We start from the raw sequence: 57,671 nt of genomic DNA on the forward strand, positions 1-57,671 counted from the left end.
CTTTTTATTTTTAATAAGATTAATATCTACTCCTACATTTGATCTAAGTCCTAGAAAAATGCTTTCTAGTCTAATGTCATTTGGGCTTAAACTTTCTTTAATTCTAAAATATGGATTTGCTATATATTCATTTAGGTTTGAACTTGCTGTATAGCGAATATTATCGCTAGTGCCAACGCTTGAAAGTCCAATGCCTAAGTAATTTTCTTTACTCCAATAAGCTTTATTATGAGAGCATTCATATTCGCTAGAACTTGCAAAATTACTTATTTCATAAGCTTTTAACCCGATTTTTTGCAAATTTTCATAAAAATAGCAATTTAACTCATCATCTTTTTGAATATATTCGGTTTTATTTTGAAAAGGGGTATTATCTTCTAAAATTAAAGTATAAGCACTAAGATGATTTAATTCTAGGCTTTTTATGACTTTTAATTCATCATTTAGCATATTTAAATTATCTAAATAAGTGCCATAAATTATATCTATACTAAAAGATATTTTTTCATTTTTTAATAGTTTGATTTTTTCTATAGCTTGTTTGCTTGAGTGGGCTCTATTTAAGAATTTTAATTTCTCATCATTAAAGCTTTGCACCCCAATGCTTATGCGATTTAATCCATAATTACGCATAGCATTAAGCCAATTTAAGCTTAAAGAATTTGGATTTGCTTCAGCACTGATTTCTGTATCATTATTAATATAAGGCTTTAATAATTTAAAAATATTTTCATAGTATTTTGCGTCTATAAAGCTTGGAGTTCCACCCCCAAAATATATGCTTTTTATATCTTTAGAAAATGGTAAAAACCTTGCTAAATCTAATTCTAAGGCTTTAAAATATTCGTTTATTTTTTGCTGATTTGTAAAACTAGCAAAAGAACAATAAGAGCATTTGCTAGCACAAAATGGAATATGAATATAAATTCTCATTTTATGCTTTGAAATTTAATAAATTTTCGCCTAGTTTAGCGATTTGCTCATCTATCATTTTGATAGCATTATCAAGAGTTTTATTAGCTAAACTCATATAATCATCACCGAAATTAAATCTTTTTAATGCTTCATTAAAGCCACTTAATAATCCATCTTTACCTAATCTTAGTTTATTTGCATCATTATTTGCATTTTTTAGGATTTGCTCTGCCATTCTTTTTGCAGTATTTTTTGAACCAAATTCTGCATTATCTAATAATAAATTTTTAGCACTATTGCTATCTAAATTATCATTAACTAAATCTTTAAAATTATTTAAAAATTCTTTGATATTACCCCTATTATTTGCAATTTCGTTTAAATTACCTTGAATGCTAATTTCTGTGATACTAATCTCAAAACTCATTGCAAAAAAACTATCATTTTCGCCTTTTGCTGTGAGTTTGTCTAATTCTTCGTTGCTAAGATTTACGCCGTAGTTTTTTAAGCTATCTTTAATGTTTTTTTGTGCTTCATCTTTACTACTAAAAGAAGCTGCTGCTTGATAAGATAAAGTTATATTTCTAGCACTTATTTGCATTTTTTCTCCTTGAAAATCATAAGCTTCATATCGGCAAAAAATAATTATTTCTTTAGTAAAAATGTTGCTTTTAATTAAATTTTTCTTGATAGTATCGTGTGAAATTAATTTTAGGTTATTTGATGAAAAAAAGATTTAGAAAAAATGTAGCAGCTATTGTTTTGTCTCAAGAATACCCATTAAATTGTAAAATTTTAGTGGCTTTAAGACTTGATATTGATGTTTGGCAATTCCCGCAAGGTGGGATTGATGATGGAGAAAGCCCAAAAGAAGCATTAATAAGAGAGCTTGAAGAAGAATTAGGCACAAAAGAATTTGAAATCATTGCTGAATATCCTGAATGGTTAAGCTATGAATTTCCTAACGAAGCTGTTAAGAAAAAATATAATTTTGATGGGCAAACTCAAAGGTATTTTTTAGTTAAAGTAAGAGATAATAACTTGATTAATTTAAATACCAATGAACCTGAGTTTAAAGAGCATCTTTTTGTGGATTATAAGGATATAAACCCTTATATTAATCATTTTAAAAGACCACTTTATACTAAAGTTTTAAAGTATTTTCAAAAAGAAGGATTTATAGGATGTTAGTTGTTCAAAAATACGGAGGCACAAGCGTTGGCAACCTTGAACGCATAGAAAATGTTGCAAATAGGGTTATTAAGTCTAAAAAGACTTATAAAGATATAGTTGTGGTAGTTTCTGCAATGAGTGGTAGAACAAATCAATTAATTGATAATGCTAATTTTTATTCAGAAAGTCCAAATAAAAAAGAATTAGATATGTTGCTTTCTTGTGGTGAGAGAGAAACTGCTGCTTTACTTGCTATTGCACTTATATCAAAAGGACATGATGCGATTTCTTTAAGTGGTAAAGAGGCTGGTCTTTTAACTACAGATGATTATACAAACGCAAAAATCATTGATATTGATGCAACTAGAATTAAAAAAGAACTTTCAAGTGGAAAAATAATTGTAGTAGCTGGATTTCAAGGATATAATGAAGATGGTCATACAACAACTCTTGGTCGTGGGGGAAGTGATTTGAGTGCTGTTGCTTTTGCAGGGGCTTTAAATGCTGATTTGTGTGAGATTTACACAGATGTTGATGGGGTTTATACTACCGACCCAAGAATTGAGCCAAAGGCTAAAAAACTTGATAAAATTTCTTATGAAGAAATGTTAGAACTTGCTAGTTTAGGTGCTAAAGTTTTACAAAATAGAAGCGTTGAATTAGCAAAAAAATTAAATGTAAAATTAGTTACTAGAAGTAGCTTTAATGAAAATAGTGGAACAATTATAACAAGCGAGGAAAAAATGGAACAAGCATTAGTTAGTGGAATAGCATTAGATAAAAATCAATCAAGAATAGTTTTAAGAAGAATTGAAGATAAACCTGGAATTGCTGCTAGTATTTTTACAACTTTAGCAAAAAAAGACATTAATGTTGATATGATTATTCAAAATGTAGGTCATGATGGAACTACTAATTTAGGTTTTACCGTGCCACAAAATGAATTAAAAAATGCAAGTGAAGCTATGAGAGAGCTTTTAGGTAGTGATGTAGTAATAGAAAGTGATAGCGATATAGTTAAGGTTTCAGTAGTTGGAGTTGGTATGAAAACTCATTCAGGTGTTGCTAGTGCTGCATTTGAAGCATTGGCAAATGAAGGCATTAATATACAAATGATTTCAACAAGTGAGATTAAAATTTCTATGATTGTTAGCTCAAAATATGCTGAATTAGCAGTTAGAACACTACATAAAGTTTATAAGCTGGAAGATTAATGCAGGATTTTTTAAGTTTTGTAAAAGACTTTATCCAAAAAAAAGGTATGCTTTATAGTTGGCTAGATAGCGAAAGGTTTAAGATAAGCCCTTTGCTATCTTCTAGGCTTAGCTATTTACTAGATGGGAAAAATTTTATAGTAATTTGCGATGATGAAAGAGCTTGGTTTGAAGAATATTTTTTAAGTCTTGTAAATGCAAAAAGTGCTAGACCATTGCTACCATTTTTTAGCTTAAAAGGTTTTAAACTTGATAATTATGATAAGAATGAAGATTTGCTTGATGATGTTTTAAGTCTAGCATATCCTAATGGTTATATTTATATTTATTTTGGTAAGGATAGTTCAAAAATGGCAAAACTTGCTAAAAATAAAAAAGATAGCTTAATGTTTATATTAGATGAAGAATATGATAATTCTTTTTGTCTTAAGTCAAGTGATGAACATTTAGATATTAAACTAATAACTATTGCTCAATTAATTAACGCTTGTTTAGACGCTATTATTTTTGCAAAGGTTAAGATTTGAGAAGTGAGATAATAATCACTCAAAGCCCTGATGATTTTATAAATGATTTAAGGCAAAAAACCAAAATCTGCAAGGTTTTTAGTGGCGATGAGTTTTTATTAGATGATGCAAAAGCGATTATGCAAAATGCTTATTTGATTGAAGAATATGATAAATATTTCGTATTATCATATAAAGAATATAGCATACAAGCTCAAAATTATATGCTAAAACTACTAGAAGAGCCACCTGCTAATGTGTATTTTAAGATTTTAGTTAGTTCAAAAAATCTTTTATTAGCAACTATTAAATCAAGATTAGTTTCAAGAAAATTAGAAAATTATAAAAATAATTATGAGATTAAATTAAATCTTAAAAATATGTCGTATTTAGATATTGTAAATTACGATGTTGATAAAGCGAGTTTGAGTGAATTTATAAGTGCATTAGCTAAAGAATGCTACAAACAAGGCATAAATATTAGTAGTGATTTATTAGAAGAATTTTATAAATGCTATGAATTATCAAAGCTTAATTCAAATTCTAAAATTATAATTTCAAGGTTATTGTTAGGAATAATGCGTGAGAGAAGCTAGTTTTTATTTACTAGATGAAAACTCGGCTAAAGATATTAATTCAAGTGAGTTTGCACTAGATAGATTTTTAAAAAGAAGTAATCATCAAATAATTTATATAAAAAATATAAGCACAACCGCTGCAAATATTTTAAAGCAAGACGCAATTAGCGTAGGTGCAATTGTTTTAAATCACAAAAATACAATTTTAGGTGGAGAGTATAAATACGATAGCATTTTGCTAGTTGATAGCATTAATGCAAAGGATTTAGCTAATAAGCTTAAATTGCAGCAGTTTTCTTGCATAAGACTTAGTAAATTTTTAAACGAATTAAAAATAAGCAAAAAATATCCAAAAATTATGGGTATTATGAATATTAATGATGATAGTTTTTATGAAAGTTCTAGGATTAGCGAGAAGGAATTTTTAGCTAAGGCTTATGAGTTTATTGAAAATGGTGCAAGTATTATTGATATCGGTGCTATGAGCTCAAGACCTAATTCTACTTATTTAGGAGCGAAATTAGAGCTTGATAGATTAAAGCCTATTTTTAATTTAATAAAAGAACATAAATTATGCGATAAGATAGATTTTAGCTTGGATAGTTTTGATGAGATTTGTTTAACAAATGCTCTTGATATTGGCTTTAAATATATAAATGATATTAGTGCTAATACTAAGCTATCAAAACTAGCTTTAAAATACGACGCTACTTATATTTTAATGCACTCACAAAATAATTATTTTGATAATTATATAAATAATACTGGCTTAAGCAACTCAAATTCCAATTCTAAATTCTTTATTTTAGATAGTGTTTATGAGTTCTTTTTAAATAAATTAAGCGAAATAGAAAGTAAAGTAATAATTGATGTTGGAATAGGTTTTGGCAAAAGTGAGTATGAGAATTTAGTTTTAGTAAAATATCTAAATCATTTTAAGACCTTAAATAAACCTATTTTATTAGCAGCTTCAAATAAAAGATTTTTAGGTGAGCATAAAGAAGCTTTAAGTTTAATCACTCACGCTAATTCAAATGCTGATTATATTAGAGTTCATGATGTAATAGGGCAAAATGCAATGATAAATTATCTTAAAAAAATGGAAAGTATATGAAAGAGTATTTAGAAAATATTAAATTAGCAAATAAATGGGCAAAGGCTTATTATTTAGGAGAAAATCCACTTGCAAGTGATGCTGAATACGACGCACTTATGAAAAAAATAAAAGATTATGAGAGTTTAAATCCAAATGATATAAGCCCTGATTCTCCAACGCAAAAAGTATTGCCAATCAATCTAAAAGATGTAAATGATGGCTTTAATAAATTAGCTCATCTTAGCAGAATGTATTCTATGGAAGATGTTTTTAATGAAGATGAATTACACGCTTGGATAAAAAGAGCAAAGGCAGAAGATGAAGAATTTTTCATTGAGCCAAAATTTGATGGAGCTAGTTTAAACTTAATTTATGAAAATGGTAAATTAATTCACGCAATTACTCGTGGAGATGGTAGTGTAGGCGATGATATTACTCTAAATGCTATGCAAATTACTTCAATTCCTAAGAGTATTGCTTATAAAGAATTGATTGAAATTAGGGGTGAAATTGTTATTTTAAAAGATGATTTTTTGAAGTTAAATGAAATAAAATTAGCAAATAATGAAAGCTTATTTTCAAATCCAAGGAATGCTGCAAGTGGTTCATTAAGACTTAAAGAACCAAGCGAAGTTGCAAAGAGAAATTTACAATTTTATCCGCACGGAATAGGGCAAAACTCACTAAGTTTTACAAAGCATAGCGAAGCAATGGAATTTATTAGAAGTTTAGGTTTTTTAAAAGATGATTTTTGCAAGGTTGTTAGGGCTAATAAATTGCAAATTGAATATGAGAATTTGCAAAATGATAGATTAAATAAAAAAATGATGTTAGATGGTTTTGTTTTAAGGATAAATGATTTAAGCAAATGCACTGAATTTACAAGCAAATTTCCAAAATTTATGGCTGCTTATAAATTTGAACCTTTAGAGCAAATTACAAAATTAATTGATGTTAGTTATCAAGTAGGAAGAACGGGAGTAATAACCCCTGTTGGAACACTTGAGCCTACTAATATTGATGGAGCTATAGTTAAATCAGTAACTTTACATAATTACGATGAGATAACTAGGCTTGATTTGATGATTAATGATAGCGTTAGCATAATTAGAAGTGGAGATGTTATACCAAAATTAACTCGTGTTTATAAAGAAAGAAGAGACGGCACACAAATTAAAATTCCAAAGCCAATAATTTGCCCATCTTGTAATGAAACTTTATTAGATGATGGAGCTTTAATTAAATGTATAAATCTTAATTGCAAGGCAAAAATGCTAAATCAATTAATATATTTTGCGAGTAAAAAATGCCTAAATATAGATGGTTTAGGAGATAAAATTATTGAATTGTTATTTAAACTTGAAAAAATCAGCACATTTGAGTGTATTTATGAACTAAAATACGAAGATTTTCAAGGTCTTGAGGGTTTTGCTGATAAAAAGATAACTAATATTTTAACTTCTATTGAAAAATCAAAAGATTGCGAATTAGCAAGTTTTATAAATGCTTTAGGATGTGAGCACATTGGAGAAGTAGCTGCTAGCAAGGTTGCTAGTGAATTTGGATTTGATTGGTATTTAAAAGATGAGATTGATTATTTAAAATTAGATGGATTTGGAGAGCAAATGGCTAAATCTATTGCTAATTTTTGTGTGATTAATAAAGAGCTAATTATTAGATTTTATGAGATTTTAAGGCTAAAAAATACAAATATAAAATCTAGTGATAAATTTGCAAATACGACTTTTGTAATAACTGGCACACTTAGTAATCCAAGAGAATATTATGAAAATATAATCAAAGAAAACGGCGGAAAAACTAGCTCAAGTGTTAGTAAAAAAACTTCTTATTTATTGTGTGGAGATGATGCAGGAAGTAAGCTTACTAAAGCTAAAGAATTAGGCATTAAGATACTTAATGAAGATGAGTTTAAGGCACTTTTATGAGAGCTGATTTGTTTGTAGCAAATAAATTAAATATAAGCCGAAATAAAGCTCAAGAATTATTAGAAAATGAAAAAGTATTAATCAATAATGAAGTAAAAAAGGCAAGTGATAAGATACTGCAAGATTATGAATGTAAATTATTAGATGAAGTTTATGTTAGCAGGGCTGCTTATAAATTAAAAGGATTTTTAGAAGAATTTGAGTTAGAAATTAGCGGGATTGATTGCTTAGATGTTGGCTCTAGCACGGGTGGATTTACTCAAATACTACTTGAAAATAATGCTTTAAGTGTTACTTGTGTAGATGTTGGAGATAAACAATTGCATAATAGTTTAAGAGCAAATCCAAAGGTAAAAGTATTTGAAAATACAGATATTAGAGATTTTAAATCAGCTCCGTTTGAAATAGTAGTGTGCGATTTAAGTTTTATATCAGCTAGATTAATAATAAATGATTTAATAAGACTAAGTAGCAAGTATTTAATTATTTTATTTAAACCACAATTTGAAGTGGGAATTAATGTAAAGCGTTCTAAAAATGGTGTGGTAAAAGATGAAAAAGCCGTGCTTAAATCTTGCGAAGAATTTGAAAAAGAAGTAATAAGATTAGGTTTGATTTTACTTAAAAAATCAAAATCAAAACTTAGCGGAAAAGATGGAAATTATGAATATTTTTACGCTTTTTCAAAATGAAATAATAAAAGCAAATAAATGTGATTTAGAAAATATTACAAGTTTAGCAATAGGGTGTTTTGATGCTTTACATTTAGGGCATTTTGAACTGATAAAAAGGCTTGATGATAATGGAGCTTTATTAATAATATATAAAAAAACAAGAGAATTAGTTCCGATAATTTATAAGCAAGAATTGCTAAATTGCAAAATATTTTTTGTAAATCTTGATGAGATAAAAGATGAAAATGCGTATAATTTTACACAAAATATTATGTATAATTTTACACAACTTAAATATTTTGTAGCAGGATATGATTTTCATTTTGGTAAAAATAGACAAGCTCACGCAAAAGAATTGCAAGAATTTTCGGGGCTACGATGTATTATCGTAGATGAATTTAAAATAGATAATATAAGCGTTCATTCAAGTTTGATTAAAGAATGTTTATTGAATGCTGATTTAGAAAGTGTGAATAAATTTTTAGGTAGAAATTATTTCATTCAAGGAAGACAAATCAAAGGTCAAGGTTTAGGAGCTAAATTTTTTGTCCCTACTATTAATGTAGATTATGATAATTATTTTTTACCAAAAGAAGGGGTTTATTTTACTAAGATTTATTTAGATAATGAGTGTTATTTTGCAGCTACTTTTTTAGGCAAACGCTCAACTGATTTAAATACGGCTTTAGAAGTGCATATTTTAAATAGTTCAAATTCTTATTTTAAATTCCACAAAATTAAAATAGAGTTTTTAGAATTTTTTAGAGAGAATAAAAAATTTGATAATTTTGATAGTTTAAAAGAACAAATCAACTTAGACATAAAAGCTCTAAGTTTAAAGGCTAAAGATGAAAGATGAAGTTTTTAACGAAGAATTAATAAAACAATTTGAATTTGATGAAAAAGTGGTGCGTGTGTTTGATGATATGGTTACTCGTAGTGTGCCGTATTATTTGCAAAATCAAGAATTAATTTTTAAAATTCTAAGTCAGATTTTGCCAAAAAATGCAAAGGTTTTAGATTTAGGTTGTTCAACTGCAAATACACTTTTAGCACTTTCAAAAAGAGATGATTTAGAGCTTTTTGGGCTTGATAATTCAGAGCAAATGCTAAATAGGGCTAGAATTAAGGCTAGTGATTTAGGTGTTAAAATTAATTTGATTAATAAAAATATAGAAGATATTTTAAGTCTTAATGATAGTTTTGATGCGATAATTTGTTCTTATACCTTGCATTTTATTAGACCGCTTTTAAGAGAAGATTTATTACAAAAAATATATAAGTTATTAAATAAGAATGGGATTTTTATTTTATGCGAAAAAGTGCTTTATGAAAATAAAATTTTACAAAAAAATATAATTGATATTTACGAAAATTATAAGGAATTACAAGGATATTCAAGATATGAAATAGCTCAAAAAAGAGCTGCTTTAGAAAATGTTTTAATACCTTTTACTTATGATGAAAATATAAAAATTTTAAGCAATGCTAATTTTAAGCAAATTGATTGCTTTTTTAGGTGGGCAAATTTTTGCTCTTTTATAGCTTTTAAGCTTTAAATGTTACGAAATGTAACAAATAATATAAAATTATTTTAAAAATATCTTGACATCAAAAATATTTTTTGCTTTAATCAACAAATATTTTTAAACAAAGGATTTTAAATGATGATGCAGATGCGCTAGCGTCTGGCTTTTAAAGACTTTCTTTTTTAGCTAGACGCAAATTAATTATATTAAAGCAAGCAAGCTAAAAAAGAAAGATAAAATATTTTTGCAACTTACAAAACTCTCAAAAATTTTTATTTTTCTTTAAATTAAATTTTAAGGAAAGTTATGATTGAAATTAAAAATCTTAAAAAGTATTACGGAAATACTTGCGTAATAAACGATGTAAGTCTTGATATTAAAAAGGGCGAGATTTATGCTATTGTCGGACAAAGTGGAGCTGGTAAAAGCACACTTTTAAGATGTATAAATGCACTTGAAAGCTATCAAGCAGGTTCATTAAAAGTATTTAATCAAGAAATTAAAGACCTTAAAGAAGAAGAGCTAAGAAAATTAAGAACCGAAGTTGGAATGATTTTTCAACATTTTGCTTTAATGGGTAGAAAGAGTGCTTATGAAAATATTGCAATGCCTTTACTTTTACATAAAAAAGATAATGTAGATAAAAGGGTTAAAGAATTGCTTGATTTGGTTGGATTAAGCGATAAGGCTAATTCATATCCTGCTAATCTTAGTGGTGGTCAAAAGCAAAGAATTGCAATAGCAAGAGCACTTGCACTAAATCCTAAGATTTTATTAAGCGACGAAGCAACTAGTGCGCTTGATCCTGCTACTACTAATCAAATCTTAGATTTATTAAAGCAAATAAACAAAGATTTAGGCATTAGCGTTGTATTAGTAACTCATGAAATGGACGCTGTTAAAAGAGTAGCTGATAAAGCTTGTTTATTAAGTGGTGGAGAAATCATTGGCAATGGAGAAATTAGCGAAATATTTTTAAAACCAAGTAAGAAGATGAGAGAATTCTTAGATGAGAGTGATTGTGTGCCAGAAAGTGGGCTTAATATAAGATTAATTTTCCCTAAAGAAGTAGCACTTGATGGAGTAATTTCTAAAATGGCAAGAGAGCTTAATATTGATTTTTCAATAGTTTGGGGAAAAATTGAAAAGCTAAATGATATTGCACTTGGCTCACTTATTATAAATATTAATCCAAGTGATAAACAAAGAGTGTGTGAATATATTAATAAAAGTGGCGTTTTATGGGAGGAAGTATGAATTATTTTGATAATTTTCTAAGTCATTTTGACAAGATTTTATATCCTGCATTAAAAGAGACTTTATATATGAGTATTAGTGCTACTATTATTGGTTTTGCACTAGGACTTGTTTTAGGGATTTTTCTTTTTGTTAGTAAAAAGGGTGGTTTGTATGAGAATTTAGGTTTTTATAGAGTGCTTGATTTTGTTGTAAATATATTCCGTTCTTTTCCGTTTTTAGTATTAATTATTGCTTTAATTCCTTTTACAAAGTTTTTAATAGGAAAAAGCATAGGAACAACAGCGGCTATTGTGCCACTTACAATTGGAATTGCTCCATTTATTGCAAAATTAGTGCAAAGTGCTTTAAATGAAGTAGATTACGGAATAATTGAAGCGGCTAAGAGTTATGGTGCTAGTAGAATACAAATTATTTTTAAGGTCGTATTGTATGAAGCGTTACCAGCGTTAATTAATGCAGCAACGCTTACTTTAATAGTAGTCATTGGATATAGTGCAATGGCAGGAATTGTAGGAGGTGGGGGACTTGGCGATGTTGCTAATCGCTATGGTTATCAAAGATTTAAAACAGATATTATGGTAGAAACGGTTATTGTTTTGATTGTATTGGTTCAAATCGTTCAGATTTGGGGGGATTTAGTTGAAAAAGCTTTAAGAAAAGGTAAAGATAAATATCTTTATATTTCAATTTTAGCTTTAGTTATTTTATTTATTTATTCAGGAAATTTTATTTAAGGAGATATTATGAAAAGATTGTTTAGTTTAGCTGCTTGTTTGGCTTTAAGTGCAAATTTATTTGCTGATGTTATTAGTGTAGGTGCAACGCCTGTTCCACATGCTGAAATTTTAGAAGAAGTTGCAAAAATTGTTAAAGAAAAAGGGCACGAGTTAAAAATCGTTGAGTTTAATGACTATGTATTGCCAAATCTAGCGGTTGATGATGGCGAAATAGATGCAAACTTTTTCCAACATAAACCATATTTAGATGAGTTCAATAAGCAAAAAGGAACAAAATTAACTCCAGTTGCTTTAGTTCATCTTGAACCAATGGGAGCATATTCTAAAAAGATTAAAGATATTAAAGATTTAGGAGATAAGGCTTTAATTTATATTCCAAATGACCCAACAAATGAAAGTAGAGCTTTAAATATACTTGAAGCTGCAGGGCTTATTGAACTTGATAAAAATGTAGAGCTAAAAACTCCACTAGATATCGTAAATAACCCTAAAAATCTTGATATAAAAGAGTTAGAAGCTGCACAATTACCAAGAGTTTTAGATGAATGTGATTTAGCTGTGATTAATTCAAACTACGCATTAGCAGCGAAGTTAAATCCTACAAAAGATGCAGTAGTTATTGAGAGTAAAAATAGTCCTTATGCTAATGTTTTAGTAGTTAAGACTGATAATATTAATAGTGATAAGACAAAGGTTTTAGTTGATTCTATAAATGATGCAAGAATTAAAAAATTTATAGAAGAAAAATATAAGGGCGAAATAATCCCAAGTTTTTAAGGAGAAAATATGAAAAAATTAGCTTTAAGTTTAGCATTTTGTTTATACGCTAGTGCGGAGATTTTAAGAGTAGGGATTACTCCATATCCAAATGCTACTATTTTAGAAAATGTAAAAGATGATTTAAAAGAGCTTGGATATGAGTTAAAAGTTGTAGAATTTAATGATTATATTCTACCAAATCTTGCATTAAATGATGGGGAATTAGACGCTAATATGTATCAACATAAGCCTTTTTTAGAAGACTTTAACGAGAGTAAAGGCACTGATTTAGTAGCGGTTGCTAATGTATTTTTACCTCCAATGGCAGCATATTCAAAAAAGGTAAAAGATATTAAAGAATTAAAAAATAATGCTTTAGTATATATTCCAAATGACCCAACAAATGAAAGTAGGGCTTTAGATATACTTGAAGCTGCAGGACTTATTAAAACAGATAAGAATGTAAAGTTTAGAAGCGTTATTGATATTACAGAAAATCCTTTAAATCTTGATATAAAAGAGTTAGAAGCTGCACAAGTTCCAAGAGTTTTAGATGAATGTGATTTAGCTGTAATTAATACAAATTACGCATTAGCAGCTAAGCTAAATCCGACAAAGGATTCTATAATATTAGAAGATTTAAATAGCCCTTATGTAAATGTAATTGCTGTTAAAAAAGGCAATGAAAATAATGAAGGAGTAAAAGCATTAATTAAAGTTATAAAAACTGAAAAAATAAAACAATTACTTAAAGAGCAATTTAAGGGTGCTATAATCCCAGCATTTTAATTGAAAGGAATTTGCAAAAAGCAAATTCCTATTTCAAATTCTTTTAATTTTTAAGGAGAAATGTTGAGATTTATTTTGCTTTTGTTATTTTCTTTTAGTATTTTCGCTAAAAATATTACTTTTAAAGATGTAATAGGAAATGAAATTACTTTAAATACTCCGATTGATAAAATAGCCTTAGGATTTTACTATACAGATTTTTTAGCAGTTGGTGGAGAAAAATCATTTGATAAAGTTGTTGGTTTTTCAAAAGCAGTTTGGAGCGAATGGAGTCCAATTTCTTGGCAAATGTATTTAGATGTAATGCCTAATTTAGACAAAATTGCAGATTTTGGTGAAGCAGAATCAGGTACATTGTCAATTGAAAAAATATTAGAATTAGAACCTGATGTATTAGTTTTAGCTAAATGGCAATATGATACATTAAAAGATACTTTAAATCCAATTAAACTAGCAAATATCCCAATAATAGTAGTAGATTATCACGAAGGAAAATTACAAAACCACGAGATAAGCACTAAAATTTTTGGAATTTTAACCAACCAAGAAAAAAGAGCTGAAGAAATTATGAATGATTATAAAAGTCGTTTAGAATTAATTCAAACAAGAACTAAAGATATTAAAAATAAAGTAAAAGTTTATATAGAATACGGAATTAATGGCCCTAGTGATAATGGAGTTACATATTCACATTATATGTGGGGAAGTTTGATTGATAAAGCAAATGCTAAGAGTATTGCTGATGGGCTTATTAAGACTTGGGGAGCTATTAATCCTGAAGAAATCATAGTTCAAGACCCTGAAGTAATTATTATAGCAGGTCGTGAAAGTGAGCTTAAGAAAAATAAAACTTCAATGGTAATGGGTAATAATATTAGTTTTGATGAAGCAAATACTAGATTAAGAGGATTTTCTAATAGAACTACTTGGCAAGATTTAAACGCAGTAAAAAATCATAGAATTTATGGTGGTTATCATAGTATGCTAAGGACTTTGGGGGATATTTTTATGTTAGAATTTGTAGCAAAAGCTGCTTACCCTGAGTTGTTTAGCGATATTAATCCAAGTGATGATTATATTAATTATCATAAGAAATATTTGCCAATTATTCCTGATGGAACTTTTATGTTAAAGCTTGATGATGAGAAATTTTAATAGAGAAATTCTTTCATATAAAGCAATTGTTTATAAGAGATTGGGATTTTTACTAATCTCTTTTTTATTAGCATTAGTATTTTTTATACTAGATATTTCTACAGGACCAGCTCAACTTGATTTAATTATTGTATGTAAAGCTTTGTTATCTAAAGCACTTGATATAGATATACAAAAGAATTTCGTTAATATTGTTTATAATTTAAGATTACCTATGGCATTAATGGCACTTGTTGTCGGAGCTTCATTAGGACTTGGCGGAGCTTTGATGCAAACTATTTTAAATAATTCTTTAGCTAGTCCATATACTTTAGGTCTTAGTGCTGCAGCTGGATTTGGAGCTTCATTAGTGATTGCATTTAATGTAAGTTTTATAAGTTCTTTTATTAGCATTCCATTAGGAGCATTTTGTGCTAGTTTGTTAAGCTCTGCAATATTATTTATGTTTGCTAAAAATAACAAATACAACACTCAAAGTTTAGTTTTAGTTGGTATTGCTTTATTGTTTTTATTTCAGTCTTTTTTATCTTTAGTGCAATTTTTATCAAGTCCTGAAGTATCTCAACAAATATTATTTTGGTTATTTGGAAGTTTGCAAAAAGCTAATTATATGAATATTTTAATAGTCTTTTTGGTTACTTTATTTTGCTATTTAATTTTATTAAAAGACAATTGGGCTTTAAGTGTATTTAGACTTGGAGAGAAAAATGCTAAAGTTTTAGGGGTTAATTTAGTATATTTAAGAATTAAAGTTTTATTATGTGTTTCTTTTGTTAGTTCTGTTGCTATTTCTTTTGTGGGCGTTATAGGTTTTATAGGTCTTGTTGCACCACATATTGCAAGGCTTATTATAGGAGAAGATCAAAGATTTTTCTTACCAGCTTCAATGATAATAGGAGCTTTATTTTTAAGTTTAGCTTCTAGTGTTTCAAAATTGATAATTCCTGGTAGTTTATTTCCAATAGGAATAGTAACTTCTTTTATTGGTGTTCCTTTTTTCTTTTTTATTATATTAAGGAATAAAAATGCTTAAAATTAATAATCTAAGTATTAAAAAAGGAAATAAGACTATTTTAAATAATATAAACCTAGAATTTAAATCAGGTAAAATTTATGCTATTTTAGGCGCTAATGGTGTAGGTAAAAGCACATTATTAGATGCTATTTTTCAACTTGATAAAAAACATAATATGACTTATCGTAATACTAATTCAGATAATCTTAAAAAATGGCAAAGCAATATAGGTTATATGTTGCAAAGTTTTCATACTCATACAAACCTTAGTGCTTTAGAAGTAGTTTTACTAGGTGCTTATAATGAATTAGGTTTAAAAGTAAGTGATGAAATTTTAAATAAAGCAGTTAATGTTTTAAAGGAATTTAAGATTTCGCATCTTGCTAATATTAATATTAAAGATTTATCTGGCGGTCAAAGACAAATGATAGCTTTTGCTCAAGTTTTGCTTAAAAACCCAAGTATTTTATTACTTGATGAGCCTGTAAGTGCATTAGATATTAAACACCAATGTATTTTATTAGAAGCTTTAAAAAAGATTACAATTGAAAATGATTTAATAAGCATAGTTGTTTTACATGATTTAAATTTAGCGAGTTTATATTGTGATGAAGCAATTTTTTTACATAACAACAAGGTTTATAAAAATGGAAAGATTAACGATGTTATTACACTTGATTTAATACGAGAAATTTATGAAATCAAGGCAAATTTAAGTATAGTTGAAAACAAGAAATTTATTCAAATATTAGGTTCATTAAACAAGGAAAATTATGACAACTCAAATCAAGCAGTTAATATCTAGACTGATTAATTTTTATGATTATATTTATTTAATCATACTTTTGGCGACAATTTTACATGTGTCCTTTTTGTTTATATTTTATTATATGAAAATATATGAGCTATTTTATGTAAATATAGTTTCAACCTTAATTTATGTATTAATAATTACAAATTTTAGTAGCGATAAAATAAAAATTTATTATGCCGTTGTATATTTTGAAGTTTTAATCCATCAGCTAATCGCAATTTATTACTTAGGTAGTGCTAGTGGATTTGACTTGTTATTATGTTGTTTGATACTTGTGCAATTTTTATTTTTTAAGAAAAGCACCTGTTTTGTATCAACAATTTTAATTATTTTTTTAATTTATCTTAGTTATTTTCAAGCAGATTCTATTGTGCTACATAGTGATAAATTTTTTGAAATTAACGAATATAAAAATGCAAATATTGTTCTTTATCCAATCAATTTAGCGGTTTTATTGGTATTTTTAGTGGTTTATGGTGTATTGGTAACCGTTATTCCTAGTAAAAAAATTAACGATTTAGCTCAAATTGTATATAAAGATTTTTTAACAGGTTTATATAATAGAAAATATATGGAAGATGTTGTGTTATCAAAATATAACAAACAAAGAATTTTAATTGCGGTATGTGATATTGATAATTTTAAACATATAAATGATACTTATGGTCACCAAACCGGAGATATTGTGCTAAAAATGTTGGCTATAGTTTTAATCAATAAGTATAAAAAATATTCTGATTTTAATATTAATATTTGTAGATGGGGTGGGGAAGAATTTTTAATCATTGCAGATATTGATAATAAAAAAGATGCTGAAATATTTTTAAATGACATTAGAGAAGAAGTGTTTAAATTAAAGATAAGTGATTTGCAAGAAACAATAAGTATTACAATAGGTGGATATATAGCTAATTTTAATCAAAAAGATTATAAGCAACTATTTGAAATTGCTGATAAGAATTTGTATCTTGGCAAGAATACGGGTAAAAATAAATGCGTAGTGAGTGTTGAAGAATAATAAAATTATGTAAGTTTTGCCTAGTTTTATCTAGTGAGCTTTAATTATTAGAATTAAAAAACCAATAAAATATAATACTTTATTGGTTTTCAATAATTCTTGTTATATCATTAAATGTAGCAAATATCATTAAAGAAAATAATAAAAACATTATTTACTTCTCTTTTAAAAATTAACTCCTATAAAGAAAAACTACAAGCATAAGAAGTCTAGTTTAATTAAAAATATTGTAAGTAAATTAAAGAATTTAAATATAAGTAAAAATATAGAATTTAAATATAAGTAAAAATATCTAGTGAGCTTTAATTATTAGAATTAAAAAACCAATAAAATATACTTTATTGGTTTTCAATAATTCTTGTTATATCATTAAATGTAGCAAATATCATTAAAGAAAATAATAAAAACATTCCAATATAACTAAGTGTAATAAATACTTTTTGATTTACTTCTCTTTTAAAAACTAACTCATATAAATTAAAAACTATATGCCCGCCATCAAGCACAGGAATAGGTAAAAGGTTTAAAATCCCAAGATTAATTGATAGTAAAGCCGTGATTATTAGCAGTTTTGAAATTCCAAGTGTAGTAGCCATTGTAGTTGTGTCGGCTATGCTTATAATTCCACCTATATTTTTAGGGCTAACTTCAGCTAATATTAATTTTTTAAGACCTTCAAGGATTAAAAAAGCCCCATCTAAACTCTCTTTAAAAGCCCAAGCAAACACACTAAAATCTCTATGATATTCTATAAAAGTCTCATTTTTAGGCACAATTCCTAATAGTGGTTTTGTGATGATTTCTCCGAAAATATTTTGAGTTTTGCCTTCGTAAGTTTTAATATCAAGTTCTAAAATTTCATTATTTCTTAATACTTTTACATTAATACTACTATCATTTACGAGTGGTTTTATATCGTAAAAATTATTAATTTTAGTGCCATTGATTTCTAATATTTTATCATTTACTTTTAGTTTTGTATCAGCATATTCGCTAAGCGCACCAATAGTCGGACTAAGCCTTTCAACCCCTATAAAACCTAAACTTATATAGATTAAAAATGCTAAAAGTAGGTTAAAAAATGGACCTGCAAAAAGAATTAAAATCTTTTTAAATGGGTGTAATACCGAATAGCTATCATAATCATAATTTTTAAGAGTAGGGTCGCTATCATCTTGACCTTTCATCTTGACATATCCACCTAAAAATATGCTTGATATTTGATAATCAGTGCCTTTATAATGCTTCACATAAATTGGCTTTCCAAACCCTATGCTAAATGTTAAAACTCTAACTTTAAAGTATTTTGCAGCTAAAAAATGCCCTAATTCATGAAAAAATATCAAAAAAGAAAGTATTAAAATAGTGCCTAAAAAACTAGCCCCATAATGCCAAAAGCAAAAAGCTAAAACAATAAAAGTTAGAATTATATTCTTCATTTTTTTGCCTTAGCATATTCTATTACATAAATAGCCCCAGAATAAATAGTAAAGAAAAAGCATAGATAAAATAAAATATCTTTTCCCCACCAATCCATTAGTAAAAATCCAATTGCTAACATTTGAAATGTTGTTTTGATTTTACCACTCATATTTGCAGCGATTTTAAGCCCATCAGCTACTATCATAACTCTTAAACCAGTTATAAAAAACTCACGAACTAATATAAAATAAACTAGAATTTCATTAACCCTTCCCATCATCATAAGTCCTAAAAACGCTGCTAAAGTAAGCATTTTATCAGCCAAAGGGTCTAAAATCTCTCCTAAAATTGTTTTTTGATTCCAAGACCTTGCAATATATCCATCAAAAAAATCAGTTATAGAAGCAATAGTAAAAATAAGAGCTGCTAAATAATTTATCCAAGAAATATGTATATTGTGAGTATTAACCAACACATTTGAATGCGTTAATAATATAAATAAAATTGGTGCTAGGACTATCCTAGCACTAGCCAAAAGATTAGGTAAATTCATCACTTGAATGTTGTTCCACCATCTACAATGAATGTATGTCCTGTAACCCAACTAGCTTTATCGGTGCATAAGAATAAACATGCACCTGCTAAATCTTCAGGTTGTCCCATACGATTTAATGGGCTTAAATTCATTGTAGCTTGTTTTACTTCTTCATAATTAGTAAATGCTTTTAGAGCATCAGTATCAATTGGACCACCACTTACAACATTTACACGGATATTTTTCTCGCCTAATTCAGTTGCTGCATATCTAGCCATTGCTTCAACAGCTGCTTTTGCAGTTCCATGACCTGCGTAGTTTTCAATATGAACTAAATTCCCTGTGCTAGAAATTGAAATAATACTTCCGCCGCCAACTTTTTCCATTCTCTTAGCTGCTTCTTGAGCACCACAAACAAAAGCATTAACGGTAGCTGTAAAGATATTATTAATTCCACGAGGTTTAAGTTTCATAAACTTAGTATATCCACCTACAACTGCACGACCTGTAATAATTGCATTTGAGATAAAGAAATCAACTCTATCAAAATCTTCATCAATTTTTAAAAATAAATCTTTATAAGTTTCAGGCTCAAGTATATCAAATGGATAGCATTTAGCTTTAACTTTGTAAGTTTTTTCAATATCAGCAACGATTTCTTGTGCGATTTGTTCGTTTGAATTATAAGTAAATGCAACATTACAACCTGCTTTTGCAAATTCATACACAATAGCCTTACCTATACCACGAGTTCCACCGCTTATTACTAATACTTTATCTTTAAAATTAATCTCTTGCATTAAAATCCTTTTATATCATAATTTTTCATAACTTCTTCTATTCTTTTTAGATTTTCTTTACTAGGAGCACAAAGTGGCAAACGATATTCAAGACTAGGAAGTAATCCTGCTATAAACATTGCTGCTTTTATTGGAATTGGGTTGCTCTCACAAAATAAAATCTTATTTATATTATAAAGTTTATCGTTAATAGATTTTGCATTTTTATAGTTTTCTTTTAAAGCTTCGTGAGTTAAATTAGCAATTTCATTTGGTAAAAGATTTGAAGTAACGCTAATTACACCACTACCACCATTGCTTAAAATAGGATAATTTATACTATCTTCTCCACTTACAAGTCTTAGTTTTGGCTCGTTTGCTAATAAATCTACGCACTTATCTATATTTCCACTTGCTTCTTTTACTCCGTAAATATTAGGACAATTTCTAAAAAGTTCAATTATAGTTTGACTAGCTATTTCACAACCTGTTCTTCCTGGAACATTATAAAGCATAATAGGAATATCAATTGATTTAGCAATAGCTTCATAGTGTTTATATAATCCACTTTGCATAGGTTTATTATAATATGGAGTAATGCTTAAAATCCCATCAGCTCCACACTCTTGAGCAAATTTTGCTAAAGATATTGCTTCGTGAGTTGCGTTTGAACCTGCGCCTGCTAAAACCTTAGTATTTGTTCCTTTACAAACACTTACTGCGATTTCTATACATCTTTTATGCTCTTCGTGAGTTAAAGTTGGGCTTTCTCCCGTGGTTCCAACAGGAACTACGGCATCAATTCCATTTGCTATTTGTCTTTTAACTAGCTTTTCATAACTAAGTTCATCAATTTTATCATTTTTAAATGGTGTTATTAAAGCTGTCATTGCACCTATTATTTCTTTTTTCATACTTTCTCCTTTAAAATTATTTGAGTTAAATTGTCATCTTTTAGATATTTTTTAAAAACTTGGTTTAAAATTTTATAATCTAATTCTTTTGAAGTTAGAGAATTTAAAAATACATTTACATCTCCAAAACATTCAAATTTACCAATTCCACTCGCTAAAGCACTTGGGTTGGATTTTACTTGATTTATGCTTAATTCTAATTGATTATAAATTGTTCTTGTATCAAATTTATTAAATTTTGTTTGATTAATTAATTTTTTTAGTTGCTTTATTGCTGATTTTGTATTTACTAAATCATTACAAACTCCAAAAATTATAAATAAATTTTCATTCTTAGAGCTTTGTGCGTAAAAGTCCAAATCAGCACATAGATTATACTCATTTATCATTTTATTTTTTATAATTGAGTTTTTATCAAGATTTAAAAATATTGAAATAGCCTTTAAATACTCAAAATCTTCGTGATTAAATGCAGGTATTTTATAAGCACAAGCAAAAATATTAGAATTTAGATTAGGAAAACTAAGTTCTATTTCTTTTAGACCTGTTCTATCTGGTTCATATACTTTATTTTGCGTGATTTTTTTTGCTGATTTTTTACTAAAAATCTCTTCGCACATACTAAAAATATCAATATTAGCTAAATCTCCGCTAATTACTATACAAGCATTATTTGGTGCATAGAATTTAGTATAAAATTCTTTTACAATTTTAGGTGTAAGATTTGCTATATCATCAGCAAATCCAATCGGCGTCCAATGATAACTAGTCTTTATAAAAGCGTAATTATAAATAGCATTATATAAATACCCAAAAGCATCATTTCCTACTCTTAATCTCTCTTCTTCAAGGACTACATCTCTTTCTTTATAAAATTCATCTTTATTAAACAATAACTCACTCATCATACTAGAATATAATTCTAAAACCCTTTTAATATGAATATTTGCGATATTTACATAATATTGAGTGTAATCAAAACTAGTGCAAGCATTATTTACTCCGCCTAATGCTTTTATTATCTCATCAAATTCTCCAGCCTTATGAGTTTTTGTGCTTTTAAAAGATAAGTGTTCTAGCAAATGTGCTATACCGCTTTTGCCTAATTCTTCATAACTTGAGCCTACTTTATAAAAGATATTTACACTAGCTACACCTGAATTATCATTTAGATTTACAGCATAAATTTTTAAGCCATTTTTTAATACTTTACTTTCTATATTCATTTTATCTCTTTTAACATTCTTCAAATTTTTCTTTTAATTTTTTATAAAATTCATTATTTTCTAAGCTTTTATCGTTTCCAAATCCCACCATTTTAGAATTATCTAAAATCAAAATATTATCAGCAATTGCAATAGAATTTAATCTATGTGCTATTAGAATAATTATCTTATCTTGCTTAATATTTACTAAGCTTTTTGATATTAAATTCTGACTTTCATTATCTAAAGCACTTGTTGCTTCATCAAAAATTATTATTTCAGGATTTTTATAAAACGCTCTTGCAAGTGCTAGGCGTTGTCTTTGACCGCCGCTAAAATTATTACCTTTTTCACTTAGTTTAGTATAAATTCCATCAGGCATAGCACTTATAAAATCATAAGCATTTGCAAGTTTTAAAGCATTAATCACTCTTTCTTCATCAAATTCATTTGCATAAGCAATATTATTTGCAATAGTATCGCTAAATAAATAAATATTTTGTGTAACTATTGCTATTTTTTCTCTTAAGCTATCTAGTGAATAGTTTTTATAATTGTTATTATTTATTTTAATTTCTCCAGAATTTAGCTCATAAAATCTTAAAATAGTATTTACTAAAGAGCTTTTTCCACTACCACTTCTTCCTATAATTGCGGTGATTTCGCCTTTTTTAAACTCTATACTAACATTATCTAAAGCTAGTTTATCATCGTATTTTAAACTAGCATTTTGTAATTTTAGGCTTTTAATTTCTTGATTTAAATTCTCATCTCCACCTTTAATCTCTGGCTCAAGGTCAAGTAAATAAAAAGTCCTTGTGCTAGCTGCTAAGTTTGTTTGAAGACTTGCATAAAGACTTGTAATTCTTTTAACAGGAGTATATATTAAAAATAAAGCCGTTAAAAATGAGAAAAAATTGCCTATTTGCATAGAGCCATTTATAACTTCCATTCCACCTATTATTATAGTTGCCGATACGCCTAAAGCACCAAAAGTTTCCATAATAGGGCTTGTAAAGGCATTTATTTTAGTTCCACGATAGATTAATTTTGCTACATTTTCATTACTATTTTTGTATTTTTCTAGTTCTAATTTTTCAGCATTTGATGATTTAACTAGCTCAATATTGCCTAAAATCTCATTTAGTCTTGAAGTAAGCTCGGCATAATTTTGTTGTGTTGCTATTCCTATGCTTTTTAATTTTTTTATGAAATATCTAATAGGAAGCATAGCAGCAGGTAAGATAATAAATGCAAAAAAAGCTAATTTTGGGCTTTGAGAAATCACTACATAAAGTAAGCCTAAGGTTGTAATTATTTCTCTTGTAATATCAGGAATGAAATTAGTAAGCACATTTTGAAGACTTCCAATATCATTTAATGAGCGTGATATTAGCTCTCCACTGGGGTGTTTTTGAAAGAATTTCATATCCATTACTATGATTTTTTTTAGGATTTTTTGTCTTAGTCTTTTTGTAATTTCTATACCTATAAAACCCATATTAATTGTTTGCATATAAAGACCTAAATTCTTTATAAAATATAAAGCAAACACACCTAAAGGTAAGATATATAATAATGTTACATCTTTTTCTACAAAGATTTTATTTAAAATCGGTTCAATAATCTTAGCACTACCAGCAGTTCCAGCTGAAGCTAAAATCATACCTATTATTGCTAGAAAAAATCTTATTTTATAATCTTTAAAATAGTGCTTAAACCTTTTTAATACATAAGATAATTTTAATTGGGATACATTTTGATTTTCTATTTCTTTTAAATTCATAAAATCTCCCAATCAACACCATTAGCGCTATCTTGAATGCTTACGCCTAAATTACTTAATTCGTTTCTAATACTATCGGCTTTTGCATAATCTTTATTTTTTTTAGCTTCATTTCTTTCATCAATTAATTTTAGAATTTGAATACGGAATTTCTCATCACAATTTTGTAAATATTCATTAGGATTAATCACTCCAACTCCTAATAATTCAACAATAGCTAAAAACTCATTTTTAAGCTCATCATTAGCTTTTATAGTATTTGCATAATTTACCCATTCATCTACAATTGCAAGTGCTTTTGAAGTATTTAAATCATCGCTTAAAGCTTCAACTAATTTTGATTTTAGCTCACTATTAGGTGCTATTGTTTTTAAATCTAGTTCATTTAAATTAAGCTTTTTTTTCACTCTAAATATTTTATCAAGGCGTTTTTTAGAAGCTTTTAAATCAGTAATTGTGTAATTAAAATCTTGTCTATAATGAGTGCTTAGTAAATAAAATCTAAGTGTTTCTCCGCTAAATTCTTTTAAAGCGTCTTTTACAAAAAAGCTATTATTTAGACTTTTACTCATTTTTTCGTTATTAATATTTACAAAGCCATTATGTAGCCAAAAAGTAGCCAGTTCGTTTTTAGTTGCTAAGCGACATTGACAAGCTTCGTTTTCGTGATGTGGAAACAACAAATCAGCCCCACCACAATGAATGTGTAATTTAGGAAAAATATCTAAAATCATACAAACACATTCAGTATGCCAACCAGGACGACCTGTGCCAAAACTTGCTTTATAATAATTCTCATCAAATTTCCATAATACAAAATCACTTGCATTCTTTTTATCTACTTCATTTTCAAGTCTTGAGATAGTATCATCTTGAGGTTTGTTTGAAATACTTAAATAAAGTTTATCTAAACTTGTATTTAAATATATTCCATCATCTAATCTATAAGCATATTTTAATTCAAGCAATTTTTCAATAAAACTAATCATTTGATTAATATATTCAGTTGCTCTTGGGCTAATATCAGGCTCTAAAACATTTAAAGCTTTCATATCAGCTTCATAACTTTTAATATAAGTTTCGCTAATTTCAGCTAGACTTTTGCCACTTTCATTCATTTTTTTGATTAATTTATCATCAATATCTGTGTAGTTTTTCGCTAATTTTACTTCAAAACCATTTGCTTTAATTACTCTTTTTAATAAATCAAAACTTATGCTTGACCTTGCATGGCCTAAATGTGCGTCATCATAAACGGTTGGACCGCAAACATATATATTTATACATTCATTTTTATATGTAAATTCTTCTTTTTTTCTAGTTTGTGAGTTAAAAAATTGCATTTAAAAATCCTTTTAAATATATTAAAACATAAGCAAATATTACACTAATAAAGATAATTCCTAAGCAAACGCTAGGTCTTAAAATACTAAAAAATCTAGCATAAGAAAACACAAAAAGATAAGCAAGTAGTATAAACCAAGCAGAAATATTAGCACTTATACAAAAGGCTAAAATACCAAAATCTTTTATCAAACATAAACTTGCAATTATACTTATAAAACAAGACATTATTGAAATCTTAGCAGCAATTGAGTGTAAATAATTTGCATTTATCCAAGCTAAAAATAATTTTGAAATTCCAAGTGGAACTATACATAATATATAAAGCCTTAAGACTTTAGCACATTCAAGTGTGTTTTCATTTGTAAATGCTCCACGCTCAAATAAGAGCTTAATTATCTCTTCGCTTAAAATATAGCCTGTTAATGCAGCAAGTATTAATAAAAGTAACATTAATTCAAATATTTTTTGAATACTTAAAATAGCATTTTGAATTTTTCCTTGTTTAATATAAGCAATTAAGCTTGGGAAAAATACTTGAGTAAAAGCTATAGCAATTAAGGCTAATGGGAGTTGATAAAGTCTAGTTGAATAATTAAGATATGAAATACTTGCGTGAGCTAATGAGCTAGCTAGAGCAATTTCAACCAATGAGTTTAATTGCGAACTTGATGAGCCAATTAAAGATGAGCTAAAATTTTTAAAAAAGCCTTTAAGAGAAGTTTTTTTATTTTTATGATTTAAATTCTTTACATAAATTATCATAGAATGAAAGATTTTATTATCTTTTAAAGCAATCATTAAAATAATTACTTGAATAAAAGCACTTATTAAAATAAAATAAGTAATCATTTTAAGTAATTGTAATTTTTCTAAATCTTTAAATATTAAAAGAGCTGCTACACAGGCAAAATTAAAAATAGAAGCACTTATGCTAGTTATAAAAAATCTACCTTTATAATTAAGTAAAGACGCAAAAAACGAAGCACAAAAAATAATCACTAAATACCAAATATTAAGCCCGATTAAAGGTGCTGATATTTTTTTAATCTCATCATCAAAACCATAGGCTATTAGATTAGTAAAGATATTAGAAAACATAAAAATAATTAAGGCTATTAAACTAAGAATAGCTATAAAAATCATAAGTATCTTTACACAAAATTCGCCTTTACGATTAGTTTTGGCTAGATTTGGTAAAAAGCTTTGATTAAATGTGCCTTCAGTAAATAATGTTCTAAAAACACTCGGAAGCTTTATCATTATAAAAAATATATCAGAATAAATACTAGCCCCTAAAAATCTAGCTAGCAAAAAATCTCTACAAAAGCCACTTATTCTTGATATTAAAATACCAAAAATATTGAAAAAATATTTTTTTATTAGTTCTTGTTTCATTCATTTTACTTTTTTAATTTATTTTTAGGTATATTAACGAAAAAAAATAAAGGCTTTACAATTTGGAAAAATACATAATCAAAACAGATAAACCTTATGATGAATTAACAAATTATGCAAATAGATATAGAAAAGATATAAATAATTTAGATTTTAAGGTTCTTCATTATGAGACAATAATCACTAAAGATGGAATGTCTCAAACTCTTTTAGAACACGAATTAGAAGTATTTAACGATGATAAATTCTTTAATGATGATATAGAAATTAAACAAATATATGAAATAGAAATAATAGACAATATTGTTCCATTAATTGATTTTAAGATAGGAACAAATAAAAATCTTACCAAGGTAGTAGCAAATTTTAATGCTATTAATTATGAAGACAAAGCAGAACTAGCAGAACTAATAGAAAATATTAGAGATTTAATTAATAAAAAATTTATAAAAGCAGGTTTATTACTAGGCATTAGAGAATTTACTTTTCAAGAGCAGCTTGTAAAAATGCTAAAGGCATTTGAAAGTAAGCAAATTATGGAAGCTAGTATAGTTTTAGCTAAGGGGATTGAGCCAATTAATGCTATTAATTCAGAAACTAAGCTTTATTATAAAGATAAAAAAGTAGATGAAAATGCTAAAATTGATTATTCTCAGCGTGGTTTTATAAATGCTATTAGTAAAGATGAATTAATAATTGAATTTATTAAACCAATAAAAGCCGTTAATGGTAAGGATTTAAAAGGAAATATTATTAATGCTACTAATTCTAATATTATAAGTGAGCCTGATTTTAAGGTTAGTGAAAATATTAGAATGCTTGAAGATGATTTGAGTATAAAGTATTATGCAAATATAAATGGCTATGTAACTTTTGTTTATAGAGATAAATTGTATGATATAAAGGATAGTGTTAGCGTTCAAGCTGTGGAATTTAAAACAACAGGTTCAATTGATGCAGGTATTAATAAAGATATTACTTTAAATGTTGATGAACAAGATTATTTAAAAGACGCAGTAGGGGCAAATCTTAGTATAGAAGTAAGCACACTTAATGTAAAAGGAAATATCGCTCAAAATTCAGTAGTAAAAGCAAAAATTGCAAATATAGGCGGACAAACTCATTCAAAAAGTAAGATTTATGCGAAAAAAATCAATATAGAAGTGCATAGGGGTTATTGCGAAGGCGAAGATATAGAAGTAAATAGGCTTGAAAATGGCGTTATTGTAGGAAAAAATGTAAGAGTAAAACACGCATTAGGCGGTAAAATCATAGCAAATAAAGTAATGATAGATACACTTACAACTAATACAACTATAGAAGTTAGTGATATTGCAGTTGTTAAAGAGTGTTTAGGAGAAAATAACAAATTCTTAGTAAGTGCTAGTAAATCTCCAATAATTGTTAAAAGTCTTGAAAAAACTTTAGGTCAATTAGCCGAAGTAAATAAAAATCTATTATCTTTACCAAAAATTATAGATAGTAAAAAATCAATTATAGACGCTAATAAAGATAGTATTATGCAAATTAAACAAAGATTAGCAGAGATGAAACAAAGTAATATTATTCCACCTACTGCATTTTTGCAAAAAATTAGAGATTATCAAAATGTTGTGCTTGAATATAATGATTTAATTACTAAATTAAAAGATTTTAAAGATAAGCATAAAGATTTAGAAGATGATTTAAAAAGATTGCAAAATAAGGTCTATGAAGCAAAGGTTATAAATACTAAAAGATGGGCTAATTTAAATGAAATTAAATTCAAATTACTTTATCCTGATATTGAGCTAACTTATAATACTAAAGAGTATGAAGATTTATATTGTTTGAAATTAGAAAGAGTTATGATAGGTGATGAAGAAAGTGCAAAAATAGTAAAGCTAAAAAGAACAGAAGTTAAAAATTACGAAGATGAATTTATGGAAGAAAAGGAAGATTATTGATAGTTTATTTAGAAGGTGAAGTTATTAAAAAAACTCCTGCGTTTATAATCTTAAAAACTTATGGAGTAGGGTATGGAATAAATCTTAGCTTATTAAGTGCTGCTAGGATTAATAAAGGAGATAAAGTAGCTTTATTAATTACTCAAATTATTAAAGAAGATTCAAATAAATTATATGGCTTTTTAGATGAAAGTGAGCAAATATTATTTGAAGCCTTAATAAAAGTAAATGGCATAGGTGCTACAAGTGCTATGGCACTTCTATCATCAATGGATGTAGCGAGTTTGCAAAGTGCTATTATTAATGAAAACGCAAAAGCTTTATGTAAAGCTCCAGGAATTGGTGCTAAGAGTGCAAGTAGATTAATATTAGAATTAAAAGATAAAATAATCAAATTAGGAATAAGTGCGGAGAATAATTATTATTACGAAGCTAGTGAAGCTTTACTTGCTTTAGGTTTTAAACAAGAAGCTGTGATTAAAGCTTTAAAAGATATTAATGCAAATAGTGTTAGCGAAGTAATAAAACTAGCTCTTAAAAAATTAAGTTAAGGAAAATAAATGAAATACGCAATGGTTTTTGGTGGGAATTCTTACGAGCATGAAATAAGCATAGTAAGTGCTGTAACTGTGGCAAAATTATTAGATGATGTAATTTTTATTTATGTTAGTTTTGATAATGAGTTTTATCTAATAGATAAAAATAATATGAATGCAAATTATTTTGCAAAAGGTGGTTTTAAAAACCTTAAGCCTTTAGTATTAAAACAAGGTGGCTTTTATCTTAAAAAACTTTTAGGCGAAGAAAAAGTAGAATTTGATATAGCTATTAATATAGTTCATGGAAAAGATGGCGAAGATGGGAAATTAGCTTCTATGTTTGATTTTTATAATATCAAATACATAGGCCCTAGAACTGCTGCTTGTGTGCTTAGTTTTGATAAACATTTAACTAAACTTTATGCAAATGAAGTAGGGGTTAAAACAATTGCTTATAAATTATTAGAAAGCAAAAATGATGAGGTTGAACTACCTGTTATTTTAAAACCAGCTAGGCTTGGAAGTAGTATAGGTATAAATATAGTAAAAAATAAAGAAGATTTTGCTTATGCGTATGATAGTTCGTATGAATTTGATGACAAGATTTTAGCAGAGCCTTTTATTGAAAATATTCAAGAAGTAAATCTAGCAGGATTTTTTGATGGCGAAAAAATTGTATTTTCAAAGATTGAAGAGCCTAAGAAAAATGGTCATTTAGATTTTGACCAAAAATATCTAAGCTTTAAACAAGAAAAAATAGAAGAAGTAAAACTTAATGATGAGTTAGTAAATAAATTAAAAGACGCTTTTACTAGACTTTATTTGCCGTTGTTTAAAGGTGCTTTAATTAGATGTGATTTTTTTATTAAAGATAATGAGATTTATCTAAATGAGATTAATCCAAATCCAGGTTCTTATGCTAATTATTTATTTGATGATTTTAAATCTTCTTTAGAAAAATTAGCAAAATCTATTGAAAGTGATTTTAAAATTAAAGAAAATTTCACATTTTTAAATAAAATTGTAAGAGCTAAATAATGAGATTTGTTTTGATATTCTTGCTAAGTATTAATCTATTTGCAGGAGAGTATTTTGTATCAAAAGTAATGGACGGAGATACTATTCAAGTAAGAAAAGGCAAGAAAAAAACAAAAGTTAGATTATATGGCATTGACGCACCTGAAACAAGTCAGAATTTTGGTGCTTATTGTACTAGGGTTTTGTCTTCTAAAATAATTGGCAAAAAGGTTGATTTGAAAATCAAAGGCAAAGATAAATATAAAAGAACCATAGCAATTGTATATTTAGATGAGGTAGATATAAATCGCTATGTAGTTCAGCAAGGTTGTGCTTGGGCGTATTCTTATTATACAAATATGTATAAAAGCGATGAGTTAAAAGCAAGACAAGAATTAAAAGGCTTATGGATAGATAAAAACGCTCAAAATCCTTATGAATGGAGAAAAAAGCATAAAAATAGAAGAAGTGAAAGCGAAGAGCTTAAAAAATTATTTCAATGGTTGATAGCATGAAAAAATTGATTGTTTTAATAGCTATTATTTTTAGCTCGTGTGCTAGTAAAGATGGAATTAGACTTCATTATTATGAAGATTGTAATGAATATTATGACGCAGCTGGGGTTTATCATAAAGAATGTCCAAACAATATTATAGATTTTTAATACTGATTTTTTTTAGTATTAATTTATTTGCGGGTGTGCCTAATTTTGCTTATGAAAAAGAATATATTTTAAAAAAAGATGAATTAGAATGGTTTTTTATAAGTCCTAAGGGTGAAGAAAAATGGCAAAAATATGCCTTTAGATGGACGCATTTTGATAATACGAATTTGATTTTGCTAACTAATTTTAAGGATTATAAAAATTATAGAAAACAATATGTATTATCTCTTAGAAGGGGGCTTGATTTTGTTAAAGAACAAATTTTGCCTAATTACAAAAATCCTAGCATTGATAAAGTTACACTTTTTTTAGAATTTAAGGATTTTAAAGATAATAAAGCTAAAATAAAAGTGTTAGTTATTGATAACGATGGAAGAGTAGATATTGAGTTTAATAAGAATTTAAAAGGGAAGTAGTATGGAAAAGATAGATTTTTATATAAATGAATTTATAAAAGAGTTAAAGCATCCTAGTATTTATGAGTATTTAGCCAAGGTAAATCACGGCAAAAGATTACGCTCAAAACTGATTTTAAAAATAGCTGGAGTTAGTGATGAAGCTTATAAATTATGTGCAGTAATTGAGTGTATTCATCTAGCATCACTTATGCACGATGATGTAATAGATGAAGCACTAACTAGAAGAAATGCTCCAAGTATTAATGCAATTTATGGCGATAAAACTGCTATTATGCTAGGCGATATTTTATATTCAATTGCGTTTTATAATTTATGCTCTTTTAAAAGTGAAATAGCAGCCTGTGTTGGTCGTGCAGTTGCCTTGCTTAGTAGTGGCGAATTGCTTGATGTAGAGCTTGGAGAAAGTTTTAATGAAGATGAGAGCAAATATTATGAAATGATTTATAAAAAAACTGCTTCATTAATAGAAGCAAGTGCATATGCAGCAGCACTTTTAGCTAATTATCCTAACGCTAATGACTATAAAGAATTTGGTAAAAATCTAGGAATTGCCTTTCAAATAGTTGATGATATTTTAGATATTACTCAAGATGAAGCTACTTTAGGAAAGCCAAATCTAAATGATTATAAAGAAGGCAAAGTTACTCTTCCATACATTATGCTAGATAAAAAATTGCAAGGCGATGATAAAGCAAGACTAAGGTCTTATTTTTGTAAGACTTTAAGCAAAGATGAATTATCGTGGATAAAAGAGCAATTTTTAAAATACGATTTAATAAATGCAAGTATAAATGAAGCTAAAAATTACGGAGAACTTGCATTAAAATACGCAAGTAGCGATGAATTAAAAGAAATCGTTAAAAAAATGATTTTTAGGGAGTTTTGATGCATTATTTTAGCGTTAGTTTTACTCATAAAAATACAAGTATTGAAGTAAGAGAAAGACTAGCTTTAAGTGATGAATTTAAGAAAAAAGAAATTTATAAATTAATCTTAGCTAATGATTACATAGAAGAATGCGTGATTTTAAGCACCTGTAATAGAATAGAAATAATGTGTTATATTGAAAACCAAGTGGGTGTTTATGAATACATAATAAAGTGCTTATGTTTAATTTGTAAGATTGATGAGCAACTTATCAAAAATTCTCCTGATATTTACGAAGGCAGTGGGTTTATTCATCATCTTTTTAGTGTTTCAAGTTCACTTGATAGCCTTGTAATAGGGGAAACTCAAATCACAGGTCAATTAAAACAAGCCTTGCAAAGTGCTAATTATTCTCCTAATTTAGAAGTAGCGATTAATTATTCTTTTAAATGTGCTGCAATGGTTAGAAATAAAACCGCTATTTCAAAAAACTCTGTATCAGTAAGCTCTGTTGCAGTAGCAAAAGCAAGAGAGATTTGTGATATTAAAACTAAAAAAATCCTTTTAATAGGAAGTGGTTTGATGATAGAATTAGCTGCAAAACACTTGCTAAATCATACAAAAGGAAATATTGCGATAATTTCAAGAACCAAAGCAAATGCTTTAAAACTAGCAAATGAACTAGATTTAATATGTTTAGATTATGAAGATTTAGTTTCTATTTTAAATTCTTATGAGCTTATATTTTGTGCTACTAGTTCAAATGAACCTATAATTACTAAAGATATTATAAGTCCGGTTGAGTTTAAAAGGTATTTTTTTGATATTGCTGTGCCAAGAGATATTGAGCTTGAAAATAGCGAATTGATAGAAGTTTTTAGCGTTGATAGTCTAAATGAAATAGTTAAGAAAAATATGCAATTTAAAGATGAAGAAGCAAAAATTGCTTTTAGTGTAGTTGCAAAAATGGTTAATGAGTTTTATAAGGATTTAAATGTAATTCAAGTAACTCCTATAATAAAAGCTATGAGAATTAGAGCAGATGAAATCATAAATCAAGAATTAGCAATAGCAATTAAGAAAGGTTATTTAAAAAATAGTGATAATGAAGAAGCATTGAAATTCGCAAAACAAGTTATGAAGTCTTATTTGCATGAACCTACAATAAGACTTAAAAATATTGATGATGAAGGTTTAGAAACGCAAAGTTTAAATTATTTATTTAATGTGAAGGAAAACGAATGAGATTTTCAAAATTATACGCACCAACGACAAAAGAAGCACCAAGAGATGCTATCTTAAAAAGTCATATTTTACTTAGTAGAGCAGCTTATATAGAGCAACTTGGCTCAGGACTTTATAGTTATTTACCATTAGGGCTTGAAGTATTAGAAAATATTAAAAATATTGTAATTAAGCATATGAAAAATGCAGGAGCAAACTATTTAAATCTTAGTTTTGTATGCCCGTTAAATTATTGGGATGAGAGTGGAAGAAGTGCTAAATTTGGTAAAGAATTGCTAAGGTTTAAGGATAGAAAAGAAAATGATTTTATCCTAAGTCCGACAGCAGAAGAAGCAATAGTTGCGCTTGTGCGTGGAAAAATTACAAGCTATAAACAATTGCCTATTAATTTATTTCAAATTCAAACTAAATTCCGTGATGAAGCAAGACCTAGATTTGGACTTTTTAGAGCTCGTGAGTTTATTATGAAAGACGCTTATAGTTTTCATGATTCGCTTGAGTCTTTAGAAACTGAGTTTTTAAATATGCAAGAAGCGTATTGTAAAATTTTTGATGAATTAGGGTTAAATTATGCGATTGTAGAAGCAGATAGCGGAGCAATTGGTGGAAGTGGTTCAAGAGAATTTATGGTGATTAGTCCTAGTGGAGAAGATGATTTGGCTATTTGTGAATGTGGATATTGTGCTAATATAGAAACAGCAAAAAGAGCTAAAAGAAAATTTATTAAAGAAATAGAAGCTGATTTTGCAAAATTTCACACTCCAAATGTAAAAACCATAGAAGATTTAGCTAAATTCTTTAAATGCAAAGAGCATAATTTCATAAAAGCAGTAGCAAAAAAAGCAATATATGTAGATAAAGAAGAAATCATAGTATATTTTATAAGAGGTTGTGATGAGCTAAATGAAACTAAGGCTTTAAATGCAGCTAATGCACTTGATTTAGTAGATGCAAGTGAAGAAGAATTAATAAAAGCTAATTTAGTTCCAGGATTTATTGGGCTTAAGGATTGTCCTGTTAGATTTTTCATAGATAGCGAGTTAGAAAATGAAAGCGATTTAATTTGTGGAGCAAACGAAAAAGACTATCATTATGTAGGATTTAAGGTAACTAGCTTTTTACAAGAGCGTTTTTATGATTTAAGCTTGGTTAAAGAAAACGATGAATGCCATAAGTGTAATAAAGCTTTAAAAATTACAAAAGGCATTGAAGTAGGGCATATATTTAAATTAGGCGATAAGTATTCAAGTGCTATGAATGCAACTTATCTTGATAATAATGGCAAGGCAAAACCTTTTATAATGGGTTGTTATGGTATAGGAATTAGTAGGCTTTTAGCAGTAATTGCTGAATGCAATAATGATGATTATGGGCTTATTTTTGATAAAAATATTTCAGCATTTACATTACAAATCATAATATCAGATATTAAAAATGAAGAGCAAGTTAAGTTTGCAAATGATATATATGAGTATTGTTTGGCTAATGGTATTAAGGCTTTATTAGATGATAGAAATGAGCGTTTTGGTGTAAAAATGAGTGATTATGAGTTAATAGGCACACCTTATGCTATTGTAGTGGGTAAAAAACTTGATGATAATTTGGTAGAATTTAGAGCTCGTAAAACACTTGAAAAACTAGAATTAAACTCAAACGAAGTTAAAGATAAATTATCAAATCTTTTAAAATAATTTTATTCATTTAAAACTATAAATAATATTTATAAATTATTTATAGTTTTTATAACCTAAATCTACCTTTAGAACTTATTGCTTTATATCTATTTTCAATATAACCACAACTATCTATGAAAAACTCTTCACTAACTTCTTTAAAATCATTATTTTCATCAAAGTAATAATACATCACAAACAATCTTTCAGATTCAAAAACAAATGAAGCTTCATCATAAAAATATTTATCATTTTTTATTACTAGCTCATTATTAAATTTATTTATTTTTGAAGTTTTTAATAATTCTTTGCTAAATTCTTTTATTTCTTTTATTTCATCTATATTTTTATAATTTTGAACTTTTTCTAATTTTTCTACATTTGCATGACGATTAAAATAATCTTTTATAGCGAGTTTTTGTCGTTCTAGGTATTCAATTTTACACTTATAGCCGAATTTATTATAATCTATTTTATAAGTTTTATCAGTATTAAAATCATAATAGCTCAAATTATTCTCACTTAGGTCTGCTTCAATTCTATATAATTTTGATTTAAGTTCATTAAATTCTTCTAATGGGTCGGTGTTATTACTTATAAAATAAGTTAATGCAAAATAACACAAAGCAAGTATTAAACATAATAAACTTATAAGAAATATTAATTTAACTATTCTAAAAAACATTTAAAATCCTAACAATTATTAATTACTTTCATACTAACTCTTTTACTACATACGCTCAATATAACCACAATCATCTATTAAAAACTCATAATTTTCTTCAAGTAAATTATTATTAAAACTAAAGTAATAATATTTTACAAATAATTTTCCATCTTTAAAAATAAAAGAATTTTTATCATAAAAATGCTCAAAACCATCAATTGTTAGCTCGTAATTAAATTCATAGACTTGTGAAGTTTTTAATAAATCTTTGCTAAATTTTTTTATTTCTTTTATTTCATCTATACTTTTATAATTATTTATTTTTTCTAATTGCGTATGTGGATATCTTTCAAAAAAATTTTGAATAGCGTATTCTTGTTTTTGTAACTCATCAATAATGCAACCATATCCAAGTTCATTGTAATTTACCTTATATGTTCTTTTATCACCAAAATCATAATATGGTTTATATCCTTGCTTTAATAAAATTTCTTCAACTTTTTTTAATTCCTTTGTTACCTTAACAAAATCACTATAATCGTAAGGTTTTGTAACATAATATTCTATTATTGTAAAAGCGCCGATGGATAAAATAGATAATATAAATAGTATGCAAAGCAATGCAAATATACAATACAATAATTTTCTTATAAACTCTATCAGCTTAGAATACATTTATCGCTCCAAATATAAAACAATTTTTATGGTTTAGTATAGCAAATAAGTTTATTTAAATTCTTTTAAACAATAAGGTTAATTGATGGTGTAAAATATTTTGGAATTTAAATTAGGATTTTAATAAATTTAAAAATGTTTTATTGTAAAAATAGTTGGAATTAAAAGTTATTATTTTTTGCTTTTATATTTTATATAACAATAAAATAAAATAGTAGATATAAAAGCCATAGCAAGACTTAATATGTTATTTTTTATAGGAAGTGATTCGAAATTATTTATATCTTGTATTTTAAACAAATAAAATTTAAATAAGGAATTTAGAATAAAAAATGATATTACAAAAAATAAAAAGCCTAAAAACTTATCATATCTATAATAATTATCAATTTTTTTATAATAAAAAATAGATAAAGGTAAAGGTAAGCCAAATTGTAAAATTGTAAATAAATTTATATGTAAATTATAATAAGTATTATTACTAACACTTTCATAATTTATAGGTAAATATTGTAGTAAAAAAGTAGTTGCTATTAAAATATCTATATATAAAACAAATAAAGTCCAAAAAAATATCACATAAAGTTAAGTAAATAATAATACCTTAAAGCAAGTTATAATAAAAACCTTTATTAATTTATTATATATCCACTCTAACACGCTAAATCCTTATAAAAAGCTTGTTATATCAATTCAATAATAAAAACTTATCAAACTAGTCATTGTTTGAATTTTTGTAATTACGAAATTATATTGTAAATTATTGTAATTTTTAAAAGAATTTAAAATAGAAACTAGAAGTTTTATGATTTGTAATTTCATCTTTACTAGGAGCTCTTTTTTGTCCCCATAAATACAATGATAATATTTCGCTTGTAAAATCATCATTTAAATCTAATCTAAAATTTGCCATTCTTTCTCCTTTTTATAATTTTTATCATTCAATTTCTTCTTTTTCTGGATCAAAGTTTGAATAACCACAATTATCAAATTTATAATTATAAGAAATACGTTGTTTTTTTATATCATTTTCATACGATAAAAGCTCATAATTAACATCTTCAAGTCTACGTTTATATTCTTTTTCTTTGTCTTCACGCTCATCAAATTCATCAGAAAGGTAAATTTTATAAAATCTATATGCATTATCTTCAAATTCAAATGCTAAATCTAAATAAAATGTAACTGAAGCAACAAAAGTACCTTGAGGTAAGAGAATAGGCTTAGTAAATCCTGCTATATTATTTTTAGTATCAATTACTATATATTTAGTGTAATCAACTGATTCTAATTCATCGTAATTAACATATTCTTTAGAATAAGCATTTTTTCTTAAGTAATCTTTGTAATTAGCTAGATTAATATCTTTATGTATCTTGTATTTATAATTTGCAATTTCATTATAATAATGTTTATAAACTCTATTTCTATATACTAATTGCTTTGTAAGATCATCAATCACTACTCTTTTATAAAGCTCATCTTTAGGTAATATCCTATCTTCTTTTAAGCAATAGCCTTGCTGGTATTTTTTATAATCACTTAGAGTTACTATTTTTTCGTGAGTTTTACTTGAGTAGTCAGGTATGGTTCTAAAAAAATAATTATATAAAGCAAATATTATTATCATAGGAATTATGCTATAAGTAAAAGCAAGTTTGTTATTAATTTTTTTTCTTAATTTAAAGAAAAGTATTATAAAAAATATAATTATAAAAACTTTAAGATAAATTAGTGGATAAAGTATAAGTCCTTTATAAAATAAAATTATTATTTGACTTAAATTTTCATAAATAAAATAATTAGCTGCAAAAAAGCAAACAATAATTGAATAAATTACATTTACATCTGAGCCAATGCTAAAAATAACACCAGCAAAAATTGAGTAAAAAGCAATCACTATTTCAATTATTATAAAAATCTTAAAAAGTATTTTTAAGAATTCTAATGTGTTTTTCATACTAAAACCTTAAATATTTTTCATAGGAAGATTACAAAACTCTTTTTCCATACTTATCTTTTAAATACTTATCTCCAACATCATACATTGCAGTCCAGATATTTTTAAAATTATCCATACAATTCAAATATTCTTCTTTTGTCATCATTAACTCTTTAACTATCAATTTTTTCATAAATATAACCATATTTATCAAAATAAATTTTAAGCTCTTTTATATTGATATTATGATTATCTTTAAAATACTTTTCAAGCTCGTGATATTTTTCAATGCTTAATATATTTATAATCTTTTCATCTTGCAATAAAATTACCGAATCCATTACCTTATAGTATTTTAGTTTAAGCGTAAATATGTAATAAAATAATTTAAGAATAAAATTTATAAAGTATTGTAAGATAGTAGCAGGTAGTAAAAAAATCCATAAAATTTGAATTACTTCATGGGGTTTTTGTGATTTGTGATGAACTACCGAAAAGCTTTTATATATCTTAAAAGGCTTATTTAAATCAATACTTTCTAACACTTCGCCATTATTTAGATAATTAATGGTATTTTTAGTAATTATGATTTCTCTTTTACACTTTATAAAAGGTCTTATGTAAGGTAGTGCTAAAAATGGCATAATTATAAAAACATTTCTATGAAGTGAAGAGCTAGGATTATCTGTTAGAAAATACGCAATATAACTTATTATCATACAAACAAAAGCAGGTAAAAAATCAAAAAATGTATTAATATCCTTGATAATTACCGGCTCTTTATCGTAATCTCTTTGCATATCATCTAACCTTTTTCTTAATAAATTTATATGGTGCTATATAGCACAATCAATGTCTTAAATTAAAACCACAACTAAAAATAGTAACATTCCAAATTTTAAGCATTCAAATTCCTTTATTTTTCATATCATAGCATTTACTTAAATAAAAATATCAAAAAACTTTATTAATTTACAATTTAGCCACTATTTAGATAGTTAATTTACGATAAAAAAAGATAGAAAGTATAAAAATTACATAATATAAATATTAAGTGAAGTGCTAAAAGTGATTAAAATCTATTTTAAATTCTTAGAATTTAAAATAGAATAGGGTAGGTTATTTAACAGCGTTTTCCAAACTTAATGCTGCATTTAATAAGTTTTGCTCATCAAATCTTTTTGCTACTAATTGAACGCTCACATTTAAATTATCTTCAGTTTTAGCAACAGGCACGCTAATACCTGCAAGTTTTGCAAGATTAACTGAAATAGTGAAAATATCTTCTAAATAGCTTTCAACAGAACTAGTCTTCGCATCAAATGATTTTGGAAGACTTGGTGCAACAGGCATTAGTATTAAATCATTATCGCTTAAAATTTCATTGTATTTTCTAGTGATAACTTCTCTTACTAATTGAGCTTTTTTATAATATGCGTCAATATAACCACTCGAAAGCACGAATGTTCCTAATAAAATTCTTTTTTGAACTTCAAGCCCAAAACCTTCGCTTCTAGTATTTACATATAACTCGTTTAAATCTTTAAATTCCTTAGCTCTATTGCCATATCTAATCCCATCGTAACGGCTTAAATTAGCACTTGCTTCAGCACAGGCTATTATATAATAAGCAGCTACATCGTATTTACTATCAGCAAGGCTAACTTCACTTATGGTATGACCACAAGCTTTTAATTTATCTATAGCTTTATAAGTTTGTGTTTTTATTTCATCAGAGCATGAATCTATATAATTTTTAATAATTGCGATTTTGTATTTTTTATTAGCGTCTAATTTATCAAATGTAGGCACAAATTGAATATCAGCACTAGTGCTATCAAACTCACAATGACCTGCAATGGCATCGTATAAAATACTAGCGTCTTTTACGTTTTGAGTTAATACTCCTATTTGGTCTAAACTACTTGAATAACTAGCAAGTCCATATCTGCTAACTCTTCCATAACTTGGCTTAAAACCTACACAACCACAAAATGCAGCAGGCTGGCGAACACTTCCACCTGTATCGCTTCCTAATGCAGCAAGAGCTATTTTTGCACCTACCGCAGCAGCACTACCACCACTACTTCCACCTGGGACTAAAGCATTATTTAAAGGATTTAGAGTCTTTCCATAAAAGCTTGTTTTTGTAGTATTACCCATAGCAAACTCATCCATATTACATCTTCCAAATGGTGCGAATTTGTGTTTTTTCATATTGCTAATCACACTTGCATCATAAGGTGCATAATATCCTTGCATTATTTTTGAACCATTTGTAATGCTCCAGCCCTTAACTTGAATATTATCTTTAATAGCTACAGGCACTCCTAGATAATCAACATCATCTAAAGGAGTATTGATTAATTGCTCTACATAAGCTCCTAAATGTTTGTTTTCTAATGCTAATTTATTTAGTTCTTTTTTTAATTCTATTAATTCATTATCACTTAATTTTAATGCTTGTTCTAAAGTTATCATTTCTTTCCTTTATTTACTAAAATTACTCCAATAGCACTAATTATAGCTAATACTATAATAGTGCCGACTATTAGCTCTAAGCTAACAGGTTCGCTCATTTTAACACCCTTTCACATCTAGGACATAAGCTTTCTTCGTTTAGGCTTAAGTATTTCCAACATCTAGGGCATTTGCATAGATTTGATTTTATGATTTTGTATGTTTTATTATCAATTTCAAAACTTGCCAAAGCTTCGTTATTATTTAAAGCTTCAATTTTACTTAATGAATAAAAATCAGCTGCTTCTTCATAATTTAATATCACTTCATCATTAGTAGCTAGATTTAGCTCTAATGTGCTTTTGATTATTTTATCTTTTTTCAATATATCAATTTGCTCGTAGAATTTAACACGAGTTTTTAATAAATATTCATAATCGTTTTTACTAGGTGTGATTTTACTAGCAAAATCAAAATCTTCTAAATCAAAAATACTCTTAATATCGCCTAATATAAATTTGTTTGCGTGTTCACAAGCTTCATTTGTAGTATGAGTTAATACAGGTGCTAGTAAAACTAATAATTTTTTAAGTATTAAAGCCATTGCAGTAATTGACGCTGTTCTTTTGCTATCTTCTTTAGCATCACAATACAAGCTATCCTTACAAATATCAAGATAAACACCACTTAAATCAGCACTTAAAAATGTGCAAAGTGCATTCATACCTTTAGCGAAATCATATTCTAAGAATGATTTTTTGTAAAGCTCAAACACATTATTAGCTTTATTTAAAATCATTTTGTCTAAATCACTGAAATTATAATTATAAGCTTTTAAATCGCTAGTATTTGCTAATAAAAATCTTATTGTATTTCTTATTTTTCTATATTGTTCGCTAGTTTGTTTTAATATGCTTTCACCTAATTTAACATCAGTTGAATAATCACATAATGTTATATAAAGTCTAAAGATTTCTAAGCCATAATTTTTTGCAATTTGTTCTGGCGCTATTACATTGCCTAGACTTTTACTCATTTTTCTACCTTTTTCATCAACGGTAAATCCGTGAGTTAAAACTGCTTTATAAGGTGCTTGTTTGTTTAAAATAACGCTTAATAATAATGAGCTTTGAAACCACCCACGATGTTGGTCGCTTCCTTCTAAATACATATCAGCTTGAGTTGTTTTTATATCGTAATTTCCACTAGCTAAAACAGCGTTAAATGTAGAGCCACTATCAAACCAAACATCTAAAATATCAGTAACTTTTTCTAATTCATCTGCTTTATATTTTGAATTAGCTGGTAATAAATCTTTAATATCTTTTTGCCACCATACTCTTACGCCTTCTTTTTCAAATATGCTTGCAAGGTGTTCATAAAGTTCAAAATCCATAATCAAATTCCCTGATTTATCATTAAAGAATGCTAAAGGCACACCCCAAGAGCGTTGTCTTGAAATACACCAATCAGGTCTATTACTAATCATAGTTCCTATTCTATTTCTTCCTGCTTTTGGATAAAAACTCACTTCATCAAGTGATTTTTGAGCTAATTCTCTTAAAGTCATACCATTGTAAAATTCTTTATCCATAGCTATGAAAAATTGTTTAGTAGCTCTATAAATTATTGGTTTATGAGTTCTCCAGCAAAATGGATATGAGTGTATAAATTTAGAGCATTTTAAAAGACTTTCGCCCAATAATTCAATAATTACTTCATTTGCTTTAAATACATGCATTCCTAATAATTCAGGTTTATTTGGCACTAATCTTTTGATATTTTCATCATAACAACCATCATCTCCTACAGGCATTTCTACTTCTATGTTGTATCTTAAACAAGCATAATAATCATCTTCTCCGTGTCCTGGTGCGGTATGAACTAAACCACTACCACCATCCATTAAAACATGCTCTCCTGTTATGAATTGAGATAGATTATTGTTTAAAGGATTTAATGCGTTTGTATTTTCTAAAAAATCTCCTTTAAACTCAAGCACAGGTTTAATATTAAATTCTGCTAAATCTTCTAATCTTTTTTTAGCTACGATAAGACCATTTTCTCCTAAAACATATAGCTCATCTTTATTTAATGCGATTGCTTTATTTGCTGGTAAAGTCCAAGGAGTAGTAGTCCAAATAACAGCTCTTGCGTTGTTTAAAATACTATCATTTGCTCCTAAAGATTTAAGTTTTGCTTTTGCATCATCGTTTAGTTTGAATGCTACGAAAATTGAATAATCTTCTTTATCTTCATATTCAACTTCTGCTTCAGCTAAAGCACTTTTAGCAGCCCAACTCCAATAAACTGGCTTACTTCTTTGAATTAATAAACCATTTTTAGCTACTTCTAAAAGAGTTTTATAAATATTTGCTTCAAATTTAAAATCCATAGTCAAATAAGGCTTGTCAAAATCTCCAATTATTCCTAAGTCTTTAAATTCTTTCATTTGAATACCTATGAATTCTTTTGCGTGTTCGGTGCAAGCGTCGTGAATTTCTTTTATACTTGGATTTTTATCTTTTAATTTGATTTCAACTTGTTGTTCAATAGGCAAACCATGGCAATCCCAACCAGGAGTATATGAAATTGAATTATTAGCTAGAAAATATCTAGTTTTATTAATCATATCTTTTAAGATTTTATTTAAAGCATGACCTATGTGTAAATGCCCGTTAGCATAAGGAGGGCCATCGTGTAGGATAAATTTAGGTGCTTTTTTATCTCTTAATTGTGCGTATGCAAATGATGAAAATTTTTCAAAACTTTTTTTCTCGTTTTCATAAAGATTTGCTCTCATCTCAAAAGTAGTATTGGGTAATAATAATGTATCTTTATAATCCATAAATGTGCCTTTAATATTTTTTGATTGTTAAAATGCACTTATTTTGCTATACTTTTTTAAATAAAAGGATAAGAAATGAAACATTTATTAATATATTTTACAAAAGATTTGAGTTTTAATAGTAGTTTTTGTGAATTTGTAGATAGAAGTTTGGCTAAGAAGAATTTGTTTGCTAATACTATCATTAAGCTTAATGATGATGATTCTAAATTAAATACTCTTTTAGAAATAGATGTTAAAAAATATGAATTAGTAACGATAATTGCTGATGAGCATTCTTTTTCTATGATTAATAAAATCCTAGCTACATTAAAAGAATGTGAATTGAGTTTAATTGATGATGAGTTTATAGTAGAAAATCCTAAAGATTATAAGAAAAATTCAGTTTTAATAGATTTAAATGGGGTTATGATTAATATATTAAAAGCTAGTATGTTTTATCTACCTGAAATTTTGCATAACACAAAACTTAGTTATGATTTTTTAATAAGTGATTTGGATTTAGAAAGTGCTGAAATATTGCTAAATACTAGCGTAAAGCCTTATGGAGTAAGTCTTAATATTTATTCACTACTTGATAATTTATTATATGTCAAAGTAAATACTAATGAATATTCAGATGAAATAGGGCTTTTAAATTCCGTTAAATCATTATTCCCTAAAAAAGTGATTTTTGCTGATAATTTATACGAGCATATAATTAAAAAATTAAAAGAAAATAACAAAAAATTAAGCTTCGCAGAAAGCTGCACTGGTGGATTATTGGCTAGTAATTTTACTAAAATTAATGGCTCAAGTAGTGTTTATGAAGGTAGTGTTATAACATACTCAAACAAAAGCAAAAAAGCTTGGCTAAATGTAGAAGATATTCATTTAGAAAATCAAGCAGTTTATTCTCAAAATTGTGCTTTAGCAATGGCTACGGGGGTATTAAAATTAACTAAGGCAAATTACGCTATAACTTGCACGGGGGTTTTAGGAGATAGCGATGATTTAGGTGTTAAAAGCGGTGTAGCTTTTATATGTGCTATTAGTGATACAGGCTTGATTTTGCACGAGAGATTAGAATTACTTGGAGATAGGATTTATAAGCAAAATCAATGTGCTTTAGCCTGTGCTTTATTGCTTTGTAAACTTGAAAGAGAAGTGTTTTTTGAATGATTTATGTAGTTGGTTTAAAAAACGAAACAAATATAAAGAGTATTTTTGTAAATGAAATAATTTTTAATAATTTTAGCATTAATGATGATTTTGATGCTTGTATTTTTACTAGTAAAAATGCCGTTAAATCTTGTGTATTAAATAATATTAATCTAAAAAATAAAAAGATTTTTAGTATAGGTTTAGCAACTACGAAATACCTAAATAGTTTAGGCTTAGATGTATTTTATACAGGTAAATCAGCTCACGCGAGTGAATTTAAAAACGAGATATTGCCACTACTAAATAATTTAAAATGTGTTTATTTTAGGGCTTTAAATATTATAAGTGATTTAGATGAGTTTTTAGATTTAAATAATATTAGCCTAAGGTCTGTAATAGCATATAGTAACGCTAGATTAAATATGCCTTTAGATAATGATTTAAAGCCTTTTATAAAGTCAATAAATAATGAAGATATATTGATATTTTTAGCACCATCAGGAGTGCGTGATTATGAATATTTTTTCAAAACTTTTCCAAAAAATATAATAGCAATAGGAAAAAGCACTGAAAATGAATTAAAAAAATATAATGTAAAAAATATTTTTGTTTCAGACTATCCTACTTTGCAAGATTGCTTAAACCTAGCTAATACTTTAAATAAAGTTTAGGAATTTCAATTTGAAATTCCTTTTTTAATCAATCTTTAAAATACTTAAAAATGCTTCTTGTGGTAAAGATACTTTACCTATTGCTTTCATACGCTTTTTACCTTCTTTTTGCTTTTCAAGTAGCTTTCTTTTTCTAGTAATATCCCCGCCGTAGCATTTAGCAGTAACATTTTTACCCATTGATTTTACATTTTCACGAGCTATGATTTTATTACCTATACTTGCTTGAATTGCTACTTCAAATAATTGTCTAGGCACAATATCTTTCATAGCTTTTACTAAATCTCTACCTTTGCTTAAAGCCTTTTGATTTGGCACGATAATGCTTAACGCATCAACTGCTTCTCCAGCCACTTTTATATCAAGCTTTACTAAATCTCCCACTCTATAATCACAAAATTCATAATCAAAACTAGCATATCCACGAGTAAGTGATTTTAATTTATCATAAAAGTCCATAATAATCTCATTCATAGGTATATCGTATTCAAGCAATACTCTATTTTCTGTTATATAATCCATTTTTGTTTGTATTGCACGGCGATTATTTAAAAGAGTAATTAAATTCCCTAAAAACTCGCTAGGAGTTATTATAGTAGCTTTTACATAAGGCTCTTTTATGTGGTCTATTTTATTTACAGGTGGTAAGTCGCTTGGGTTTTGGATATTTAATACGCTTCCATCAGTTAAATTAACTTCATAAGTAACGCTAGGAGCGGTTGCTATTAGATCCAAATTAAACTCACGCTCTAAGCGTTCTTTTATAACTTCCATATGCAATAAACCTAAAAAGCCAACCCTAAAGCCAAAACCTAAAGCAAGTGAAGTTTCTGGCTCGTATGAGATTGAGCTATCGTTTAATTTTAATTTATCTAAAGCATCTCTTAAATCTTCAAATTTATCAGTTTCAATCGGATAAATCCCTGCAAATACAAAGGCTTTTGCTTTAGCAAAACCTTCAATTGGCTCTGTTGCTTTATCTTTTGCTAGGGTTATTGTATCTCCTACGCTAATTTGTGCTATGTCTTTTAATCCTAATACAACGATACCAACTTCTCCTGCTTTAATTGTATTTGTTGGCATTGGATTTAGTGGGTGTGGATAGCGTAAATCTAATACATTATGCTTTACGCCTTCGTGCATTAAATATATTTCATCGTTTTTATTAATCTCTCCGTCCCTTACTCTAACTAAAGCTAAAGCCCCTAAATAGCTATCAAACCAGCTATCATAAATTAGTGCTTTTAGCTTATTTTGATTACTTTTTGGTGCAGGAATTCTCTCACAAATTGCTTGTAATAATTCAGCAATTCCTATCCCAGCTTTTGCACTAACTTCTATTGCATTAGAACAATCAATTCCTATTATATGCTCAATTTCAGCCTTTACTTTTGCAGGATTTGCTGCTGGTAGGTCAATTTTATTAATTACAGGAATTATTTCTAAATCATGCTCAATTGCCATATAAACATTCGCAATTGTTTGTGCTTGAACGCCTTGTGAAGCATCAACTACTAATAATGCCCCTTCGCAACTTGCTAAACTTCTACTAACTTCATACGAAAAATCCACATGACCTGGGGTGTCAATAAGATTTAAAATATAATTTTCTTTATTATAAGTATAATTTAATCTAACTGATTGAGCTTTTATAGTAATTCCACGCTCTTTTTCTATATCCATAGTATCCATTACTTGCTTACTCATTTTGCGTTGCTCTATAGCATTGCAAGTTGTGATTAAACAATCTGCTAAAGTGCTTTTACCATGGTCTATATGTGCTATTATTGAAAAATTTCTTATATTTTGCATTAAAGTTCCATTATTTTGATGTGATTTTTAATATTAACAAAAAATAATAAATTACAGATTGTAAAAAGGGCATAAAGCCCTTTTTTAGCAAAATTTCTTGTAATTTGTAGCTAGACCTGCAAGGCTAGTTTCTTTATATCTTGTATCCATATCCTTGCCTGTTTCATACATAGTTTTAATAACCTCATCAAGCCCAACGCTAGGAGCACTCTCTCTATCCATAGCCATTTTAGCTGCACTTACAGCCTTTATCGCTCCGAATACATTACGCTCAATGCAAGGAATTTGAACAAGTCCTGCAACAGGATCGCAAGTTAGCCCTAAATGATGCTCCATTGCAATTTCAGCAGCAGAGCAACAATCAATCGGACTTGCCCCCATACTAAAGGCAAATGAAGCAGCTGCCATTGAAGAAGCTGAGCCAATTTCTGCTTGACAACCAGCTTCAGCTCCACTAATACTTGCGTTTTTCTTAAACAATGAACCTATCGCCATTGATACTAATAAAAAGTCTCTAATGTCCTTTTCGCTCATACTTTTTACATGTTCTTTTAAGTATAAAAGCACAGCAGGAACTACCGCACAAGCTCCATTGGTTGGAGCAGTTACTACACGATTACCCGCTGCGTTTTCTTCTGAAACACTCATAGCATAAAGGCTAAAATAATCTATAAAATCCAAATCACCCTTACGATTTAAATTCTTATCATCTAAAAGCATTAATTTTTTGGCTAATGCAGGAGCTCTTCTTTTAAGCTTGATTGGTCCTGGTAGGATTAGTTCATTTGAATTAGCACCTGCTTTAAAGCTATCTTGCATTGCTTCATAAATCTCTTTGCAATAATTATTTATATATTCTTCGCTATTAAAATTAAGCTCATAAAGCATTGCAATTTCGGCTATGTTTTTATTGTATTTATTACATAACCACAAAAGCTCCGTCGCACTATCAAAAGAATAATCATAATTTTTTTCTTGATTAGTTTGATTAGTTTTACTAATCTCATCTTCACTTTTAATAAAGCCACCGCCAACTGAATAATAAGTCTTAGATTTAACACAAGTATTATTTGAAAACGCTTCAATCGTTAAAGCATTTTCGTGATAGCTTTTAAATTCTTTAGAAAAAATAATATCGCTATTTTCATCAAAATCTATTTCAAATTCATTTCCTAATAAAAGCTTTCTTTCATTTAATCTTAATAATACAACTTGTTTTTGTTCTGGGCTTATTGTTTTTACATTTAAGCCACTAAGACCTAAAACCACAGCAATATCGCTTAAATGTCCTTTACCTGTAAGTGATAAAGAGCCAAATAAAGTAACTTTTATCCTAGTAATTTCTTTTAAATTTAAACCTTTTAAAAACTCATTTCCCGCAACAAAAGGTCCAACGGTGTGCGAACTTGATGGACCAATGCCGATTTTAAAAATACTTAAGTTACTCATAAGTTCATCTTATAAATTACACTTGTAATTGTGATAATTCCCATAATAGCTACGAAATAACAAGCCGCACCATTTTTATAAACTCTTAGCTCTGGGATTTTATATATAGCATATACAGGCATTAAAAATAATATTACAGCAATAATAGGACCGCCTAAATCTTCTATAAATCCTAAAATACTAGGGTTATAGTAAGCTACTATTATCATAGTTACATACATAAATATAGTTGTAAAGGCATTATTTTTACTAACAGCTTTTCCGCTTACTTTTTTAATAAGTCCATTTAAGCCTTCTCTAGCACCAAAATAGTGCCCAAAAAAGCTAGTTAAAATTGCCAAAAATGCAACAGCAGGAGCACCATAGCTTATGATATTTCCATCAAATTTATTAGCAAAATAGCTAAGGATTGGAATATTTGCATCTCTTGCAATAGCAAACTCATTTTTATCAAGACATAAAATACAAGAAAATACAAAAAACATAACAAATACTAATAAAAGCGTAGCGTTATTAAATAATATTTGCTTTCTTTTTGCGTCCGAGTTTTCTTTATACTCATTATATGTATTTAGGCTAAAAGTTGAAATCGCAGGAGAGTGATTAAAGCTAAATACTAATACAGGTAAAGTAAGCCATATTGTGCTAATAAATTCCTTTGCACTTGGAACTTCACCTAAAACTTCTAATTTCCAATGTGGAATTAAATAAAGTGAAAATAAAAATAATATTAAGCATAATGGATACACAAGCCATTCACAAACTTTAGTAACTAAAGTTTCATTAGTAAACATTACAGCCATCATAATTGTAATTAAAACAATAGCCAAGATTAAGCGATTTGGCTCGGCTAAGCCTAATTGATTTACCATAAATGAGCTTATAGTATTTGTAATACCAACCCCATAAGCAAGACAAATAGGATAAATTGCAAAAAAGTATAAAAATGTAATCACAATTCCTACTTCTTTACCAAAATATTTATTCACAGCATCAGTAATATCTCCACCTTTAGTAGAGCCTACAAAATATGATAAGAATAAATGTGATAAATATGTCATTGGGAAAATTAATACACACATTAAAACAATAGGCCAAAAGCCACCAGTTCCTGCACGAATAGGTAAGAATAAAATTCCAGCACCAACAGCAGTGCCAAACAATGAAAACATCCAACGATTGTCAAATTCGCTCCATTTTTTCATTATTACTCCTTAAAATAATTTAAAGCCGCTATTTTAATTATATTTATATAACTTATTATAAATTTAAATCAAACTTTTAAAATAAATGTTACAAAAAGTAACAAAATATTAAAATTTATAAAAAATAATATGATTTTGATATTTATTATCTTTTATTTATTATAATGACTTCGTTTTTTTAAATTTAAAGGAGATATTATGAATTTATTACATCCAAAGAGCTTAAAAGACATTATTAAAAAGCCAGATAATCAAAAAAATCCTTTTGAAAGATTAATTATTGCTTGCGAAGATAAAAGCAGCAAACATAAGTAATTAACCAAAAACGCTTGAATTTATATATAATGATTTTTTGAAATTTTTTATTAAGGAGAGCGTTTGCAAAGTTTATTAGAAGAAATACATTTATTTTTAGATTTAATAAATGGTTATTTATATACTTATTTTTTAGTTTTTGCACTAATTATTGTAGGTATAATTTATTCTATCAATACTCGTTTTGCTCAGTTTAGATTGATGGGTAATGTTTTAACATTATTAAAAGAAAAGCAAGACAACAAAGACCATGTTAGTAGTTTTGAAGCTTTAATGATTTCAACTGCTTCAAGGGTTGGTATTGGAAATATCGCTGGAATTAGCACTGCAGTTGTAGTTGGTGGTGCAGGTGCATTGTTTTGGATGTGGGTAATGGCATTTATAGGCGGTGCAAGTGCATTTGCTGAAAGCACATTAGCTCAAATATATAAAAGCAAAGATGAAAATGGTTTTCGTGGAGGACCTGCATATTTTATTGAAAAAGGCTTAGGAAATAAATTTTTTGGTAAATTATTTTCAGTTATTTTAATTATTACTTATGCTTATGGATTTAATGGGCTTCAAAGCCATACTATGACTTCAGCATTTGAGATATATTTTCCTGATAACTTTAGTAATGCAAGTATAATTATAGGGATTATTTTAAGTGTTGTTGCTTTTGCATTATTCTTTTCAAATTCAAAATCACTTGGAAAAGTAAGCTCAATTATTGTTCCTATAATGGCTTTTGTTTATATTTTATTAAGCATTATTGCTATGGCTATGCACTATGATTTAATACCATCTGTGTTTAAAATGATTTTTAATAGTGCTTTTGATTTTCAAGCTATTTTTGGTGGATTTGCAGGTAGTGTTATAGTAATAGGAATTAAGCGTGGATTATTTTCAAACGAAGCTGGTATGGGTTCTGCTCCAAACGCAGCTGCAGCAGCAAATACAAGCCATCCTGTAAAACAAGGAATTATTCAAAGTTTTTCAGTATTTATTGATTTAATTATATGTTCATGCTCTGGATTTTTAGTATTGTTCTCACAAAGTTACATTAATCAATTATCAACTGGCGAAACTAAATTAAATGCTTTACCTATGGTGCAACAATCAATGATGGAATATTATGGTACTTGGGGACTTCATTTTATAACTTTTGCAGTTATTTTATTTGCTGTAACTTCATTAATCGGTAATTTTTACTATGCAGATGCAAATGTTAAAAACCTTACAAAAAATAATTTAAATGAATTAATTTTTAAAATAAGTGCTGTTGCTATGGTATTTATTGGTTCTCAATTAGATTTAAAAGTAGCTTGGGATTTAGCAGATATTACAATGGCTGCAATGGCTTCTATAAATATCATTGCTATTTTATTATTAAGTCCTATTTTAATAAAATGCTTAAAAGATTATGATGAGCAAAAGAAAAGAGGTTTAGACCCTGTATTTAGTGCTAAAAAATTAGGTATTAAAAACGCTGAATGTTGGGATTAAGCAAGATTTGAATTAGGTTAAATCCTAATTCAAATTCTTTACCATTTATATCCAAATCCTATTCTTAAATCAAAATAATTAGGCACTTTACTTGAAACCTTGCAAATATCTTTATCGCAATTACTAGACTTTAATCCACTCGCTAAGGCTATATCAAATATATTAAAGAAATTAGCTCCCGTTGTAAGTATAGTCCCATAATCTTTTTTAATATCGTAAGCTAAGCCACCCCTTAGATTAAAATAATCATTAAATTCGTATTTAACACCACCGCCTAGCATTTGAGATTTATTGTATTTATTTGATAAAGTTGTGTTTGTAACTAAATCAGTATCAAAAGCAAAAGTAAAATCACTATATTTATATGCTAATCCAAATCTTACTTGCGGATTTAATCTCATACTGCTTGAATGGAATTTGATTTTAGGATTATTTAAATTTTTAATAACCAATCCAGTAGAAAAATCATCAATACTATATAATGCTCCTATATCTATTCCAAAAGTATTTGTTGATTTTGCATTATGCAAATCATTTTTAATATTTATATCTTTAGAATTAACCCCATTCATATCTATTTTAATACCTTTTTCTACTTGATATGCTTGAATATTCATATATTTTAAACTAGCACCTAAACTAAGCTCTCCATAAGGCATTATAAAACCATTTGCGTAACTAATCGGCACTTCTGTTATCATTAGCATTGTTGTATTTAAAGGATTTTTTACACTATCTTGCATTGCTGAATGATTTAAATATTCTTCTTCGCTTACATTGGTTACGAATAGTTGTGAATTGCTTTTAAATAATTTTAAATAAATATATTTATCATCATCTTTTACTTTTATTATTAAACTGCTTTTTTCTTTATTTAATGAAGCATAAGTATTAAGTGAAATCGTATTAAATAAGCTTACAGAAAAAGCACTTAAATCCCCTAAATTATTGTTATATTCTAAACCACTTAATATATTTAAATTAACTTCATTATCATAAACTGCATTATAAATTAATTCAATATCATTTAAGGTATTTTCATCAAGAAAGGTATCTAATTTAGTATCTCCAATATCTAACAATAAATCATCTAAATTAACATTACCATCTTTTGAATTCTTTATTACATCTAAGACATTTTTTGTATCGGTATCGCTTATTATATTTGTTAATAATTTTGTATCAACGCCATTATTATTTAATTCTTCATTTGTATTATTTGTTGAAGTTATTAGCTCGGTTTTTATTGTTGTAGATAATTCATCATTATCTTGCATTTTATTTTTTAAATCACTAATTATATTGTCTAGCTCATCTTTAGCTAAATTATCATCTAATTCATCTTTAAAAGTTTTTGCTAATAAGGCTAAATCTTCATTATCGCTATTTGTGTTTCTTAATATAAAATCATCTATAACACTACCAAAATTACCAAATTTTAAATTATTAGCTCTTGAATTGTTGTTTGGATTAAAAATATGCTTTATTTTGCTTATATTTGCTTCAATTTTTTTATTTATAGATTTATCAAGATTAGATAATTCTAAAAGATTTTTTTGATTATAATTTGCTCCAAAACTAAAATTAACCCCATTTTTAGAATAAATCAAACTAGCAGGATTATAATAAGCTGCAAAATCATTATCTTTAAGTGCAACTCCAGCATATCCCATACTCAAAGGTATATTGCCTAAACTACCAAATTCTAACGCCAAAGCACTAAAGCTAAAAGCACTAGTTAATATTATCTTTTTCATAATTTTCCTTTTTAAAATATTAAAAATTATATAGTTACTTTATTATTGTTACTTAATGTATCAAAAAAATAATTTTTAGATTATTTTATTTAATTAATTGGCTTAAAAAATATAATTTTTTATAAAATCTCTCAAAAGGAGATTGGTAAAATGACAAGCAAATTATTTGTAGAATTACTTTATAGCGTCGGCTTTATAAGTTTGTTTTTATTATTAGGAATATTTTATAAGCAAAAAATTAAATGGAATTTTGGTTTTTACTAATTTAGCTTTTAATAATGCAAATGATGATTAAAAATTAACCTTAAAATATTTTAAGTTTAAATTATTTTTAAATCAAAGCTTAAGAACAAATATTAATTTTTTAAAGCTAGATGATTATTTAAAAAATTAAGATTTTCTTTAGCTTTTTTGGAATATATTAATTTCAACTTAATTTTAGGAGTTAATATGAAAGGTAAGGTTCCGTTGTGGAAATTTATCGCACCAGTTGTTGCTGGTTTGCTTGTGTTTTTGCTTTCGTATTTATTTGCTGATTATTCTCAGCTTAGTATGAATGCTTGGATTTATGTTAGCATTTTTGCTGCTTTAGTTGTAGGGCTTATCTTAGAGCCTATGCCACCTGCTTTTTTAGGTATTATTGCTATAGCTTTAGCAGTATTATTTAAAGTTGGTCCTGCAAAATCAGGCGAAGTTGGTGCAAAAATTACTTCAGAAGCTGCGATTAATTGGGGTTTAACTGGATTTTCAAATTCTGTTGTGTGGCTTATTTTTGCTTCATTTATGATAGGAATTGGCTATCAAAATAGTGGTCTTGGTAAAAGAATTGCTTTAATTTTAGTAAATAAATTAGGCAAATCTACTTTAGGTTTAGGCTATGCAATTGCTATTGCTGATTTAATTTTAGCTCCATTTATTCCGAGTAATGCTGCAAGAAGTGGTGGAACTATTTATCCAATAGCTACAAGTATTCCTGCTATGTATGATAGCTCTCCTGATAAAGAACCAAGAAAAATAGGTGCTTACATAGCGTGGGTAAGTCTTGCTACTACTTGTATTTCAAGTTCAATATTTTTAACAGGTCAAGCACCAAACCCACTAGCTTTAGAGATATTATCAAAATCAGGCATTGCTGTAGTTGATTGGATGGGTTGGTTTTTATGCTTTTTACCTATTGGTATTATTTTGTTTTTAATCACTCCTTTATTAACTTATTATATCTATCCACCAGAAGTTAAAGGCTCTAGTAAAATTAGTGCTTGGGCTAAAGAAGAATTAGTAAAACTTGGTTCAATTAAATTAAAAGAATTATTAATGTTAAGCATTTCAATTCTTGCTCTAATTTTATGGATAGGTTCAAAAACTTTTGGAGTTAGTGCTACTACAACTGCTTTAATTGTAATTATTCTAATGATAGTTACTAATATTATTACTTGGAATGATTTTTTAGCTAATAAACCAGCGTGGAATGTTCTTACTTGGTTTGCTACTTTAGTAACAATGGCAGGTGGATTAAAAAATGTTGGATTTTTAGAATTCTTATCAAAATATACTGATAGTTTATTAAGTGGTATTAGTCCTACTTTAGCAGTATTTATATTATTACTTGTGTTTTGTTTATTAAGATATTTCTTTGCTTCTGGGACTGCATATGTTACTGCAGTTGTTGGAGTGTTTGCAATTATTGCAAGTAAAATTGCTGGTTATGATGCGTCTTTTATTATGATGTTTTTGCTAGCTCCAATGGGTATGATAAGTGTTTTAACGCCTTATGGGACAGGACATAGCCCAATTTGGTTTGCGAGTGGTTATATTAAAGGTGCAGAATTTTGGAAATTAGGTGCTATTTTTGGAGCTATTTATTTACTAATTTACACACTTATTGCGTATCCGTGGTTTAAATTCATTATTCCACATATTTTTTCGTAGGTCGTTTGTTAAACATTAGTAAAATGAGAAAAATTTAAGAAAAGGAGTTAAAGTGTCTAGTAAAATTGAAAATTTTTTAGGCAAAAGAGTTGATGGCACTAAATCACGCTTACCTGCTAAGCTTGATTTTTATCAAAGTGCTACTGGTTTAATTCTAGGGCTTTTTATGTGGGGACATATGCTTTTTGTTTCTACCGTTTTAATCAGTCCTGAATTTTTTGAAGCTACGGCTAAGTTTTTTGAGGGTTCGGCTATTTTTGATACACCAAAACCTGCTTTAGTATCTTGTATGGTGCTTATTATTTTTATTATTTTCTTTATTCACGCTGCTCTTGGTATGAGAAAATTACCAATTACTTATCGCCAATGGCAAATCGCAAGAGAGCATTCAAAACTAATAAAACACGAAGATACAACGCTTTGGGTTATTCAAGCCTGTACAGGTTTTGTTATGTTTTTCTTCGCTTCAATGCACCTTGCAATGATGTTTTTTAATCCTGAAACTATTAGATTTTTAGGTGCAGTTGAAAGAATTGTAAATCATAATATGTGGGCGTTTTATTTAATTTTATTATTCGCTGTTGAGCTTCATGGTGGTATTGGTCTTTATAGACTTTGCGTTAAATGGGGCTGGTTTGATGGAAATGATGTGCATACTGCAAGAGCTAGAAGAAAAACTCTTAAAAAATTAAAATGGGTTATTAGTATTTTCTTTATAGTTTTAGGACTTGCTAATTTAGCAGTATTTATAAAAGCTGGTATTAGCTTATAACAAACAGAAAGGCTTAAAATGAAAGTAGAATTTAGTGATGCTTTAATAGTTGGTGGTGGTTTAGCAGGACTTAGAAGTGCTGTTGAAGTTGCTAAAAGTGGTCAATCAGTTACGCTTTTAAGTATTTGTCCTGTTAAGCGTTCTCACTCAGCTGCGGTTCAAGGTGGTATGCAAGCAAGTCTTGCTAATGGCAATAAAGGCGAAGGAGATAATGAAGATTTACACTTTGCTGACACCGTAAAAGGAAGTGATTGGGGATGCGATCAAGAAGTAGCAAGAATGTTTGCTCAAACTGCACCTAAGGCTGTTCGTGAGTTAGCTAGTTGGGGTGTGCCTTGGACTAGGATTACAAAAGGTCCTAGAAATGTTGTTATAAACGCACAAAAAGTAACAATAGAAGAAAAAGAAGAAGCACACGGACTTATAAACGCAAGAGATTTTGGTGGGACTAAAAAATGGAGAACTTGCTATATTGCTGATGCTACAGGGCATTGTATGATTTTTGGGGTTGCAAACGAAGCAATCAAACATAATGTAAAAATCATAGATAGAATGGAAGCTCTTAGAATTATTCACAAAGATGGAATTTGTTTAGGTGTAGTTGCAAGAAGCTTAATTGATGGTAGTTTAACTGCATTTGTATCAAAAGGCACAATGATAGCAACAGGTGGATATGGTAGAGTTTATAAACAAACTACAAACGCTGTTATTTGTGAAGGAACAGGTGCAGCAATGGCACTTGAGACAGGATTATGCTCTTTATCAAATATGGAAGCGGTTCAATTTCACCCAACTCCAATTGTTCCAAGTGGGATACTTTTAACTGAAGGTTGCCGTGGTGATGGTGGTATTTTAAGAGATGTTGATGGATACCGCTTTATGCCTGATTATGAGCCTGAGAAAAAAGAATTAGCAAGTCGTGATGTTGTAAGTCGCCGTATGATGGAACATATTAGAAAAGGAAAAGGTGTTAAAAGTCCTTATGGAGAGCATTTATGGCTTGATATTTCAATCTTAGGTCGTGCTCATGTTGAAAAAAACTTAAGAGATGTTCAAGATATTTGTAAGACATTTAATGGAATTGACCCTGCTGATGAAGGTCCAAAAGGTTGGGCGCCGGTTCTTCCTATGCAACACTATTCAATGGGTGGAATTAGAACTAAACCAAACGGAGAAACTCCAAAGATGAAAGGTCTTTTTGCAGCAGGTGAAGCAGCTTGCTGGGATATGCACGGATTTAATAGACTTGGTGGAAATAGCTGTGCTGAAACCGTTGTTGCAGGTATGATTGTAGGAGATTATTTTTCTGAGTATTGCAAAAATAATACAATAGTAGCTGATATGCAAGTGGTTCAAAAATTCTTAAATGATGAAGCAAATTATTTAAAAGAAATAGCAAATCGTGAAGGTAAATATAATATTTTTGAAATCAAAAACGAAATGAAAGATATTATGTGGGAGCATGTTGCTATTTTTAGAACAGGCGAAGGATTAGAATACGCAGTAAAACGCCTTGAAGAATTATTAATAGAGAGCAAAAAAGTAGCTATTAAAGATAAAGAGTTAAATTGCTCAAATCCAGAGCTAGAAGAAGCTTATAGAGTTCCAAG

At 27.7% G+C, this 57,671-nt stretch carries 54 protein-coding genes (1 of these 54 running past the window's edge); 32 read left to right on the plus strand and 22 right to left on the minus strand.

Annotated features, from left to right (window positions below):
• On the minus strand, positions 1 to 933 hold a 933-nt coding region (gene hemW, locus AVBRAN12637_RS05890; protein ID WP_336615493.1), incomplete at its 3' end, for a radical SAM family heme chaperone HemW.
• Between the two features lies 1 nt (position 934).
• A complete protein-coding gene (locus AVBRAN12637_RS05895) occupies positions 935 to 1,516 on the minus strand; it encodes a hypothetical protein (protein ID WP_214119918.1) in 582 nt (193 codons plus the stop codon).
• Between the two features lie 122 nt (positions 1,517 to 1,638).
• Between AVBRAN12637_RS05895 and AVBRAN12637_RS05900 the strand changes: the two genes are divergently transcribed.
• From AVBRAN12637_RS05900 to AVBRAN12637_RS05980, 17 genes are all read left to right on the plus strand, one after another.
• Entirely contained in the window at positions 1,639 to 2,106 is a 468-nt protein-coding gene (locus AVBRAN12637_RS05900; RefSeq protein WP_214117753.1) for an RNA pyrophosphohydrolase, read from the plus strand.
• The gene (locus tag AVBRAN12637_RS05905; protein ID WP_336615494.1) at positions 2,100 to 3,302 is read left to right on the plus strand and encodes an aspartate kinase; all 1,203 of its coding nucleotides are present in this window, start codon (positions 2,100 to 2,102) and stop codon (positions 3,300 to 3,302) included. The genes AVBRAN12637_RS05900 and AVBRAN12637_RS05905 overlap by 7 nt, the downstream gene beginning before the upstream one ends.
• Positions 3,302 to 3,829 carry a HobA family DNA replication regulator gene (locus tag AVBRAN12637_RS05910; RefSeq protein ID WP_214117751.1) on the plus strand — a complete coding sequence of 176 codons (528 nt, stop codon included), beginning with the start codon at positions 3,302 to 3,304 and terminating at the stop codon, positions 3,827 to 3,829. The genes AVBRAN12637_RS05905 and AVBRAN12637_RS05910 overlap by 1 nt, the downstream gene beginning before the upstream one ends.
• Positions 3,826 to 4,404, plus strand: a complete 579-nt coding sequence (locus AVBRAN12637_RS05915; RefSeq protein ID WP_336615495.1) for a DNA polymerase III subunit delta' — start codon at positions 3,826 to 3,828, stop codon at positions 4,402 to 4,404. Before AVBRAN12637_RS05910 ends, AVBRAN12637_RS05915 begins: the two co-directional genes overlap by 4 nt.
• Positions 4,391 to 5,500, plus strand: coding sequence for a dihydropteroate synthase (gene folP, locus AVBRAN12637_RS05920; protein WP_239803630.1), 1,110 nt, complete (start codon positions 4,391 to 4,393; stop codon positions 5,498 to 5,500). Before AVBRAN12637_RS05915 ends, folP begins: the two co-directional genes overlap by 14 nt.
• Positions 5,497 to 7,428 (plus strand): NAD-dependent DNA ligase LigA, encoded by a 1,932-nt coding sequence (gene ligA, locus AVBRAN12637_RS05925; protein ID WP_239803631.1) that lies wholly within the window; start codon positions 5,497 to 5,499, stop codon positions 7,426 to 7,428. The genes folP and ligA overlap by 4 nt, the downstream gene beginning before the upstream one ends.
• Positions 7,425 to 8,120 (plus strand): 23S rRNA (cytidine-2'-O)-methyltransferase TlyA, encoded by a 696-nt coding sequence (gene tlyA, locus AVBRAN12637_RS05930; RefSeq protein WP_336612589.1) that lies wholly within the window; start codon positions 7,425 to 7,427, stop codon positions 8,118 to 8,120. Before ligA ends, tlyA begins: the two co-directional genes overlap by 4 nt.
• Positions 8,083 to 8,961, plus strand: coding sequence for a bifunctional riboflavin kinase/FAD synthetase (locus AVBRAN12637_RS05935; RefSeq protein WP_336615496.1), 879 nt, complete (start codon positions 8,083 to 8,085; stop codon positions 8,959 to 8,961). The genes tlyA and AVBRAN12637_RS05935 overlap by 38 nt, the downstream gene beginning before the upstream one ends.
• Positions 8,951 to 9,661 (plus strand): carboxy-S-adenosyl-L-methionine synthase CmoA, encoded by a 711-nt coding sequence (gene cmoA / locus AVBRAN12637_RS05940; protein WP_214117745.1) that lies wholly within the window; start codon positions 8,951 to 8,953, stop codon positions 9,659 to 9,661. The genes AVBRAN12637_RS05935 and cmoA overlap by 11 nt, the downstream gene beginning before the upstream one ends.
• 276 nt (positions 9,662 to 9,937) lie before the next feature.
• The gene (locus AVBRAN12637_RS05945) at positions 9,938 to 10,888 is read left to right on the plus strand and encodes a methionine ABC transporter ATP-binding protein (RefSeq protein WP_214117744.1); all 951 of its coding nucleotides are present in this window, start codon (positions 9,938 to 9,940) and stop codon (positions 10,886 to 10,888) included.
• Positions 10,885 to 11,625, plus strand: coding sequence for a methionine ABC transporter permease (locus AVBRAN12637_RS05950; RefSeq protein ID WP_214117743.1), 741 nt, complete (start codon positions 10,885 to 10,887; stop codon positions 11,623 to 11,625). The genes AVBRAN12637_RS05945 and AVBRAN12637_RS05950 overlap by 4 nt, the downstream gene beginning before the upstream one ends.
• Before the next feature lie 9 nt (positions 11,626 to 11,634).
• On the plus strand, positions 11,635 to 12,405 hold the full coding sequence (locus AVBRAN12637_RS05955) for a MetQ/NlpA family ABC transporter substrate-binding protein (protein ID WP_336615497.1): 771 nt from the start codon (positions 11,635 to 11,637) through the stop codon (positions 12,403 to 12,405).
• Between the two features lie 9 nt (positions 12,406 to 12,414).
• Positions 12,415 to 13,176, plus strand: a complete 762-nt coding sequence (locus AVBRAN12637_RS05960) for a MetQ/NlpA family ABC transporter substrate-binding protein (protein ID WP_336615498.1) — start codon at positions 12,415 to 12,417, stop codon at positions 13,174 to 13,176.
• A gap of 63 nt (positions 13,177 to 13,239) precedes the next feature.
• Positions 13,240 to 14,331 (plus strand): ABC transporter substrate-binding protein, encoded by a 1,092-nt coding sequence (locus AVBRAN12637_RS05965; protein WP_442862434.1) that lies wholly within the window; start codon positions 13,240 to 13,242, stop codon positions 14,329 to 14,331.
• A complete protein-coding gene (locus tag AVBRAN12637_RS05970; protein WP_239803636.1) occupies positions 14,318 to 15,364 on the plus strand; it encodes a FecCD family ABC transporter permease in 1,047 nt (348 codons plus the stop codon). The genes AVBRAN12637_RS05965 and AVBRAN12637_RS05970 overlap by 14 nt, the downstream gene beginning before the upstream one ends.
• Positions 15,357 to 16,151 (plus strand): ABC transporter ATP-binding protein, encoded by a 795-nt coding sequence (locus tag AVBRAN12637_RS05975; protein WP_336615500.1) that lies wholly within the window; start codon positions 15,357 to 15,359, stop codon positions 16,149 to 16,151. The genes AVBRAN12637_RS05970 and AVBRAN12637_RS05975 overlap by 8 nt, the downstream gene beginning before the upstream one ends.
• Entirely contained in the window at positions 16,120 to 17,178 is a 1,059-nt protein-coding gene (locus tag AVBRAN12637_RS05980; RefSeq protein ID WP_214117737.1) for a GGDEF domain-containing protein, read from the plus strand. The genes AVBRAN12637_RS05975 and AVBRAN12637_RS05980 overlap by 32 nt, the downstream gene beginning before the upstream one ends.
• A gap of 338 nt (positions 17,179 to 17,516) precedes the next feature.
• Here AVBRAN12637_RS05980 and AVBRAN12637_RS05985 read toward each other — a convergent pair whose 3' ends face one another.
• The 8 genes from AVBRAN12637_RS05985 to murJ are packed head-to-tail and all read right to left on the minus strand — an operon-like array spanning position 17,517 to position 26,561.
• Positions 17,517 to 18,617, minus strand: coding sequence for a M50 family metallopeptidase (locus AVBRAN12637_RS05985; RefSeq protein WP_336615501.1), 1,101 nt, complete (start codon positions 18,615 to 18,617; stop codon positions 17,517 to 17,519).
• Positions 18,614 to 19,153, minus strand: coding sequence for a CDP-diacylglycerol--glycerol-3-phosphate 3-phosphatidyltransferase (gene pgsA / locus AVBRAN12637_RS05990; RefSeq protein ID WP_214117756.1), 540 nt, complete (start codon positions 19,151 to 19,153; stop codon positions 18,614 to 18,616). Before pgsA ends, AVBRAN12637_RS05985 begins: the two co-directional genes overlap by 4 nt.
• A complete protein-coding gene (locus AVBRAN12637_RS05995; protein ID WP_214117735.1) occupies positions 19,153 to 19,935 on the minus strand; it encodes an enoyl-ACP reductase in 783 nt (260 codons plus the stop codon). Before AVBRAN12637_RS05995 ends, pgsA begins: the two co-directional genes overlap by 1 nt.
• On the minus strand, positions 19,935 to 20,828 hold the full coding sequence (gene dapA / locus AVBRAN12637_RS06000) for a 4-hydroxy-tetrahydrodipicolinate synthase (protein ID WP_214117734.1): 894 nt from the start codon (positions 20,826 to 20,828) through the stop codon (positions 19,935 to 19,937). Before dapA ends, AVBRAN12637_RS05995 begins: the two co-directional genes overlap by 1 nt.
• Positions 20,825 to 22,054: a M16 family metallopeptidase gene (locus AVBRAN12637_RS06005; RefSeq protein WP_336612592.1), complete on the minus strand. Its 1,230-nt coding sequence runs from the start codon at positions 22,052 to 22,054 to the stop codon at positions 20,825 to 20,827. Before AVBRAN12637_RS06005 ends, dapA begins: the two co-directional genes overlap by 4 nt.
• A gap of 10 nt (positions 22,055 to 22,064) precedes the next feature.
• A complete protein-coding gene (locus tag AVBRAN12637_RS06010) occupies positions 22,065 to 23,819 on the minus strand; it encodes an ABC transporter ATP-binding protein (RefSeq protein WP_239803640.1) in 1,755 nt (584 codons plus the stop codon).
• Positions 23,816 to 25,162, minus strand: a complete 1,347-nt coding sequence (gene cysS, locus AVBRAN12637_RS06015) for a cysteine--tRNA ligase (RefSeq protein ID WP_214119931.1) — start codon at positions 25,160 to 25,162, stop codon at positions 23,816 to 23,818. Before cysS ends, AVBRAN12637_RS06010 begins: the two co-directional genes overlap by 4 nt.
• Positions 25,149 to 26,561, minus strand: coding sequence for a murein biosynthesis integral membrane protein MurJ (gene murJ, locus AVBRAN12637_RS06020; RefSeq protein WP_336615502.1), 1,413 nt, complete (start codon positions 26,559 to 26,561; stop codon positions 25,149 to 25,151). Before murJ ends, cysS begins: the two co-directional genes overlap by 14 nt.
• A 62-nt stretch (positions 26,562 to 26,623) precedes the next feature.
• On the opposite strand from murJ, the gene AVBRAN12637_RS06025 reads away from it, so the two are divergent.
• From AVBRAN12637_RS06025 to AVBRAN12637_RS06065, 9 genes are read left to right on the plus strand one after another with little or no spacing between them, the layout of a single operon-like run.
• Complete coding sequence (locus AVBRAN12637_RS06025) at positions 26,624 to 28,507, plus strand: flagellar assembly protein A (protein ID WP_336615503.1); 1,884 nt, start codon at positions 26,624 to 26,626, stop codon at positions 28,505 to 28,507.
• Positions 28,504 to 29,058, plus strand: coding sequence for a Holliday junction branch migration protein RuvA (gene ruvA, locus AVBRAN12637_RS06030; protein WP_214117728.1), 555 nt, complete (start codon positions 28,504 to 28,506; stop codon positions 29,056 to 29,058). The genes AVBRAN12637_RS06025 and ruvA overlap by 4 nt, the downstream gene beginning before the upstream one ends.
• A 9-nt stretch (positions 29,059 to 29,067) precedes the next feature.
• Complete coding sequence (locus tag AVBRAN12637_RS06035; RefSeq protein ID WP_214117727.1) at positions 29,068 to 30,084, plus strand: D-alanine--D-alanine ligase; 1,017 nt, start codon at positions 29,068 to 29,070, stop codon at positions 30,082 to 30,084.
• Positions 30,084 to 30,578, plus strand: a complete 495-nt coding sequence (locus AVBRAN12637_RS06040) for a thermonuclease family protein (RefSeq protein WP_214117726.1) — start codon at positions 30,084 to 30,086, stop codon at positions 30,576 to 30,578. The genes AVBRAN12637_RS06035 and AVBRAN12637_RS06040 overlap by 1 nt, the downstream gene beginning before the upstream one ends.
• The gene (locus tag AVBRAN12637_RS06045; protein ID WP_214119933.1) at positions 30,575 to 30,727 is read left to right on the plus strand and encodes a hypothetical protein; all 153 of its coding nucleotides are present in this window, start codon (positions 30,575 to 30,577) and stop codon (positions 30,725 to 30,727) included. The genes AVBRAN12637_RS06040 and AVBRAN12637_RS06045 overlap by 4 nt, the downstream gene beginning before the upstream one ends.
• Complete coding sequence (locus AVBRAN12637_RS06050) at positions 30,700 to 31,143, plus strand: hypothetical protein (protein ID WP_214117724.1); 444 nt, start codon at positions 30,700 to 30,702, stop codon at positions 31,141 to 31,143. Before AVBRAN12637_RS06045 ends, AVBRAN12637_RS06050 begins: the two co-directional genes overlap by 28 nt.
• Before the next feature lies 1 nt (position 31,144).
• Positions 31,145 to 32,032: a polyprenyl synthetase family protein gene (locus AVBRAN12637_RS06055; protein WP_214150441.1), complete on the plus strand. Its 888-nt coding sequence runs from the start codon at positions 31,145 to 31,147 to the stop codon at positions 32,030 to 32,032.
• On the plus strand, positions 32,032 to 33,258 hold the full coding sequence (gene hemA, locus AVBRAN12637_RS06060; RefSeq protein ID WP_336608741.1) for a glutamyl-tRNA reductase: 1,227 nt from the start codon (positions 32,032 to 32,034) through the stop codon (positions 33,256 to 33,258). Before AVBRAN12637_RS06055 ends, hemA begins: the two co-directional genes overlap by 1 nt.
• On the plus strand, positions 33,255 to 34,949 hold the full coding sequence (locus AVBRAN12637_RS06065; RefSeq protein ID WP_336615504.1) for a proline--tRNA ligase: 1,695 nt from the start codon (positions 33,255 to 33,257) through the stop codon (positions 34,947 to 34,949). Before hemA ends, AVBRAN12637_RS06065 begins: the two co-directional genes overlap by 4 nt.
• A gap of 49 nt (positions 34,950 to 34,998) precedes the next feature.
• Here AVBRAN12637_RS06065 and AVBRAN12637_RS06070 read toward each other — a convergent pair whose 3' ends face one another.
• From AVBRAN12637_RS06070 to ileS, 8 genes are all read right to left on the minus strand, one after another.
• Entirely contained in the window at positions 34,999 to 35,616 is a 618-nt protein-coding gene (locus AVBRAN12637_RS06070) for a hypothetical protein (protein WP_336615505.1), read from the minus strand.
• A 45-nt stretch (positions 35,617 to 35,661) separates the two neighbouring features.
• A complete protein-coding gene (locus AVBRAN12637_RS06075) occupies positions 35,662 to 36,273 on the minus strand; it encodes a hypothetical protein (RefSeq protein ID WP_336615506.1) in 612 nt (203 codons plus the stop codon).
• Positions 36,274 to 37,045: 772 nt separating this feature from the next.
• On the minus strand, positions 37,046 to 37,186 hold the full coding sequence (locus AVBRAN12637_RS06080; RefSeq protein ID WP_336615507.1) for a hypothetical protein: 141 nt from the start codon (positions 37,184 to 37,186) through the stop codon (positions 37,046 to 37,048).
• 24 nt (positions 37,187 to 37,210) lie between these two features.
• On the minus strand, positions 37,211 to 38,233 hold the full coding sequence (locus AVBRAN12637_RS06085) for a hypothetical protein (protein WP_336615508.1): 1,023 nt from the start codon (positions 38,231 to 38,233) through the stop codon (positions 37,211 to 37,213).
• 31 nt (positions 38,234 to 38,264) lie between these two features.
• Complete coding sequence (locus AVBRAN12637_RS06090; protein WP_336615509.1) at positions 38,265 to 38,408, minus strand: hypothetical protein; 144 nt, start codon at positions 38,406 to 38,408, stop codon at positions 38,265 to 38,267.
• Complete coding sequence (locus AVBRAN12637_RS06095) at positions 38,389 to 39,015, minus strand: hypothetical protein (RefSeq protein WP_214150346.1); 627 nt, start codon at positions 39,013 to 39,015, stop codon at positions 38,389 to 38,391. The genes AVBRAN12637_RS06090 and AVBRAN12637_RS06095 overlap by 20 nt, the downstream gene beginning before the upstream one ends.
• A 319-nt stretch (positions 39,016 to 39,334) precedes the next feature.
• Positions 39,335 to 40,696 (minus strand): Asp-tRNA(Asn)/Glu-tRNA(Gln) amidotransferase subunit GatA, encoded by a 1,362-nt coding sequence (gene gatA, locus AVBRAN12637_RS06100; protein WP_214117706.1) that lies wholly within the window; start codon positions 40,694 to 40,696, stop codon positions 39,335 to 39,337.
• Between the two features lie 94 nt (positions 40,697 to 40,790).
• Positions 40,791 to 43,523, minus strand: a complete 2,733-nt coding sequence (gene ileS / locus AVBRAN12637_RS06105) for an isoleucine--tRNA ligase (protein WP_239803656.1) — start codon at positions 43,521 to 43,523, stop codon at positions 40,791 to 40,793.
• 75 nt (positions 43,524 to 43,598) lie between these two features.
• On the opposite strand from ileS, the gene AVBRAN12637_RS06110 reads away from it, so the two are divergent.
• Positions 43,599 to 44,684: a CinA family protein gene (locus AVBRAN12637_RS06110; RefSeq protein ID WP_214117704.1), complete on the plus strand. Its 1,086-nt coding sequence runs from the start codon at positions 43,599 to 43,601 to the stop codon at positions 44,682 to 44,684.
• Entirely contained in the window at positions 44,681 to 45,337 is a 657-nt protein-coding gene (locus AVBRAN12637_RS06115) for a uroporphyrinogen-III synthase (protein WP_336615510.1), read from the plus strand. Before AVBRAN12637_RS06110 ends, AVBRAN12637_RS06115 begins: the two co-directional genes overlap by 4 nt.
• Positions 45,338 to 45,361: 24 nt before the next feature.
• Here AVBRAN12637_RS06115 and lepA read toward each other — a convergent pair whose 3' ends face one another.
• From lepA to AVBRAN12637_RS06130, 3 genes are all read right to left on the minus strand, one after another.
• The gene (gene lepA / locus AVBRAN12637_RS06120) at positions 45,362 to 47,149 is read right to left on the minus strand and encodes a translation elongation factor 4 (RefSeq protein ID WP_214117702.1); all 1,788 of its coding nucleotides are present in this window, start codon (positions 47,147 to 47,149) and stop codon (positions 45,362 to 45,364) included.
• 84 nt (positions 47,150 to 47,233) lie between these two features.
• A complete protein-coding gene (locus AVBRAN12637_RS06125; RefSeq protein WP_214117701.1) occupies positions 47,234 to 48,598 on the minus strand; it encodes an L-serine ammonia-lyase in 1,365 nt (454 codons plus the stop codon).
• A complete protein-coding gene (locus AVBRAN12637_RS06130; protein WP_214117700.1) occupies positions 48,595 to 49,803 on the minus strand; it encodes an aromatic amino acid transport family protein in 1,209 nt (402 codons plus the stop codon). Before AVBRAN12637_RS06130 ends, AVBRAN12637_RS06125 begins: the two co-directional genes overlap by 4 nt.
• 399 nt (positions 49,804 to 50,202) lie before the next feature.
• Here AVBRAN12637_RS06130 and AVBRAN12637_RS06135 point away from each other — a divergent pair, with 399 nt between their 5' ends.
• A complete protein-coding gene (locus tag AVBRAN12637_RS06135) occupies positions 50,203 to 51,603 on the plus strand; it encodes an alanine/glycine:cation symporter family protein (RefSeq protein WP_336615514.1) in 1,401 nt (466 codons plus the stop codon).
• 38 nt (positions 51,604 to 51,641) lie between these two features.
• Here the strand turns inward: AVBRAN12637_RS06135 and traF are convergent, their stop codons facing one another.
• Positions 51,642 to 53,360: a conjugal transfer protein TraF gene (gene traF / locus AVBRAN12637_RS06140; RefSeq protein ID WP_336615511.1), complete on the minus strand. Its 1,719-nt coding sequence runs from the start codon at positions 53,358 to 53,360 to the stop codon at positions 51,642 to 51,644.
• A gap of 450 nt (positions 53,361 to 53,810) precedes the next feature.
• Here traF and AVBRAN12637_RS06145 point away from each other — a divergent pair, with 450 nt between their 5' ends.
• The 3 genes in view from AVBRAN12637_RS06145 to AVBRAN12637_RS06155 are tightly spaced (at most 52 nt apart) and all read left to right on the plus strand, a layout consistent with a single transcriptional unit that may run on beyond the window.
• The gene (locus AVBRAN12637_RS06145) at positions 53,811 to 55,289 is read left to right on the plus strand and encodes a DASS family sodium-coupled anion symporter (protein WP_214117697.1); all 1,479 of its coding nucleotides are present in this window, start codon (positions 53,811 to 53,813) and stop codon (positions 55,287 to 55,289) included.
• 52 nt (positions 55,290 to 55,341) lie between these two features.
• Positions 55,342 to 56,061, plus strand: a complete 720-nt coding sequence (locus AVBRAN12637_RS06150; RefSeq protein ID WP_214117696.1) for a fumarate reductase cytochrome b subunit — start codon at positions 55,342 to 55,344, stop codon at positions 56,059 to 56,061.
• Between the two features lie 18 nt (positions 56,062 to 56,079).
• Positions 56,080 to 57,671, plus strand: the 5' portion of a protein-coding gene (locus AVBRAN12637_RS06155; protein WP_214120099.1) for a fumarate reductase flavoprotein subunit. The gene runs 400 nt beyond the window's last position; the window shows 1,592 of its 1,992 coding nt (coding positions 1–1,592); it begins with the start codon at positions 56,080 to 56,082; its stop codon lies off the right edge, out of view.

The sequence above is a fragment of the Campylobacter sp. RM12637 genome, from assembly GCF_020137645.1.
Lineage (GTDB): Bacteria > Campylobacterota > Campylobacteria > Campylobacterales > Campylobacteraceae > Campylobacter_E.

What these genes read in the sequence shown, in the direction of transcription:
- AVBRAN12637_RS05895 (WP_214119918.1), bottom strand. Translation starts at nt 1,516, where the DNA reads ATGCAAATAAGTGCTAGAAATATAACTTTATCTTATCAAGCAGCAGCT.
- AVBRAN12637_RS05900 (WP_214117753.1), top strand. Translation starts at nt 1,639, where the DNA reads ATGAAAAAAAGATTTAGAAAAAATGTAGCAGCTATTGTTTTGTCTCAA.
- AVBRAN12637_RS05905 (WP_336615494.1), top strand. Translation starts at nt 2,100, where the DNA reads ATGTTAGTTGTTCAAAAATACGGAGGCACAAGCGTTGGCAACCTTGAA.
- AVBRAN12637_RS05910 (WP_214117751.1), top strand. Translation starts at nt 3,302, where the DNA reads ATGCAGGATTTTTTAAGTTTTGTAAAAGACTTTATCCAAAAAAAAGGT.
- ligA (WP_239803631.1), top strand. Translation starts at nt 5,497, where the DNA reads ATGAAAGAGTATTTAGAAAATATTAAATTAGCAAATAAATGGGCAAAG.
- tlyA (WP_336612589.1), top strand. Translation starts at nt 7,425, where the DNA reads ATGAGAGCTGATTTGTTTGTAGCAAATAAATTAAATATAAGCCGAAAT.
- AVBRAN12637_RS05935 (WP_336615496.1), top strand. Translation starts at nt 8,083, where the DNA reads ATGGAAATTATGAATATTTTTACGCTTTTTCAAAATGAAATAATAAAA.
- cmoA (WP_214117745.1), top strand. Translation starts at nt 8,951, where the DNA reads ATGAAAGATGAAGTTTTTAACGAAGAATTAATAAAACAATTTGAATTT.
- AVBRAN12637_RS05945 (WP_214117744.1), top strand. Translation starts at nt 9,938, where the DNA reads ATGATTGAAATTAAAAATCTTAAAAAGTATTACGGAAATACTTGCGTA.
- AVBRAN12637_RS05950 (WP_214117743.1), top strand. Translation starts at nt 10,885, where the DNA reads ATGAATTATTTTGATAATTTTCTAAGTCATTTTGACAAGATTTTATAT.
- AVBRAN12637_RS05955 (WP_336615497.1), top strand. Translation starts at nt 11,635, where the DNA reads ATGAAAAGATTGTTTAGTTTAGCTGCTTGTTTGGCTTTAAGTGCAAAT.
- AVBRAN12637_RS05960 (WP_336615498.1), top strand. Translation starts at nt 12,415, where the DNA reads ATGAAAAAATTAGCTTTAAGTTTAGCATTTTGTTTATACGCTAGTGCG.
- AVBRAN12637_RS05970 (WP_239803636.1), top strand. Translation starts at nt 14,318, where the DNA reads ATGAGAAATTTTAATAGAGAAATTCTTTCATATAAAGCAATTGTTTAT.
- AVBRAN12637_RS05975 (WP_336615500.1), top strand. Translation starts at nt 15,357, where the DNA reads ATGCTTAAAATTAATAATCTAAGTATTAAAAAAGGAAATAAGACTATT.
- AVBRAN12637_RS05980 (WP_214117737.1), top strand. Translation starts at nt 16,120, where the DNA reads ATGACAACTCAAATCAAGCAGTTAATATCTAGACTGATTAATTTTTAT.
- AVBRAN12637_RS05985 (WP_336615501.1), bottom strand. Translation starts at nt 18,617, where the DNA reads ATGAAGAATATAATTCTAACTTTTATTGTTTTAGCTTTTTGCTTTTGG.
- pgsA (WP_214117756.1), bottom strand. Translation starts at nt 19,153, where the DNA reads ATGAATTTACCTAATCTTTTGGCTAGTGCTAGGATAGTCCTAGCACCA.
- AVBRAN12637_RS05995 (WP_214117735.1), bottom strand. Translation starts at nt 19,935, where the DNA reads ATGCAAGAGATTAATTTTAAAGATAAAGTATTAGTAATAAGCGGTGGA.
- dapA (WP_214117734.1), bottom strand. Translation starts at nt 20,828, where the DNA reads ATGAAAAAAGAAATAATAGGTGCAATGACAGCTTTAATAACACCATTT.
- AVBRAN12637_RS06005 (WP_336612592.1), bottom strand. Translation starts at nt 22,054, where the DNA reads ATGAATATAGAAAGTAAAGTATTAAAAAATGGCTTAAAAATTTATGCT.
- AVBRAN12637_RS06010 (WP_239803640.1), bottom strand. Translation starts at nt 23,819, where the DNA reads ATGAATTTAAAAGAAATAGAAAATCAAAATGTATCCCAATTAAAATTA.
- cysS (WP_214119931.1), bottom strand. Translation starts at nt 25,162, where the DNA reads ATGCAATTTTTTAACTCACAAACTAGAAAAAAAGAAGAATTTACATAT.
- murJ (WP_336615502.1), bottom strand. Translation starts at nt 26,561, where the DNA reads ATGAAACAAGAACTAATAAAAAAATATTTTTTCAATATTTTTGGTATT.
- AVBRAN12637_RS06035 (WP_214117727.1), top strand. Translation starts at nt 29,068, where the DNA reads ATGAAATACGCAATGGTTTTTGGTGGGAATTCTTACGAGCATGAAATA.
- AVBRAN12637_RS06040 (WP_214117726.1), top strand. Translation starts at nt 30,084, where the DNA reads ATGAGATTTGTTTTGATATTCTTGCTAAGTATTAATCTATTTGCAGGA.
- AVBRAN12637_RS06045 (WP_214119933.1), top strand. Translation starts at nt 30,575, where the DNA reads ATGAAAAAATTGATTGTTTTAATAGCTATTATTTTTAGCTCGTGTGCT.
- AVBRAN12637_RS06050 (WP_214117724.1), top strand. Translation starts at nt 30,700, where the DNA reads ATGTCCAAACAATATTATAGATTTTTAATACTGATTTTTTTTAGTATT.
- AVBRAN12637_RS06055 (WP_214150441.1), top strand. Translation starts at nt 31,145, where the DNA reads ATGGAAAAGATAGATTTTTATATAAATGAATTTATAAAAGAGTTAAAG.
- hemA (WP_336608741.1), top strand. Translation starts at nt 32,032, where the DNA reads ATGCATTATTTTAGCGTTAGTTTTACTCATAAAAATACAAGTATTGAA.
- AVBRAN12637_RS06065 (WP_336615504.1), top strand. Translation starts at nt 33,255, where the DNA reads ATGAGATTTTCAAAATTATACGCACCAACGACAAAAGAAGCACCAAGA.
- AVBRAN12637_RS06070 (WP_336615505.1), bottom strand. Translation starts at nt 35,616, where the DNA reads ATGTTTTTTAGAATAGTTAAATTAATATTTCTTATAAGTTTATTATGT.
- AVBRAN12637_RS06075 (WP_336615506.1), bottom strand. Translation starts at nt 36,273, where the DNA reads ATGTATTCTAAGCTGATAGAGTTTATAAGAAAATTATTGTATTGTATA.
- AVBRAN12637_RS06080 (WP_336615507.1), bottom strand. Translation starts at nt 37,186, where the DNA reads ATGGCAAATTTTAGATTAGATTTAAATGATGATTTTACAAGCGAAATA.
- AVBRAN12637_RS06085 (WP_336615508.1), bottom strand. Translation starts at nt 38,233, where the DNA reads ATGAAAAACACATTAGAATTCTTAAAAATACTTTTTAAGATTTTTATA.
- AVBRAN12637_RS06090 (WP_336615509.1), bottom strand. Translation starts at nt 38,408, where the DNA reads ATGAAAAAATTGATAGTTAAAGAGTTAATGATGACAAAAGAAGAATAT.
- AVBRAN12637_RS06095 (WP_214150346.1), bottom strand. Translation starts at nt 39,015, where the DNA reads ATGCAAAGAGATTACGATAAAGAGCCGGTAATTATCAAGGATATTAAT.
- gatA (WP_214117706.1), bottom strand. Translation starts at nt 40,696, where the DNA reads ATGATAACTTTAGAACAAGCATTAAAATTAAGTGATAATGAATTAATA.
- ileS (WP_239803656.1), bottom strand. Translation starts at nt 43,523, where the DNA reads ATGGATTATAAAGATACATTATTATTACCCAATACTACTTTTGAGATG.
- AVBRAN12637_RS06110 (WP_214117704.1), top strand. Translation starts at nt 43,599, where the DNA reads ATGAAACATTTATTAATATATTTTACAAAAGATTTGAGTTTTAATAGT.
- AVBRAN12637_RS06115 (WP_336615510.1), top strand. Translation starts at nt 44,681, where the DNA reads ATGATTTATGTAGTTGGTTTAAAAAACGAAACAAATATAAAGAGTATT.
- lepA (WP_214117702.1), bottom strand. Translation starts at nt 47,149, where the DNA reads ATGCAAAATATAAGAAATTTTTCAATAATAGCACATATAGACCATGGT.
- AVBRAN12637_RS06125 (WP_214117701.1), bottom strand. Translation starts at nt 48,598, where the DNA reads ATGAGTAACTTAAGTATTTTTAAAATCGGCATTGGTCCATCAAGTTCG.
- AVBRAN12637_RS06130 (WP_214117700.1), bottom strand. Translation starts at nt 49,803, where the DNA reads ATGAAAAAATGGAGCGAATTTGACAATCGTTGGATGTTTTCATTGTTT.
- traF (WP_336615511.1), bottom strand. Translation starts at nt 53,360, where the DNA reads ATGAAAAAGATAATATTAACTAGTGCTTTTAGCTTTAGTGCTTTGGCG.
- AVBRAN12637_RS06145 (WP_214117697.1), top strand. Translation starts at nt 53,811, where the DNA reads ATGAAAGGTAAGGTTCCGTTGTGGAAATTTATCGCACCAGTTGTTGCT.